The following is a 57,671-nucleotide window of genomic DNA, read 5'->3' on the forward strand; positions in this document are numbered from 1 at the left end:
TTGATCCACAAACGCAATAGACGACTGGCAACCAACTAATAAAGTGACCCGAATTGGTTACGCTATCCTATGAACGACGTAGGAGGTGAATCAATTGGGAAAGAACAACAACAGCAAAGACCTCGGAAAAAACCGTGGCAAAACGCTGGATGAAAAAGATCGCAACACAAATTTGCGACAATCGAACCATAATGATCGAAATGAAGGAACTGCAAAAGACCGCTGAGCAATCAGCGGTTTTCTTCATCGTGGAGGAATTCAAAAGCTTATGAATTCTGGAGCGGATAACAACTTTCCGCTAAAACGCGGTCACTCCTTCATGGGAAGGCATCGATAGATGTTATTTTATTGATACAGGTCATGATGTGATATAATAGATTTGGTTTTTTTCTAGCGAGTGGAGGGAAACGTATGACGGAACCGATGCAGAATGTACAGCCGGTGACCTTGTCGTCACAGGCGTTTTTACTTTTGTGCAGACTATATGATGGCTGCTATGACGAATTGAAGCAAAATGAGCAGTTTCGCGAACTCGTGGAGTCCATCGGTGATATTTTGTTGGCGGGCGTGGAGACGTTGGAGAAACAGGAAACTAAGCCGAAAAATATTACCTTTCCACTTACCGTGCAACAAGCATTTTTCTTGCGTCGGCTCGTGATTGAACTTTTGGCTCAATCGCCGACGGACAAAGAAGACCGAACGACACAATGGCTGCAGGAATGTGTGACAGCACTCACTGGAGGCGGTGTCCAACCTGATGTCAAGCATTCATGAGCTGCATGTGATTACGAGCGGTCGGCATTCGCTTGATGAGGTATTGCGAATGGCAGAAGCTGCTTATGCGGGTGGTATGAACTTTTTACACATACGGGAAAAACAACGTACCGCAAAGGAATGCATGGACTGGGTAAAGGCATTGGCGAATGTCATCCCCCTTTCGTCCTTGATCGTGAATGATCGGGTGGACGTGGCTGCTGCGTCGGGTTGTGCCGGTGCTCATCTGGCATACCATAGTCTGTCTCCTGTGGAAGCGAGAATGGTACTGAAGACTGGTCAAAAAATAGGGCGTTCCGTCCATTCCGTGGAGGAAGCACAGCAAGCCATTGCCGCAAAAGTCGATTATTTGCTCTACGGGCATATTTTTGCGAGTGGTTCGAAGCCAGGTCTTGCGCCAAGAGGAACAATTGAACTTGCGCAAATGACGGCTAGATGGCATGTGCCGATCATCGGACTCGGCGGAGTCACACCGGATCGGGCGGTGCAAGTTTTGGAAGCAGGGTGTGCGGGCATTGCTGTCTTATCGGGGATCACCGATGCAACTGATGCCAAGTCAGCAGCCAGCGCTTATCGAGAGGCATTGGATCGTTGGGAGGGGAAATAAAGCATGCGAGATATACAAAGACTTCGGGAAAAGATGGGTGTATACTTTGTCATTGGAACGCAGGATTGCAGCTATTCCAGCGAAAAGACCGTGCAAATCGTGGAAGCAGCATTGCGCGGAGGAGTGGGCACGCTTCAGCTGCGTGATAAAGGAAGCAAGCTAACTGCTGAGGAACAATACGAGCTGGGCAGACAGCTGCAACAGCTATGTCGTGAACATGATACCGTATTTTTTGTGAATGACGATGTGGATATGGCGATTCGTTTGCAGGCAGATGGCGTCCATGTCGGGCAAGATGACATGGCATTGTCGGAAGTACGAGCCAAAGTTGGCTCCGAGATGTACATCGGTGTTTCGGCAGGTACGGTCGAAGAGGCGCTCGCGGCCCAAAGCGGCGGCGTTGATTGTATTGGCGTAGGAGCGATGTTCGCTACCCGTTCTAAGGCAGATGCTGGCGAGCCTATCGGACCAATGGGGCTAGAGGAGATCCGTCAGGCAGTCGGTAATGACTTGCCTATCGTCGGAATTGGTGGCATTACCCTGGAAAATGCTTCTGAAGTGCTTGCTGCCGGTGCCGATGGAGTCGCGATTATCAGTGCGATTAGCCATGCCGAATCACCTGAAGAAGCAGCGCAAGCGCTACAGCGGATTGTACGATCTCGTTAGCACGGACAAAGCGACGATTACATATGGTAGGGTAATAGAAACAAACCAGGATGATGCAATATTGGCGATCAAAAGGAGGTGAAGCCGATGAAAAATCGGATTTACCGTATCGGATATGAATGGGTGAGCAAACGGGAATTGCTCGAGCGATTATTCATGACCGACTGCATTCTTATCGAACACAAGCGAATGCATCCTCCACCGGAGGATCAAGATACGGAATTGCCACCAGAAAAGGAAGTTCATGCTGTTTTGGTTCGCAGCCAGCGCCGCCCGGGCGAATGGGTGATGTTTAACGGGCTATACGAAGTACAGTCGAGAGAGCCCATTCCTTGGATAGATTCACCACTGGAGTACCATCAATTCGGAGTAGAATTGATTCCTGGTAATATGCGCAGGGAAAAGGCACCTCAAGGCAGGATACCCGCACGAACCAAGCTGCAGATCGCAGCTGTGCGACAAGATACTGTATTTGTCACTGTTCCTGGGCATCCATCACGGCGTTACGAAATGTCGTTGGCTCACGCGCGTTTTGCCAAGGATAACCCGACAGAATTGGAAATGAAGCTGCAAGTATACGCTTTTCCTCCACGCAATGATATTTTTGTGGATTGGTTATTGAAAGAAGGGCGCAAAACAGGAATCATTACGCGCCCCAATCAGGAAAGGGTAGAAAAATCAGCTTTTCAGGTGTGGGAGGATCTACGCCAAGAATACGGCATTAGTGTCAGTGGGGCATTGATTGCGATTAAACAGGCACTCATTGTTCTGGATCGTGCTGGTGTCGAGACTGACTTCCCGTACCCGACTCAAGAGCGATCGGATATATCTTTGTTCAGCGAATCGGAGCGGGATGCCTTTTATTCCTACCAATCCGTTCGATGTGCGATGGCCGCTGTCGCTGCCCTGTTGACGGTAGACCCGAAAGATCCGTTGCAGGATACACTCTTGATGGATATCATGCTCGAGCAACAAATAAACCGCAGGCGCGAATAGCGTTTGCGGTTTTTAGGTTTTTCACCAAAGGAGTAGTATAATGGGAGTTGGTAGATGAACCCAATGAAAAGGATGTGTGACCATCATGTATGTATCCATGAACAGACTGACTGTACCAGCAGACTACCAATCCCATTTGGAGCGCGCATTTGGTAATGGGGGAGAACGGATGAAGGAGGTTCCAGGTTTTTTGGAGTTCCTTTTCCTGGCACCGACGGAAGGTGACGAATATATCGTCTTTACGAAATGGACAGATGAGGAATCGTTTAAAAATTGGACAGAAAGCGAAGCTTTCAAGCGCGCGCATACAGGAACCAACCCAAATAGCCCGGTAAAATCGGATTTGCGCAATTACGCTGTCAAATCCCATTCATAAAGCGAAAGCATTTGTCTCTGCGGGGCAAATGCTTTTTGGATGATTGAATAATAAACATACTTTACCATTTTATGCTCGGTCGTGATATGATAGAAAATGTTGGGAAAGCGTTTTCAGTCAAATATGATCAGGAGGTGAAGGTGTCCGAAAAAGGCAATAGATAACGCGCGATAATAGGATGCTAGCCGAGATTGTTTGTCTGTAAGGATAAGAAGAGAACCTGATTGGATGGTGTCATTCTCTGCACCAGGATATCATCATGCCGCTTTACATCTTGTCTCATTTACGTCCATAATAGAGCCTATACATACTTGGAAAAATAGCCTCAATGAAGCACGGAGAAAAGGAGCCAGAGTGTTTTGAAAAATCGAATAAGTAAGTATCTTACTCATTTGGTCCCTGCGGCGGTGGCCAAGACGTTTTCCTTTCTTTCAGATCATCATTACTCTGCCTTGCTTCTAGAAGACCGCGAAAATACAGAGGCTTTGTTTGTTCAGCAAATCACGAAATGGATTGAAGTAGTAAAAGTAATCGACACGTATGCATTCGAACGAGAATTGAGCGAAATCGCCTACAAATTTTCGTTACTCGGAATGAATCTTATGTATTTACAGCAGTTTTTGCGCAAGTGTAGAGACGTTATTATTGAAGAAATGAATAACAACGAATTATCTCTTGCCACGACGGAAATGGAGCGTGTAGAGCTTTTACAAGGACAGATTCGTCTCTATCAATCGATGGATTACATTTTGCATCAAATGGACGATGTCTTCAACAAAAATTCACATCAATTCCCGGTTGAAAAAGCACCAACTTCTCCAACAAGTTCGGCCAAAGGAGAAGATGTGACAATGCTCGCTGAACAGGAGCTTGTCCAATTGGTTCTGCAATCAAGTGATATTGCTGTCTTGATGATCGACCGCCAGTTAAGAGTCATTGAAGCGAATTACGCTGTCTGTCATTTATTTGGCGTAGATCGGAATCAACTCATTGGTCAAAACATTGACTATGCGCTCCGCCCTCATATTAGCGAGCGTTTTGTCCAGTGGGTAATTGAACGCGGGCAGTCCGGACATTATGTTGCGGAATACAGAGGTAAATGGACGACAGTGAGTACGAGCCCTATTTATTACGGTGGAGAGATGTGGGGAGCAATCGCCGTTCTTCGGAATGTTACGGAAAGCAAAAAGTACGAAGAAGAATTGAGCAAGCGAGAAGCGCTGGCAGCAGTTGGGCAACTGGCTGCTGGGATGGCGCATGAGATTCGGAATCCACTGACAGCCATCAAGGGCTTTATTCAATTGTTGCGGGAGCAAGGGGAAGCAAATCGAAGTGAATCTTATTTTTCTGTCATCTTAACGGAAATTGAACGCATTGATGGGCTATTGAACGATGTCCTTGTTTTGGCCCGGTACAGGGATGATAAAATCGTATCGGAACGTTTCTTAGTGATGGACGAGTTACATGGCGTCATTCGTTTACTGGAGCCAGAAGCGAATCGAAGAGGAATCAAGCTAGAGCTGGACATTGCACAAGGCGAGTGGCATGTGTTTGGTCATCGTTCGCGAATCAAGCAAGCCATCTTGAACATCTTGAAAAATGCGCTTGAAGCATTGTTGACCCAAGGCAACCTCGTTCAAGTGAAAGTGTACTCATCACTCAATCAAGTAATCATTGTTGTGGAAGACAACGGACCTGGTCTATCAGATTCTTGCCTACAAAATTTATTCGTTCCTTTTTATACGACCAAACAAGAGGGAACGGGGTTAGGTTTGTCTACGACACAACGCATCATCGCGGATCACGGTGGCGAACTCTATGCGGAAAACTCTCCGAAACTGAAAGGAGCCCGTTTTGAGATTCGTTTACCTCTTTCAATTTCCTAAAAAAATAAAAAAGGATTGTGACTGTAGGCGGATCGAATATCCGTCTTTTTTTACGTTCGAATGAGCGGATGGTCCTATTTGTGAAAAAGTTGCAAGTCTTTTGAATCAATCTTTTTGTAAGTTGTTGTCAAGACCTGTCGATCAGTGGAATAATTTACAAAACGGTTACAATTTGAACGGAGTTGAACAACGGTGATTCGGATGCTGAAAAAAAACGAAACGAGGTGGAGCTACTGGGAGGTTTGGTATGAGGAAACGGAGCACCTTTACACCGTTCATTACGGAAAGGTAGGGGAAATTGGCGACTATTTTGCTGTAGTAGCGGAGCAGATCGAGGGAAGGCCAGACGAAGTTTTGCAGAGCTGGGCCGAAGAGATGAAAGAACAAGGATATCAGGTCATGAAAGAGAACGATTTCCATCCGATGATCATTCGCTTTCCCCATTTGTGTGAATCAGAGATTGAAATGCGCTATTCGATCGAACAGCTATTGGACGAATGCTTGGGAAAGACAGGGAATGGGCATAGCGACGGTGGGGAAGACAGCGAGAGGACGTTGGCAGTGATTTGCCGGGTCATTGATACGAAGAAAGCGGCTGCTGCCGTATTTGAAGCGATGTCCAGCGCACAGCTGGTACAAGGGTTTTCCATCAGCATAAAGCAGGAGGATGGAAACTTGATTCCACTTAATCCTCCTGCCTAAAAATGTCTGATTTATTTCACGATTTTGTGCCGCAGTGCTTTTGCCACTGCCTGGGTACGATCCTCGACACCCATTTTTTGCAAAATCCGATGCACGTGTGTTTTTACAGTGCCTTCTGATATAAACAAGTTTTGCGCAATCTGATCATTTCGATAGCCATTTGCGATCTGTTGAAGGACATCCAACTCTCGATCCGTCAGTTCATCTAGCAAGACTGATTGAGAAGAGGTAGTCGAATCAGGTGTCTCACGTTGACCTTGCAGTGCTTCGGCAAGGGCTTTTGCAGCTGTCACGGTGTGGAAGAGCGCTTCTCCCTGGTGGGCTCTGCGAATGAGATCAAGCATTTCCTGAGAGTCGGCATCCTTTAGCATATAGCCGACAGCTCCAGCACGAATCCCTTCCACCACATAATTGTGATTGTCAAAGGTGGTAAGAATCAATACCTTCGTGCGAGGATGCTGCAGCATGATTTCTCTTGTGGCCTCAATACCAGACTTGTTGGGCATCTGAACATCCATCAAGACGACATCAGGTGCGAGGGCGCCAATCAGTTCTACAGCTTCCACACCATCGGAAGCTTCCCCAATGACTTCCATATCGGATTGCATTTGAATGACATAACCTAAACCTTGGCGAATCATGGTTTGGTCATCTACTAGGACCACGCGAATGGCTCCTTCTTTTTGTTTACTGGTCATGTTCGCATGCTCCTTTCAGGTTCAGTCTGGCCAATCGGAAAGCTGAAATCGAGTTGGAATCCGTGGGGCTCTCGAATGCGATAGGCGAGAGTTCCATTCAATAACTGAATTCGTTCAGATATGCCAGTTAGGCCAAAGCCAGGTTTGATTTTTTGGTCGCTAGTGATGCTCCCATCGTCTCGAATGGACAACAAAAGGATGTCCTTCTTTTGTTCAATGATGACGAGAATTTCTTTTGCGTCAGAATGACGTAGCGAATTGGTGATGGCTTCTTGTAAAATTCGATAAAACGTTATCGTCATTTCTTGAGAGAGCGGAATGTCCAGATCGGAACACATCAGCTCCATTTTTATTCCTGTATGCTTTTGAGCCTGCGACAAGAGAGCTCGCAGAGGCGTAAGTCCCAAGGAGGTTTTATCTAGGGCCAATGTATGGACAGACGTGCGGATATCCTCCAGACTTTGCTTGGCAACACCAAGCATGTTACGCACGGCTTCTTGTGCGTTGTCAGGTCCATCCTGCAACATATACTTCAAGGCATGTAGCTGGACAATGAGTGAAGTCAAACTATGGCCCAATGCATCGTGAATATCACGGGCAATTCGCGTTCGTTCCTCCAGAACCGCTACTTGAAGGGAATGAAGTGCTGCTTCTTGAAGTTGTAAGTGCGCCTCTTGCAACTCTGTATGTGCTTTTTGCAGCTGCTCCAGGTGCTGTTGGTTGGTTTCGTATGCTTCTGTTTGAATCCGATAGCCACGTGCGCCGATATAGCAACCCACATACGTAAGAATATAAGAAATGATGTGCGTGAATTTCAGGTTTTCTTCAAAATATAAAAAAAGCGTACTACACGTACCAAAAAAAGTAGCATAAGCCAACGCACGGCGTCCATGAATGTGAAAACCGATAAAAACAGCGAGTGGAAGCATCAAGCCGAAACCCTCTCCACCCAAGATGAGGGACTTTAGTAACGAGACAATTCCAAGCACGACTGTCACTAACTCGAATTGGAAAGGCTTCCATTTTTTCTTGGAAGTCCAAAATACCACAAGGTAACAGATAAATAGTACAATGGTAAGGGAAAATTGCAACGGAGTTTCCCGTTTAAAGGAATCAGGAAGCAAAGCTAATACAATTAAGATGGAAAACCACATGATCAATAAACGTTTTTGTATGGCTTTCATCATTATCTTAAACAATGAGAAGTCCTTCTTTCTCTGCCGGATAATCACTTAACTTCATTCTAGCATGCGTTGTCGTCTATCTCCAGATAGATAAATACTTGTCAGAAATCTACCCCTGGGTAGACTTCACTACATATACATTTCAGTAGAATTATTTTTGGGAAATAAACGATTAGTTATGGGTGTGAAGTGGTTAAGTAAGGATGGCAAGGGAGGTTCTCATGAAAGAACTGATTCAGTTGGCAAAACTCCTGCAAGAAGCCAGTGTTTTGTTTACCACGATTTCTGAGCAAGAGCTGGATACAAGCGATGTAACCTGGCAACAGGTCTTGATTCTGGAGCAGCTTGGAAACGGGCCAAAAACAATGGGGGACATAAGTAAGACTGTCGGTCTTTCATACAGCACAACTTCCGGTCTCATTAACCGGTTGGAGCAGGAAAACCTGGTACGCAGGTTCCGAGACCAATCAGATCGACGAGTTGTGTGGGTGTCACTGACAGAGCGTGTATATCAACAGCGAGATGTGAAATGGGGAAATTCACAAACCGTTTAAAAACGGTTTCATCCCTTGATATTTCGTTAAACGAAATGTTAACTCGAGGTTCCCTTATTCATTTCGTCATGCGAACTATTACTCACAAAAAATTAGCAGATATATAAAGAAGAGGTGAGTGGATTGAATCTTTCTGAACTATCGATTAAACGCCCGGTCACCATGATTATGTTGACTCTGGCCATGATGATTTTTGGTTTCGTTTCACTGCCTCGCTTGTCGATTGATCTCATGCCGGATCTAAACTTCCCGGTTGCTGTCGTGGTTACATCCGTTGACGGCGGATCTCCGAGTGAGGTAGAAAAACTGGTAACGAAACCGATTGAGGACGCACTTGCAACGGTATCCGATTTAGATAGTATACAATCGGTATCGATGGAAGGCGCTTCGCAGGTTATCCTCATGTTTAACTGGGGGACAGACCTTGATCAGGCGACTCTCGACATGCGGGAGAAGGTAGATCAGGTTCGTGGCTCTTTGCCTGACTCAGCCAGAGCGCCACGCGTACTGCGCATTGACCCGAACAGTACACCGATCATTGAATTTGCGGTGACGGGTGAGCAAGATATCAACAAATTGAAAAAGATGGCAGAGAATATGATCCAATCACGCCTGGAGCGTATTGATGGGGTCGCATCTGCTTCCATCAGCGGCGGACAAAGCCGGATCATCGATGTTACAGTCGACCCAGCCAAACTAGCGGCGTATGGACTGTCACTTGACCAAGTTCAACAAGCTCTACAGACCAGCAACTTGTCAGGTTCTGGTGGAGCGGTACGCGAGGGTGACGCCAAGCTCAACATCCGTGTACAAGGTGAGTTCGCCGATATCGAACAAATCGCGCTGACACCAATCTCTGTCGGAGGAAACTCCATTAGGCTCAGCGATATTGCCGAAGTAAAAGACACGCATCAAGATATAACGCAAATGAGTTACGTAAATGGAACACCTAGCTTGGGTATTAAAGTGACAAAAGCTTCTGGCGGAAACACCATTGAGGTAGCAGATGATGTAAAAGCTGAGCTGGAGAAAATCAAAAGCGAGCTGCCAGAAGGCGTAGAAATCATTACGACTCTGGATACATCCATCTACATTAAGGATTCCGTTTACACCACCGCTGAACATGCCCTGTTGGGTGGCGGTATCGGTATGATCTTGCTGTTCTTCTTCTTGGGCAGCTTGCGATCCATGGTAATTGCGGTTATCGTTCTTCCTGTATCGATCGTTGCTACGTTCTTGCTGATGTACATGACTGGACAGACGATCAACCTGATTTCCCTCTCCGGTTTGACATTGGGATTGGGATCATTGATTGACTTTGCAGTTGTTATGCTCGAGAATGTTTTCCGTCACCGAGAACAGGGAAAAGGCATGATGGAAGCCGCCCTGGATGGTTCCAAGGAAGTAGGTACGGCAGTTATGGCTTCGGCTTTGGCGCAAATTTGCGTATTCTTGCCGATTGCCCTCACAGAAGGTATTGCTTCTGAGTTGTTTGGACCACTTGCATTGACGGTTGTTTACTCACATATTGCGGCGCTAGTATTCTCGATTTTGCTCGTGCCGATGCTGAGTTCGAGAATTTTGAACAAAATTCCGTCGCATACGCATCATGAGAACTATCGTGGAATCAATCCTGTTACTTGGTTCAACATTGGATTTAGCAAAGTAGAAAAAGGCTACCAAGGATTGTTAAAATGGTCTTTGGGCCATCGTAAAACGGTCATGATTTCTTCGGTCGTCATGATGGTGGGCTCTCTCGCATTGACTCCATTGATCGGGGCAGAGTTTATCCCGGCCATGGACCAAGGTCAAGTAAACATCTCCATCAAAATGCCAAATGGCACCGTTCTGGCTGAAACAGAAAAAGTAACCAGACAAGTAGAAGAAATTGTCAACACGGTTCCGGAGAAGAAAATTGTAGCGACTTCGGTTGGTAGTAATGCATCACCAATAGCGAGTACATTGTCATCCAATCAGGGAACGATCAGCCTGATGCTGGTAGACCTCGATCAGCGCAAACGTTCCTCCAATGAAGTTGTGATGGATCTCCAGGAAAAGCTGAAGCATATTGCTGGACCTGAAATTAAGGTAAGCGCACCAGCTGGTATGTCTACTGGTTCCCCAATCCAATTGAAGGTTAGTGGGGATGATCTAGACGTATTGAAAGATATTAGTGGTATCATTAAAGGTGAAATTGAGAAGGTACAAGGTACGAGTAACGTAACAACCAGCTTGGAAGAATCAAGACAAGAGCTGGAAGTGAAGATCAATGCGGAGAAAGCGAGTTTGTACGGATTGACGACCGGACAAATTCTCTCCAGTGTTCGCACTTCCTTCCAAGGTCAAACGGTAACGTACTATCGCACGGGTGATGATGAGATTGACGTCAACCTCAAACTGCCGAAAGAGTATCAGGAAGATATCAACTTCTTGAACAATATGCGAATTTCTGCTCCAGGTGGGGCACAGATCGCGCTGACCTCGGTTGCGACTATCAATAAGATAGATGTGCCTGTATCGATTAACCGTGCCAACTCAAGCCGTGAAGTTCAAGTAACGAGTGATTTGGCAGGACGTGACCTGAGCTCTGTCACAAGGGAAGTGCAAGAGAAAATCTCGAAGCTGAATCTCCCAGATGGCTACAAAGTCGATTTTGGCGGGCAAAGTGAAGAAATGATGGAATCCTTCAGTAGCCTTGCTCTCGCGATTGTACTGTCAGTTGTGTTGCTTTACATGGTAATGGCAGCGCAATTTGAATCGTTCTACACCCCATTTATCATCATGTTCTCCGTGCCACCGACCGTTACAGGCGTTCTGCTTGGTCTATTGGCGACAGGCACAACGATCAGCGTTGGGGTTTTGATCGGGTACATTTTGTTGATCGGTCTGGTCGTGAACAACGCGATTGTATTGATTGACTACGTGAACCAATTGCGCGCAAAAGGTATGGAGCTGTATGATGCGATTCTGCATGCTGGTCCGATTCGTCTTCGTCCAATTTTGATGACGACACTCACCACCATTCTGGCGATTGGACCGCTCGCATTCTCAGGCGGTGCCGGATCTGAGACGAATGCACCAATGGCCGTAACAGTTATTTTCGGTCTCGGATTCTCTACACTGATTACGCTGGTTCTCGTTCCTGTCGTTGCTTCTTGGTTTGATGATTTAGGGAAAAAGAGACGCTTGAAGCGCCAGTTGAAACTCGAAAAGAAACTAGAAAAGAAACAAAAGAAAATTAATCCCGCTTTGGAATCGTAAGACGTTTGTGGGAAGAGGAGGGACATACATGAAACTAAATAAAAAACCCGTCATTTTGGCATTGCTAGCCATCTCGCTAGTGGCAGGGTGCTCCAGCCCGCAAGCGGAAACGCCGCCTACGGAAACAGTGGCAGCGGCAACCCCTGTACAGGTGGAAACTGTTGCAACGGGCACAGTAGTATCAGATTCTGGTCTCACGGCAAAGCTGGCGCCGAGTGAGGAAGTGCAAGTCTCCCCGAAAATGGGTGGGAAAATTTCTTCCCTGCCAGTGAAACTGGGCCAATACGTGACAAAAGGCCAAGTATTGTTCAAGCTCGATGAAAAAGATCTGGTGAACGGTGTTAAACAAGCAGAAGCAGCCTACAACGTATCAAGAGCGAGCTTAAACCAAGCAGGCAGCAGCTCTGATCAAGGCTTGGTCCAAGCAAAAAATAGCCTGAAGCAGGCAGAAACAGCCCTTCAGGATGCAAAAGTAAACCAGCAGCGGATGCAACAGCTCTTTTCACAAGGAGCGATTTCCGCTCAGCAGATGGAACAGGCAAATTCCCAATTGACAACGGCACAAACCTCTTATGATAACGCGCAGCAGGGTGTGCAATCTGCAGGACAAAAAACAAGTGTGCAAGTTTCTGAAGCCTCTGTACAGCAAGCACAAGTAAGCCTGCAAAATGCTCGTGAGCAATTAGCGAATGCGACTGTGACGTCTCCGATCAACGGATATATTTCCAGCGTAAATGGCGCAGTTGGTCAAATGGCAGGTCAGCAGCCGGTTGTGGTTGTTGTGAACACGAACCCACTTCTAGTAAAAGCGAATCTGTCAGAAGCAGATATCACAAAAGTAAAAGTAGGAACTACCGTAAAAGTAAACGTACAATCGACAGGAAAAACGATTGATGCCAAAGTAACGGCGATGAGTCCAGTAATGGATACGAATCTCAAGGCATATCCAGTGGAGATTACGATTCCAAACCCATCCAATGAGCTGAAGTCCGATATGGTTGTGAATGTAACCTTCCCATCGATTGGAGAAAGTGGAGCGAAATCGATCGTTGTAACGCGCGGTGCAGTTTTTGATCGCGACGGTAAACAGTATGTATTCAAGCTGGAAGGTGACATTGCAAAACAAGTCGAGGTCACTACAGGCAAATCCTCCAGTGATCAGATCGAAATTTTGACAGGTTTGTCTGCCGGCGATAAGATCGTGGTAAAAGGGCAAACACTGCTTCAAGATGGCGGCAAAGTCACGATTCAGTAAGAAAAGAATAGCAGGGAAGGGGCGGAGTACATCCGCCTCTTTTTTGTGTACAATGGAAGTATTCGTCTCATTATTCCAAAAGGGAGGTGTCTTCATTTGTACTTCCGCAAACCACAGTCTGGTGATTATCCTGCGCAGTTTGAAGCCTATATCAAAATCGCACCTGAAGGTGATCTGAATTTGCTGCTTTGCGCTCAGGAGGAAGAAATACTTGCATGCTTTCGATCCTTCGGTGAGGAACAGAGCATGTTCCGCTATCAGAAAGATAAATGGAGTGTAAAGGAAGTTCTCGGCCATATTATGGATACAGAACGAATCATGAGCTATCGCTTGCTGTGTGCGTCCCGTGGAGACAAGACACCATTACCTAGGCATCAGGACATTTACGTCAGTCTTACGAATTTTGACCGCCGACCGCTTGTCGATCTAATCGAGGAGTATCGGACTGTGCGCGCTTCTACTCGAGCACTGGTAAAAGGGCTTACGGAAAAAGAGTTGAGTCGTTCAGGCGTGATTATTCAGGACAAGACGACGGCAGCTGCAATCATCTATTTTATCCTTGGGCATGCTGCTCATCATCTACATGTCTTCCGAGAAAGGTACATGTCACATTTGTCACAAATCTGATCTATTTTCTAAAGTGGACCAGATTTATCCATCCAATTGTTACGTTTTGTGCCGAGTTTTAAGACATAATGAATATTATGTAAAGTAAATTGTCACGGATTTAAGACAAAGTGTCATTGCTACTTTTGAAGGGGGAAAAGATTCGATACAATGAGAAGATAGTGGATAAAATACCCACCGGAGGTTACATATGACTGGCGATATTACTGTGTTTTTGGCTTTTGCAGCAGGTTTCCTTTCGTTTATTTCCCCTTGCTGCCTGCCGCTTTATCCGTCCTTTTTGTCTTACATAACGGGGGTTACGGTAGATGAAGTGAAGAAAGGGAGAGCGGTTTTTCGCAAGCAAGCCTTCTTGCATACCTTTTTCTTCATTGTCGGGTTTTCGATCATTTTCGTTGCGCTCGGGCTGTCTACATCCTGGATCGGAAGCTTGTTCACCGACCAACAGGACTTAATTCGTCAACTAGGCGGTATTTTGCTTGCTGTCATTGGTTTGGTTATGCTTGGCGTGTTTAAAATGGATTGGATGATGCGTTCTTTTAAAATCGATTTAAAATCGAGACCATTGGGGTATACTGGGTCCATACTGGTGGGAATGACGTATGCAGCTGGATGGACACCTTGTGTGGGACCGATTCTTTCTGGCATCATCGTCATGGGCGTTTCCAATCCATCAAGCGCCTTGGCTTACACATTGGCGTATACACTCGGTTTCGCCATTCCATTTTTTGTCATGACGTTCTTCATCAGTAAGGTGAACGCGATTGTGAAGTATTCCGACCTGTTTATGAAAATCGGAGGAGCCATTATGATTTTGTTTGGTATTCTTCTGTATACAGATAAACTGACGGATATTACACGCGTGCTCATTCAAATGTACGGAGGCTTTACGGGATTCTAACTCAGTAGGGCAGAGGTGACAAAATGAAAAAGCTGTTGCTCGCGGTGCTCGTATTATTGGGGGTCGGACTTGCTGTTTGGGAAAAACCTCTAGAAACAGCCGCAATCGTAGCAGAGGTTCAAAAACCGGAAGTTGGCTTTGCGGCTCCTCATTTTACACTGACAGGATTGGATCAGCAGACGTACAAGGTAGAAGGAAAAAGGACGAAACCATTAGTCTTGAACTTTTGGGCTTCCTGGTGTGGACCATGCAAGCTGGAGGCGCCTGATTTACAAAAAGTCTATGAAAAATACGGCGGACAGGTTGATCTGTATGGCGTGAACGTCACGAGTAATGACAGTCCAGAAGCAGCCATGGCCTTTGTCACCAATTACAAGCTGACATTTCCGATTCCGATGGACGTAGATGGAACCGTGTCGAACCGTTACAAGGTGATGGCGTTCCCAACTACTTATTTGATTGACGCAGATGGGATCGTACGAAAGAAGATAATCGGCATGGTTGATGCCCCTACACTGGAGCTAGAACTGCGCCAGTTGTTAAGTCCAAAGCCATAGGGAAGACTCATAAGTCGCTTGGAGAGAACTCTCCGGCGGCTTTTTCTATGTGTTGACACGTATGACAAGGCCCATTTTGCAGGTGACTATCTTGATTTTGTATGCTTGCCTAAAGAGCGGGGGTGTTCTCCTTCATAGACTGGAGTGATCCAGGGCAAAGGGAGGAAAACGGATGGCCAAGGGCAAAAAGATAAAGAAGAAGAATGCGCGACAGCACCCCAATCAAGTACAGCTGAAAATCGTAACGTCCCATACATGTCAAGTATGCAAGCAGCAATGTGCACGAGGGTTGGCATATCTGGAACAGATGTCCCAGCCCGGCGCGATCGGCTTTGGTGTACCTTGCATTCTCACTAAGCAAAAGCCATAGTTAGTCCTTTTCCATGTGCGGAATATTGTGTTCACGAGAGATAGAGTCCCATCACGTGGGGTGAGAAGGGGATAAACAGCCTGCCTCCATTTTGGAGCTGCCTACGGGTGGCTCTTTTTTCATTTTTCATGAGGAGTTAGCGGTGGATAAATGTGACAAAAGTGGTTCGGTAGAGCTAACATGTCACAAAGTACATGTTGACAATGTGTAACTGGTGGAGATGACAGCCGTGTTGTTAGTATGGAGCAGCAAGGCAAACAACCACATTCTATAGTGTCGAGAGGAGCTAATTTCCATAAACACACGTAAACAAATCGCATTCGCAAGTTTGGCCCTTTTACTAACTGGCCCTTCCCTGTTTAACAACATGCCCGCCTTCATCGTAAAAGCAGAATCCGCTCAAAATGTTTCAAGTCCGTTGGTAAATAAAGGCCAACGAGATCAGGCTCTCAAGCAAGCAATGGAGGAGTCCTTGAAATTTGGATTTCCGGGCATACTCGCTGTAGCTTCTGAAAACGGGAAGAGTCGGGCTTATGCCGTTGGAGTGGCTGATAAAGTCACCAAGAAACAAATGGAAGCAGATTATCGCTTCCGTATTGGCAGCGTGACGAAGACGTTCACAGCAACGACTGTCCTTCATATAGTCGGAGAGGGCCGACTTAATCTCGATGACTCTATCGAAAAATGGCTTCCTGGTGTCATTCAAGGTAACGGATATGATGGGAAGCAGATTACGATTCGGCAGATTTTGAACCATACAAGTGGTCTTACTGATTACTTAAAGTCTCCAGACTTTGATATGATGGAAACCAAAAAATCGCATACGCCTGAAGAACTTGTGAAGATGGGGCTTTCTCTACCCCCAGAATTCAAGCCGGGAAAAGGCTGGTCTTATTCAAATACAGGATACGTGATACTGGGGATGCTTATTGAAAGGGTAACTGGCAACAGCTATGAGGAAGAGATCGAAAAGCGGATTATCGAACCACTCAAATTATCGAATACTTTCCTACCTGGTAATTCAACAGTGATCCCAGGGATAAACCACGCCCGGGGGCATGGCCAACAAAACGAAGCAGGTGAGCTAATAGACGTCACTTATTATAATCCAAGCATAGCTAGCTCAGCAGGAGATATGATTTCGACTGCTGACGACTTGAACAAGTTCTTCTCAGCTTTGCTCGGTGGTAAATTACTAAAGGAAGAGCAGTTCAAACAAATGCTTACCTCAGTCCCTACGGGAACGAAAGAACTCCCCAACGGATACGGTCTTGGGATCTATGAAACCAAGCTGAAGAATGGGGTTTCGTTCTGGGGACACTCAGGAAGAATTCCAGGATTCTCCACTTTTTCTGGAGGGACACTTGGGGGTAAGCATACGTTGGCTGCCAATATCAACTATATGGGTGAAGCAGACGATTCGGGTAGTTTTTATAACATTTTGCAAGCGGAATTTGGCAAATAGGCAAGCTATTTCATCTGCTGCCGAGCAAGCTAATGTCATTTTTATCAATGATGTTAGCTTGCTTTTTAAAGGCCCCCAGTGCCAGGCTTGTATGCTGGCAGGTTTAACGGCTGTGTATTATACTGAAGGGACTGATGAAAGCAAGGGAAAGGAGCAAAAGTGACATGCGTCCATTACAAATATCACCAGAGACGGCAGTCAAGCTGGCGGAAGCGCTTCAGGTACCCTTGGAGCGTCTGATGCACATGCCGCAGCATATCTTGTTGCAAAAAATGATGGAGCTGGCTAATCAAGAAAAGGAAGCAAACGAAGCAACGAATAACAACCAAGAATAGGCGAGCGATACAAAAGGAGGAGAAAAGATGGGGGCAAATGTAGCACATAAATTCCGTACGGGGCTCAAGCCACAAGCGTTTGTGGAAAGCATGACCAAAAATCAGGATACATACCAAAACTGGTCGGATGCATTTTCATGGGAGGATGAACAAGACCGTGCGTTTTTTGCTTCGCTCCAGCATCGTGATGACCTCAGATGCTTGATTTTGGCTGCGGAATGGTGTGGCGACGTCGTTCGCAACTTGCCAGTCGTCTTGCATGCCTTGAAAGAAACAGACATGCCAGTGGAAATTATGGTGATGGAAGAACACCTCGATCTCATGGATGAGTTTCTCACGATGGGCGGTCGGGCGATCCCTGTTGTTATTTTCGCGGACACGGGTGGACATGTTCTGGCCAAATGGGGACCACGACCGAAGCATGTCCAAGCTGTCATGACGGCGTTTAAACAGCAAAACCAGGATCGAAATGCACCAGATTATGAAGACAAGATCAAAGTGGCACGTACCGAAATGCTCGAGCAGTATGGAGAAGGCACTGGCTACCAGCAAGTGATTGTCAAAGAACTGAGAGAGCTGCTTTCCTCGACCTAATCTATCACATCAATAACAGGGCGGAGTCACGGCTCCGTCCATTTTCATGCAGAAGGGCTGAATAACATGTATTACTACGGGAATGAAACCATTATGTCCTTGGAGCAGGTGCTTCGGTTAAAAGCTTCGGAAGTTCGAATTCTGGAGTGGGTACGTACCTACGAATTTTTAGAAAATAGCTATGGGATAGATGAATCCGTTCCCTACTTCTTGGAGATAAAATGCGAAGAAGAGCATGTGAAGATTCGTAAAAACCGCATACTAGACTTCCCAGAATACTCCTGTGAGGGAGAAGCAACATTTCAAGAAGTGGACGAAGCACTGCGCGTCTTTCACGAGTGGGCACAGGAAATCTTGGAGAAAAAAGAGGGTCAATCCAAATAAATATATTGACGTCAAACAAAGTTCATGGTAAATTAATAAATGTCGCTTCTGGTTGAAAAGAGTAGACGCAGAAGATAGACAGCACATATTGTGGGGAGATAGTGAAGTGGCTAAACACGGCAGACTGTAAATCTGCTCCCTCCGGGTTCGGCGGTTCGAATCCGTCTCTCCCCACCATTGATTTTCTATCGATGATGTGCTACTTTATTCATAGTTTCACATGCCGGTGTGGCGGAATGGCAGACGCGCGCGACTCAAAATCGTGAGGGAAACCGTGGGGGTTCAAGTCCCTTCACCGGCACCATATCTAAAACAAATGCACACTAACCATGATGTATACAGTCACATGGAGAGTGTGTTTTTTAATTTACGGAAAAACAAAAAACAATTCAAACAGCGGCTATTCTAAGACTTGATTTTCAGGTCTTAGGTCGCCGCTGTTTCATTTTTCGGGAGCGAAAATAGCTAGCTTAAAAGTTCAATTCTGCAATAGTCTCGCCAAACAGGACCATGCCATTTTTTTGAAATCCGAGTGAAGCGTAAAGGTTTTCGGCAGCGACATTGGCTGGGGCATAACCAATGACAATTTTTTGACAATCGTCTTTTGCCTTCAGTATATCAATGACTTGCGAAATCGCAGCACGTCCGTAGCCTTGCCGTTGATACTTAGCATCAATTAAGAGTCTGTAAATCCAGTAGTTGCTATCGTCGGGGTCAAGTCCATACATGACAAAGCCAACCATCGTGTCATCATGGTAGATGGCCAGAGGGACAAATGTAGTTTGAAACTTTGCTTCAGCGATGGAGTAAAGGTTCGGGGCAACAAACTCACTCTGTTCGGGAGTAGGTTCCAGTTCAATACACTCTTCCCAGTTTTCCAGGGTTACTTCACGAAGTGTCACAGACATCTAATCACATTCATCCTTCCAAGGGTTTGTTTTTACCAGTATATTACATTTTATCCTACGTGAAAAGACAGCCAAAATCAACAGTGTGCACAAAATTTTTTCCATTCTATGAAGCGCTAAAAGAGAATGAATTCACCTAATTTTCAGAAATAACATTTTATGGAAAATTCATTTGACACTTTGGAAGAGTCATCGATATAGTTGGAATGGAAGTATTTGTAATCAATTAGATTTTTTGCCATACCTGAATTGTGATTACATCTGCACAATTCCGAAAGGGGGGAAATGCATTGCATCAGGATAAGAAGCAATGGAAGGACGGATATCCTTTAAGTCATCCACAAAAGCGTATCTGGTATACGGAAAAATTACATCCACAGCTTCCTGTCCATACGTTAGGGGGGATGGTGCGGGTTCAAGGGAAAGTGAAACTGGATGTACTGGAAGCGGCCATTCACCTGTTCATTCAAAAGAACGATGCTTTGCGACTCAACTATCAGGAAGAAGAGACAGTCCTTCAGTTTGTTGGAGAGTACGAACCGCAGCCATTGCAGGTGTTTGATTTCAGACAAGAACCGAATGCCCCTGATCGGTGCAGACAATTCTTGCAGGCTTTGTTTGCAAAGCCGTTTTCGATCGGACGGGAGCCTCTGTTCTACTTTTGTCTGATTCAACTGAGTGACGAAGAAGCGGGGTATTTTGTAAAGTTTCACCATTTGATTGCTGATGGTTGGTCCATCTCAATCATGACAGAACAAATTGCTCACTTTTATGACACGTTGTTGGCAGGCGGTACCGTACATGTAGGAGATGAACACGCTTATCAAGCTTTTGTCGACAGGGAGCATGCTTATTCTCTGTCTGAGAGATTTGAAAAGGACAAGCGATACTGGCGGGACAAGTTTCAGAGCTTGCCCGTGATCACGACTTTACAAAAGGCAACAGATACTACCGAAGGCAAGCGCAAAGTCTATGCATTCAACCGTGAAGATTCGACAAGAATACGCGAGTTTGCAAACCAGATGAAATGCTCGCTAAATTCCATGTTTGTGGCTCTCGTCAGTCTTTACCTTCAGCGTTGTACGAGGCAAGAAGAAATCGTGATCGGTACACCGCTGTTAAACCGTTCAGGAAAAGTGGAGCGCAAAATATTCGGGATGTTCACAAGCACCATGCCATTTCGTTTGGCAGTTCCGATGGAAATGGATGCTTTCGATTATGTCAAATATGTCAACAGGGAACTCACTTCCTGTTTTTTTCATCAGAAATATCCCTACGATTTGTTGGCTCAAGAGTTGGAATTGAAGAAACATGGCTATGACAGCCTGTTTCAGATTTGTGTAAATTATTACAGCACGCAGCTTCCCTTCACCCTTGGCGGGCACTCCGTGACGAATGAGGAGTTTTACAACGGTCACCAGTTGTATTCGCTCCAAGTAATTATCAGGGAATGGGCTACAGATGAACAATTGACGCTGGAATTGGATTATAAGATCGCAGAGTACACGGAAAATGATGTTGATCGCATAGTGGATCATCTCGTAAGGCTGCTCAATCAGATGATCTCGAATCCAGAAGTCCCGCTGTCCAATCTGAACTTCCTTGCTGACGAAGAGTTGGCACTACAGCTCAAAACATGGAACGATACAGCTGCTTCCTATCCCAGCGAGAAGACGGTTGTCCAGTTGTTTGAAGAGCAAGTAAAACGCTCGCCACAGGGAGTTGCATTGGAGTCAGATGGGCGCATGCTGACATTTCAGGAAGTGCAGGATCAAGTGAATCGACTCGCTCAGTCGTTGCGAAAGCGAGGCGTTGGCCCTGGTGTAATTGTTGCGCTGCTGGCTGATCACTCGCCAGAGATGATCATCGGGCTGTTGGCCGTGCTAAAAGCCGGCGGGGCTTACCTTCCGATTGACCCTCAACTCCCTTCTCAGCGCATCGAATACCTGCTGTCTGATTCTGGAGCGGACTTGTTGCTTCGTCACACTTCGCGAACAGAGGATATTTCGTGGTCCAAAGAAATCCTGGAGCTTGGTGATTCGACCCTGTATCTAAATGAGGGGGCAATCCTGGAATCGGTCAATCAGCCTGATGATTTGGCCTATGTCATTTATACATCAGGCTCTACCGGAAATCCGAAGGGGGTCATGGTCACTCATCGAGGGTTGGTCAACTATATTTCGTGGGCGAAAGACCGCTATCTCTCTGGTCCTGAAGAAGCGTTTGCTTTTTATTCCTCACTGGCATTTGATTTAACGGTTACGTCCATTTTTTGCCCGTTGGTAAAGGGAAATCGGATGGTTATTTATCCGCACACCGATTCAGAGTTTGTGTTATCGCGCATCTTTAGCGATGGACGCTCCCATGTTGTAAAGCTGACACCTGCCCATCTGTTTTTGCTGCAAGAAATCGCTCTGCCTTCTACTACTGTAAAGAGAGTGATAGTGGGCGGCGAGGACTTGAAGGTGAGTCTGGCAGAGGCGATTCATGCGAAATGGAACGGACAAATCGAAATTCTCAATGAGTATGGCCCTACCGAGACAGTAGTCGGTTGCATGATCTATCAATTCGATCCAGAGACCGATGTTGAGGGTTCTGTGCCGATTGGACAACCGATCAGTAACGTGCAGCTCTACATTTTGGATTCATATGGGAAACCAATCCCGATCGGATCGACAGGAGAGTTATTCATCTCGGGAGATAGTGTGGCACGGGGGTATCTTAACCGCGAGGAATTGACTCAAGAGCGTTTCCTACCCGATCCGTTTCAGCCAGGTAAAGTGATGTACAAGACAGGCGATCTGGTTCGCTATCGATCAAATGGAGTCATGGAGTATCTGGGGCGGGCTGACTATCAGGTGAAAATTCATGGTTACCGCATTGAATTGGGTGAAATTGAACAGCAGCTACTTGGTCATTCTTCTGTGCGTGAGGCAGTGGTGATCGATCGAATGGATACGTGGGGGCGTAAGTATCTTTGTGCTTATTTGATCACGGAAACAGCTTTCCGGGAAAAAGAGCTCCGTGAAGAACTGGCAAGTCGATTGCCCGCATACATGATCCCTTCGCAAATCGTGCAGCTTGAACAATTTCCGCTGACCTCAAATGGCAAGGTAGATCGAAAGCAGCTTCCCGAACCTGTCATTGAGCGAAAAGGTGCGGAGGATGATACCAGTACTCGTGACGAGTTTGACAAGCTATTGGTTGAAGTGTATGAGGACGTGCTTGGTCGTTCACCATTTGGTCTACATGACCCGTTTTCCCAACTAGGGGGGGATTCGATCAAGGCGATTCAGGTTTCCTATCGATTGCATCAGCGTGGAATCAAGATTCCGGTAAGAGACATCTTGATTTATGACACGATTGCAGAACTAAAAACGAGAAGTGACTGGAGCTGGGGTGTGGAACAGATATCACAAGAGCCGTGTACTGGTGAGTTGCCGTCATCTCCAATCGTTTCTTGGTTTCTGTCACAACAGTTCCGCAATGCTGATCATTGGAACCAGTCGCTGCTCCTTGAAAGCAGGGAAAAAGTAACGCTGGAGGAGTTTGAAGCGAGTCTGTCTGCACTGGTTAACCATCACGATTGTTTGCGACTCAATTACTCTGCAAAAGACGGGAAGCTCTTTTACAATGAGCGCCACCTTACCAGCCGAGTGTCAGTGTCTTACGTCGACCTTTCTTCCTTACCGCAAGAAGAACAGGAGTTTAGAATGCTTGAGGCGATGAGAGCTTGCGCTGTTAGCTTCAAGCTGGAAGAATCATTGCTGTTTACCGGTTGTCTCTTTGAATTAGGTTTCGATCGACCTCAGCGATTGTTTCTGACGGCCCATCATCTTCTTGTGGACGGTGTCTCTTGGAGGATTCTCCTGGAAGATTTGATGAGCGCCTTGGCCAGTCTGAAACGGAATGAGCCGATTGTCTTGCCGGATAAAACACATTCGATGCAAGCGTGGGTCAAGGAAGTCTCCGCCTTTTACCAGTCGGATCAGGCAATCAAAGAAAAAGCATATTGGGACATGTTTTCCATCCCGGAAGACAAACTTCCAACAGATTACGATTTTGGCGAAGACTTGGTAGAATACAGCGCTACATCTACACGCACACTTTCAGCCGAGATAACGTCGAAACTGTTGACAACGGCCAACCGAATGTTCAACACGGGTCCCCAAGACCTATTGGTTGCAGCACTTACCCGGACATTGTGTGATGTGTTCGAGAGGGAGCGTCTCTTGCTGGTAATGGAGTCTCATGGGCGTGAGTCTGCTATTCATACGATGAACGTAACCAGAACAGTAGGATGGTTTACCAGCATGTATCCTGTTCTGTTCGAAACGAATCCATCCAATCGGACTGATCACCTAAAAGCAGTAAAGGAGAAATTGCGTCAGATTCCGATGGGGGGGCTTGGGTTTGGCTGGTTTAAGCCTCATCTGCTCGCGGCAGAGGAAAAGTCCCATGTTCGATTCAATTATCTGGGAACCGTTGATAATCAACTAAGTGATGATCTGGTTCTAATGGGCGGAAACTTGGCGGTTGATTCTGGAGTGGGTAATCATTTGACAGCACTGCTTGACGTGGCTGCTCTCATTCGTCAAGGAGAACTTCAGGTATCTGTTACGTACAGCTTGCGCAAGTATCGCGAGGAAACCATCGAGAAATTGCTTGCGTTGTTTTTCCATGAATTGGAGCAGCTCATTGACCATTGCTGCCGTCAGGAGATCCCTGAATTTACTCCATCGGATTTTGAAGATGTGGAGTTGACACAAAAAGAACTGGATTTGCTGTTTGGTTAACAAGCGAATCATATGCTTGACCGAGTGTTCTGAGAAAGTAAATATGACGAGTGTTTAAGAATGACGGGAGGGATTACATTGAGTGTTAAGGTGTTAATGGGAAAAAAAGGATTTGAGGAATTCGCCACAATTGTCGGCTTTACAGAAGCAGAGAAGGAAGTACGCAGTGCGTTACTGGAGCAGTCTTATATGCCATTTAAGGTGACTCGCTATTATGCCGAGTTGATTGCGAGTCAATCAGAGCCTTATCGTACCCAGATGATCAATATCGTGCTTCCGCCACCGGGAGAGAAACCTTATAAAGGCCGCTTTGATCCGTATGGTAACAAGTCATACCGTCAGGATGAAACAGCTTTTCTGCAACACAAGTACAAAAAGACATTGTTGCTTCACATCGACGACTTTTGTATTGCTAACTGCCAGTTCTGCTATAAAGTGAACGAAATCCGTCACGAGGATATTGGATACACCAATATCATGGAAAAAGCAGAAAGGGCAGTGCAGTATTTGGAAGCTCATCCGTATATCGATAATGTTCTCTTTACTGGCGGAGATCCGGCTTCCTTCCGTAAAAGCTCTGACTTAATCAAGCTGATTAGCGCTCTATTGAGTGTGAAGAGTATTCGACTCGTTCGCTTTGCCACCAAGGCTCTGGCCTATGATCCCGCTCGTTTTCTCGACGGAGAGCTGCTAGCGTTCTTTGACCAAGTAAGACAGACGCCCGGCAAGCAGGTAAGTGTGATTTCTCAGTTCAACCATCCCGGGGAAATAAGCGACGTTTCGATCCAAGCAACGCAAGCGCTGCTATCCGTCGGTGTACAGATTCGCGGACAGCCTGCGATCATTCGCGGGGTGAACGATTCTGTCGAGACCTTGATCGACTTGCAGCGCAAGTTTCTCGATAATCGAATCATTTCGTATTATTTGACGGTGTTTATGCCAGTCAGAGGAGTAGAGCAGTATGCCATTCCACTGGACGAGGCGTTCCGGAATGTGGCCGAATCCAAACGCAATTTGGGTGGCCTAGAGAAAAAAGGGGTACTCCTTACTTCACACGATTTTGGAAAATTAGAGATTTGCGGTTTTTATCCGACAGCTGAGCGCCCTGAAAAAATTGTTTTGAAATGGCATCAAGCGGTTGGACCAGACTATCTTCCAGAGCGGCTGAAGGAATTAATCCCAACCCGTTCAGAAGACCTGATGATTTTGGACTACAAGCAGGGAGAGATGTATTGTCTCGACCATGTGTTCAAACACAATGGATTGCCGTACGTGGATGCAGATGGGGAGATCGTGGAAAACCTGCCGAGTGAAGCTGTTCGGTAAGGGAGTCAGGAGAGAAAATTGTGATGAACAAGATCGACAAAAACAATATAGCTGACATTTTGCCGTTAAGCCCAACGCAGGAGGGCATGCTGTTTTACTACCGACTCCAAAAGGATTCCAATTTGTATTTCGAACAGCATCGGCTAACCCTTCGTGGCAAGTTTCAGCTGGAGTTGTTTACGCAGGCAGTTACGATGGCGTTTGAGGCCAATGAAATGCTTCGTACGGTTTTTCGCTGGGAGGGGCTTCAAGCCCCTGTCCAGCTGATTCTCAAGCAAAAGACATTGGAGATTCCTTATTTCGATTGGACCGAGTTACCATCTGCAGCGCGGGAAAGAAAACTGTCTGTCTTGTTGTCACAGGACAAGCAAACACCCTTCGCGCTTGAGTTGGGCAATACCATTCGCATTCAAGTAGTACGGATGGAGTTGTATCGTTATGAAGTCATATGGTCATTTCATCACATTCTCATGGACGGATGGAGTTCCGGCATTCTCCTAAGAGAGATATTTACAGCGTACGGACAATTGTGCTCGGGGATCTCCCCTGCGATCAAACAGAAAGCGAAATACAAGGAGTATCTGCGTTTTCTAAAAGAAGCATCGAAAGAACAATCGTTATCGTATTGGAAAGATTCCTTACAAGGAATTAGCTCGCCTACACCGCTTCCCTATATGCGGGATCGTAACGAAGAGCGGCGGTATTCTTCTTATCATCTTCGGCTCAGTCAATCGCTTACGGAGACATTGGAGGAAACATCCAAGCGTTACCGCGTGACAATCAGCACACTGCTGCAAGCCGCATGGGGTATTTTGCTGCAAAAATACAGCGATACGCGGGATGCTCTTTTTGAAGTGGCGTACGCCGGACGTCCTGCCCATCTCACCGGAGTAGAGGAAATCGTCGGCCTCTTCATCAAGACGTATCCGCTCCGGGTCAAACGGACAGAAACGATTACAGTCAAAGAGCTGCTGGGTGTCATGATGGAAGAACAGCACCAGATGGCCCCGCATTTGTACGTGCCAGCAGTTGAGTTGAAAAACTGCTCAGAGATGGACGCACAAACCCCTTTGGCGCACAGTTTGTTCGTTTTCCAAAACTATCCCATCGACAAGACGTTGGCCGGATTGGAACTTGACTTTGAGCTGGAGAATATCACTTCGCATGAAACAACTGATTATCCAATGGTGCTTGAAGTAACACCAGGTGATGAATGGACAGTCCATGTCAACTACCAGGCATGGAAGTTTCAAGCGAAGGAAATTGAACGCCTGGCGCTTCACTATCAGAGCCTTCTCGAGCAGATTGCAGCTGATCCGGATCAAGAGATTCGTGATCTTACCCTGCTCAGTGATCGTGAGCGGCACGAGATGATTGAGGAACAGATGAAAGTCGTGCCAGTACCAAGTAACTACTGCGTGCACGAGTTGATTGATCAAGCGGCAGAAAAAACACCGGATGCAGTTGCGCTTGTTCAAGGAAAGCAGACTGTGACCTACAAGGAGTTACAAGAGCAAGCGAATCGCCTGTCTTGGGCTCTGCAAAAGGAGGTGACAGATGCAGGCCGACCGATAGTTATCATGTGTGATCGTTCCCCTGAGATGATTGCAGCACTGCTGGCTATCCTCAAAACTGGGTGTTACTATGTCCCGCTTGATCCAGACTTGCCGAAAGCGCGAATCGAACAGATCGTAAGCCAGATTCAGCCTATTCTGATTGTGACAGAGGGCAGCTATCTGGAACTCGTCGCTGACTTGCAAACAAGGGTGTTTCGTCTGGATGAACCAGCATGTTGGGCACAGGAGTTAACTCAAACACCACAGCGAAAAGCGGCACCTTCGAGTACTGCGTATGCCATCTTTACTTCTGGTTCGACAGGTACTCCAAAAGGTGTGCGTGTAAAGCATGATCAATTAATCAACGCTCTTTGGTGGCACATTGAATTTGTCGGGTTCGGAGAGCAGACGAGAACGTTGCAGATCGCCACATTGACTTTTGACGCATCGGTTGTCGAGATTTTCTGCACACTGATCAGCGGCGGTACCCTTTGCTTGTTGCAGCGACATGAAAACAAGTCCCCGCAAAAGCTCGCGGCTGCCATCGAGGGCCAACAGGCAAACGTGATACTCGTCGTCCCTACGATGTATCACGCTTTGCTTGACCATGTGGCTGATGGCTCGATGGATTCGATACAAAAAGTATTGTGTACAGGAGAGATGCTGTCTTCTTCCTTAGTAGAACGACATGCAGCCTTGCTGCCCCAAGCGCAGATGTACAACTTGTATGGCCCAACGGAAAATAGTATCTCGGCATCTGGGTATTGTGTACCGAGACAAGGGCCTTTTGAAAACCCGCTCCCGATTGGACATCCAAGTTACAACGTTCGTGTCTTTCTTCTGGACCAAGATTTTCATCTATTGCCCAAAGGGGTAATAGGGGAAATGTACGTAGGCGGGATGGGGGTAACGGAAGGATACATCGCTGACGAGGAAAAAACCAAAGCGTCCTATATACTGACCCCGTATGGCAGGCTTTATCGTACAGGAGACTTGGCATGCTGGACGGATGAAGGGCATCTGCAATATTTTGGCCGCAAGGATTTTCAGATCAAGATTCGCGGCAACCGCGTTGAATTGGAGGAAATTGAAGCTGTCCTGCGCCGTCAGCCTGGTGTCAGGGAAGCAGCGGTAGTGGCCATTCAGGAGTCAAAACGCGATCCTTATCTGGTTGCATGCTTGGCTGCGATGCATCCGATTGAGGAACATGTTCTGCGCGAAGCAGTGCTGACTTATTTGCCTGACTACATGCTACCTGCCTTTTTCGTCCATTTAGATGCCTTGCCTCGGACGCAGAGTGGAAAAGTAGACAAGACTGCCTTGCAACGTCTGGATTACACGCAATATCGCACGGGAAAGGAAGAGGCCCCGGCAGATGAACTTGAGCAGCAATTGGCACAAATATGGCGAGAACTTTTGGCAGTCGAAAAACTAAGCGTGCACGATCATTTTTTCTCGTTAGGAGGCCACTCGCTGAAGGCCGCTCAACTCGTGACCAGATTGCAAAAAGAGAGAAAAACAGACATCACGATCAAGGATGTATTCCAGAAGCCGACCATTCGACAATTAGCTGAGCGCATCAGGGGTAGACAGCCGATATCCTACGTGCCGATTGATCGGGTAAGTAAAGCCGAGAGATACAGGGCTTCTTCTTCACAGAAACGAATTTTCGTGATGCATGGAATAGAAGGAGAAAGCACCAGCTACAACATGTCGGGTGTAATCGCGGTAAACGGTCATCTGGATGTAAGTCGAGTGAAAAGTGTATTTAAGGAAATCATCCAAAGGCATGAAGCATTCCGTACTTCGTTTGCGGTACAGGATGGAGAAGTGTATCAGTACATCAGCGACCATGTGCCATTTGAGATCAAAATCATTCATAGTGACGGCAGGACATTGGACGAACTGATGGAAGACTTCCGGCAATCTTTTGATTTGACGAAAGCACCGCTCCTTCAGGTTTGCCTAGTCGAGGTCACAGCTACTCAGCATTATCTGCTGTTCAACTCTCATCATATTATTTTGGATGGCATTTCACTGAATGTGTTAATGGAAGACTTCGCTAGATTGTATATGGGTGAAGAGCTGCCTGCACTGCCTATTCAATACAAGGACTACGCCGACTGGCAGTGGCAGAAGCGGGGGAGCGAACAGTGGTATCAGCAGGAAAAATACTGGGTGGACACTTTCAGCGACCGAGTCCCGCTCATGTCTTTTCCGCTGGATTACCCGCGTCCTTCTGTTAAGACTTTCCAGGGGGATCACCATACGTTCTTCCTTACTGATTCTATGTACGGTGATTTGCATGCTTTTGCCAAGCAGAACGAAGTGACTGTCCATGCTGTTTTGATGTCGGCTTATTACGTGTTGTTGATGAAATACACGTCACTGGAAGATTTCGTTGTCGGTTCACTGGTGGCTGGACGAAACCATCCCGATTTGGAGCGAATCGTCGGCGTCTTTATCAACTTCCTTCCGATACGCAATCGTCCTCGTGCCGATCTTGTGTATGCCGATTTTGTACAAGAGGTTCAGCGCAGTCTGCTACTGGCCTACGAACATCAGGAGTATCCGTTTGAAGAGATTGTTGCTCGTAGCGCCGCAGGCATCCAGCAAATGCAAAATCCATTGTTTGATACGATGCTGATCTTCCATAACCAGCGGGAGCAAGAAGTGCAATTTACAGTGGACGACGTGCAATTTGAAGAGGTTCCGCATGAATCGAAGACATCGAAACTTGACTTTAAGCTGGATATTACACCACTCGCTGATCAATTTAGGTGCGTGCTTGAATACGATACCCAGTTGTTTAAAGCGGAAACAATGGAAGGCTTCGCTGACAACTATATGCGTGTTCTCGCAGCACTTCTGAAGCATCCGAATCAGCGATTGGATGATGTTGACTTCGTACATCACCAAACAGAAAAAGAGGGCGTGATGAACCGCCTTCATCATGTCGGAGTTGCAGTTCCAGAACTGGGTCCGGCTCAAATCATGTATGGCACTCTCGGATTTGATGCAAGCGATTCCCTGCATGATCCAGAACAAAATGTGTATCTCTCCATGTGCATGAAACCGGGATGTGTGCCAATCGAGCTAATCGCTCCTGTTGATGAAACGTCACCTTGCGTTCGTTTGTTGGAAGAAAAGGGGACGGGTCCGTACCATCTATGCTTTTCGATTTCCAATATTGATCAATTTTTGAAAAGATTAGTTGATTCTGAATTCAAATACGATTTGGTCAGCGCTCCAAAGCCAGCGGTACTTTTCAATCATAGACTCGTTGCCTTTCTCTTTCTGGAAACGGTTGGCCTGATTGAACTTGTAGAGAACGAGAACATGACGCATGACGAATGGCAAAGCAGCGATCAGCGATCTGCTGTCCGGTTGCTTACACCAGATGCTGAAAAGGCACTGTCGTTCTTTACGTTCCTGGGCTATCGGGTTCACGAGAAATATCTGGATCGGCAATCGCAAGCCAGTATTATCACACTGGGCAAAGCGAGAGACAGCAGCATCCAGTTAGTCGAGCCTCGAATGGAGCATTCACAAGAACAACGAGAGCTCATGAAAAGTGGTTGTGGCGTTTACCAAATTGAGGATCGGGTAGCGAATCTGACCGAACGGATCGACACACTGATTGCGTGTGGTATACCCGTTTCTTTTGCAGACCGGACAGGACGTGATCTGCAACTGACAGATGCCCCCTATCTACTTTTGACTGACGGGAAATCAGCTGCACAAAGACCTAAGCCGATTCTAGGCGAGTTTCATTCGGAAACAACGCCCATCTATTCCTTCGTTCAGGAACGTTTGCTGAAGCAGGAACAAGAAGATGGGATTGTGGCTGTCAGATGTTTTGACATCGAGCTTCGGAGCAGAATCGAACTGTCGTATATGCAGCAAGCATGGCAAGCTCTCGTGCGACGATTTCCTCTGCTATCGCCCCAAGGCTATTCCGAACCGATTCCGCTTGCGTTTTGTGATTTACAGGAGAAAAGCGAGGCAGAGGTAACGGTATGGTTGCGAGAACGATTGACTGCCGAGCAGAAAAGGCCGTTTGAGGACAAAGCAGGAAGTTTGGTTCGATTTGAATTGATCAAGCTGGCTGCTGATCGCTATCGGTTGATTGGAAGTCTTCACAGCTCCTTTAGTGATTGGCGAGGTCTCGGACTTCTCCTGGAAGAATGGGAGGCTCTGTATCAAACGATTGCAGAGGGGCACGAACCAGCTGTGGATGAACAGCCTCGCTACGAAGCATTCGCCGTTTGGCAGAAAAAAATGCTTTATTACGGACATCTCGAGGCCCAGCGTCATGAGTGGTTGACAGCATCAAATCCAGATTGTGCTCAACCATTTGGTACGGGAGGGGTAGCGAAACGACAAGTCGAGCAGTATATCGACCCAACAGGTCACGCCGATTTGCTGCATGTAGCTGCTCATTCCAATCAGGAGCTGGGAGACATCTTGCTTGCCTCCTACCTGTTGTTGCTTCGACAGGTCACCCAATTGCCTAGTTTGACGCTTGGAGTAGTGACGACGAATCGGACGCAAGGTGTGCTGGAACAAACGCTAGGCAACTTTGACAATATCGTACCGCTCACCATCGATATGCAGACGATCAGTTCGTTTTCACAATTATTGGATCAAACGAAGCAAGTACGTGACCGCATGCAAATGCTCGCGTTGTATCCGTCAGAGCACTGGCAAGCGACGACACACATGGAATGGCCGACACTTTTTGTCAACCAGACGATCCCGTTCAAAGCTCAGTCAGCTGTTTGGAATCGTGAAGTCAAACGGTCAGTTGAGCCAGAAATGGCAGGAAGTCCGTTAGTTCTTCAGGTAGCAGAAACATCGGAAGGTATCCATGTCGTTTTTACCTATGATCCATCTATGCTTCAGACGGCATATGTTGAATCGCTTTCGGATCGCTATGTGAAAATCCTAAAAATGTTAGCAGAAAAATCCAAAATAAAGTAAAAGGGGTAGGGAAATATGGAAATCAGATCCTCAATTAATTTTCACGACGAACGCTTTTTGATGTTTGTACTGGACCAGATGGCAAATGAGCTTGAGAGAAATGGTGGAGAAGCAATCCGCATGACTCTTGGGAAGTCAGAAATGCCGCTGCATCCCGAAATTATCAATTCCATGCAACAGGCATTGGATAGCTTTGAAAAATATTCGCTCGTGTATCCAGGTGGGCTGCCTGAGCTGAAAGATAAGCTCGCGACCCACTATCAAACAAAATACGATGTGTCAATCAAACCGGAGAATTTCGTAATCAGTGTCGGTACCAGCACACTCTTCCGTAACCTGTTCTACCTCCTGCTTAAAGAGGGCGATGAAGTGTTGTTGCCACTTCCGTACTACTCGCTTTACCATTTCTGCGCGCTGCTAGTCGGTGCGAAAGTTCGTTACTACAAAATTGATATGGATACATTGAGACTTGATGTGGAGTCGTTTAAAGAGAATTTTACAGACAAGACGAAAGTGGTCGTGATCAACACGCCAGGCAACCCATTGGGAAATATTTTGACAAAAGAGGAATTGTATACGATCGACAGCATCGTAGACGGTCGTGCGGCTATTATCAATGACGAAATTTATGCGAATACCTACTTCGATGACGAGTGCGAATCCGTGATGCAGCTGAAAAATACCAAGTCTACGTTCATCACAACGGATGCGTTTTCCAAAGCGTATCGGATGTACAGCAGACGTGTCGGATATGCGATCGTACCGGATGAGCTGGTGCAGCCACTGACGGTCATTCAGCATCACACACTGCTCACAGCTGACCCGGTTGTACAGTTCGGAGCAATGGCTGCGCTTGATTACCAGCATGAGGTTGATCATTTGGTCCAACTGTACAAAGGTCGTCGGGACTACACGATCGATGCTTTCCAAAATGTAGAGGATGTCCGTGCTCTGCCAGCGAGAGGCAGCTTCTACTTCACGCTTGATTGCGAAGCATTTATGAAGAGAAAAGGCATCAGCACCTCGCTAGAGTTGGCTACGCAAATTTTCGAGGCTACACATGTGGCGACCGTACCGGGTTCTGACTTTGGCATCCCGAATACACTGCGCCTCTCATACTCTGCCGCCAAGTATAACGAGGGAATTAACCGTTTGCGGGAATTTTTCACCACCACCTAAAAAGGGGAAGAGTCGCAATGAATGGACGTATGGAACTCGATCTGGATCTGAACGAGTTTAACCTGCTCACTGATGATGAAGCGAACTTGTTAACCCGAGTCAATCAGACAGACAAACCGTATCGCAACAAAGTAACAATCGCTGAACTATTCGCCCGGCAAGCGGAAAAAACGCCTGACAGAGTCGCTGTGGTAGAGGCGGATCGAGAAAGAACATACGCAGAACTACACGCGGAAGCAAACCAGCTAGCCCGCATCCTGAAAGATGCGGGTGTAGTTCCTTCGCAACTCGTAGGAATTCTCGCAGACAGGAGCTCCCGTATGGTAGCGGCGGTTCTTGCAATCCTCCAAGCGGGTGGGGGATACGTCCCGGTTGATCCGCATTATCCCCGAGCTAGAATTCAGTATCTTTTGCAGGATAGTCGCTGCAAGGTGCTTGTAACAAAATCCATATATCTGGATGAGATCATACCGGATCTACCTGACAGCATCGAAACGATCATTTGTTTGGACGAGACTTCCTTCCATCACGAAGGCTACAAGGTCTATACAGCGTCCGACATTCGCGGTCAAAAGGATGAGGCGATAGCTCCGGCAGGTTCAGAGGATGATGTTGCTTATGTCATCTACACATCTGGTTCGACCGGTGCGCCAAAGGGCGTCATGATAACGCACAAACAAGTATTGAATACGTTATTTTGGCTAGAGGAGACTTTTCCACTAAGCGAGACAGACGTTGTTGCCCAAAAAACCTCGATTTCTTTTACGGACTCGGTGTGGGAATTGTTTTGGCCGCTGATGGTTGGATCAAAGCTGTCTATTTTGAAAGAGGAAGACGGGAAAGATCCGGGAGCGTTGTATGACTGGCTGCGGGAGCAACGCATTACAGTCACCCAGTTCGTTCCAGCGATGATGAATGTGTTTCTAGCTCATGTGCATTCTCGAAATGAACCAGATCCGTTGCCCCATTTGAAGTGGGTATTTAATGGTGGAGAAGCACTGACGGCTAATCTGGTTCGCGAATGGAATCGACTGTTCCGTATTGCGCGAATCGCCAATATTTACGGGATGACAGAATCAGCGATATACGCTTCCGTCTATCTTTGCACAGAACAGCCAGCTGAAGAATCACTCAGAATCCCTGTTGGTGTTCCCATTGCCAATACTCATATGTTCATCCTTGGACAGACGGGGGAAATTTGTCCCCCAGATGTCAAGGGCGAGATTTGTATCGGAGGAATTGGCATCACCGACGGATATTTGGGCAAGCCTGAGTTGACCGAGAAAGCTTTTACGTATCATCCCATTACTGGCGAGCGCCTTTACCGTACTGGAGATGTCGGATTGCTCAGCGAAACGGGAGTATTTGAATATCTAGGGCGGATGGATGATCAGGTTCAAGTGCGTGGCTATCGTGTGGAACTGAAAGAAGTTGAACGCGCCGTCCTTTCGCATCCTGCTGTGAATCAGGTAGCTGTTTTGGCTATGACTGATCAAATGGGTATGACCGAACTGGCTTGCTACTATGTCGTGCAAAAGGACGGCGTTCAACCAGATGGGCTTCGCGCGCACCTGCTGGAGTGGCTCCCCGGTTATATGATCCCGAGTTACTTTATGGAACTGTCCGAGATGCCTCTTACCCCGCATGGAAAGATCGATCGAAAAGCTTTGCCTGCTGTAAAGCCTGGCGTCAGTAGTGATTACGTGCCTCCGGCAAATCCGATCGAACAAAAGCTGGCTGAGTTGTGGGCAGATGTCTTACAGATTCCGTCGCCCGGTGTACTTGATCACTTTGTTGGACAGGGAGGGCATTCACTGAAGGCCATTCAGCTTTTATCCAGAATGGAAAGTGACTTTCAAGTGAAGCTTTCTATGCGCGACCTGTTTGATGCCCCGACGATTCGTGGTTTGGCGAATCGGATCACAGGCAGCATTCAAGAGATGGAGAAAAAACCGATCGCCTTGCTCTCTGATCAGGAATATTATCCTGTCACGGGTGCACAAGAGCGACTTTACCTGTTGTGGCAGTTGGAAGAAGATGCTACCAGCTATCATACACCGGGAGTTATGCGGATCACCGGTTCCCTTGATTCAGGGCGTCTTCAAGACGTTGCAGATCAACTCGTCGCACGACATGAGGCGCTGCGCACCTCGTTTCATCTGATTGAAGGTCAGGTGAAGCAAAAAGTACACAGTGACCTGTCTGTACAGATCGAAACATGGAATGCAGACGAGGAAACTGTAGAAAAGGAAATCGAACGCTTTTTCCGGCCATTCGATTTAAAGCAAGCTCCTTTGCTTCGTATCGGCCTAATTGAGCTCTCATCAGAGGAGCATCTGTTGATTTTCGATATGCACCATATCATTTCAGATGGTATATCCAAGTCCATCTTGCTTGAGGAGTTTTGTAACCTTTACCAAGGACAGGTGTTGCCGGAATTGTCGGTACAGGCCAAGGAATTCGCTTGGTGGCAAGCTGAACAAGCTGCCGAGATCAGTTGGGCCGAGCATGAGGCCTACTGGTTGGATGCATTTTCTGAACATCCGCAACCGTTGGCAATTCCGACCGATTATCCTCGCCCACAAACCATGACATTTGATGGAGACGAGTTGCAGACTGTGCTGTCTAGCGAATGTCTGGAAAAACTCGACTCGTTTACCCGTCAGAGTTCTACGACGCTGTACATGCTTCTGTTGGCCGTCTACTCTGTTTTGTTATCCAAATACAGCAATCAGGAAGACATCGTCATCGGCTGCGACATGGATGGTAGACAACGTGCGGAGTTTGCTCCTGTTGTGGGAATGTTTGTTAACACCTTGGCCCTGCGAAACTGGCCGAAGAAAGAATTGACCGTCCAAGAGTATATCGGGCAGGTACGTCAAAACGTGCTAAGCGGTTTTGAGCATGGAGACTATCCATTCGATCAACTCGTAAGCCAGATTCAATTCCCTCGTGATCCAGCAAGGAACCCGCTGTTTGACGCCATGCTGACCTTGCATCATGCAGCGGAGCAGCAAAAGGTCCGTCTCGATCAAATCGAGTTTGCTCCGTACGAGTTCAGACGCAAGGCTGCCATGCTCGATCTGGCTTTGGAAGTGGTTAAGGCTGACGATCAAATGTGCATGCACTGGCAATATAACACGAACCTGTATCACAGAAGAACAATCGAGAAGATGGCTCAAGACTTTGTCATTCTTCTGGAGCAAATGGTAGCCCACCCGAACCGAACCATCGGACAACTCCAGATCGGTCATGGAGTAGTACAGGTAGCACAGGGACAAGTGGACGACGATGACTTTGCTTTTTAAGAAATACATGACGGACAGAAAAGAGGGATTGGCTTGACAACGATAACTGCACAAAACATCTTGCTGGCCAGTGGGCAGTTTGAACGCGAAAAAGACTATTGGATGGGGAACCTCTCTCGAGAGTTTCATTCACTCGACCTTCCAACAGACTCTCGGGCCTCGTTTCAGCGTCAGTCTGATCTTCGTGAGCTGACCATCGTGTTTCCGAACGAACTGAGCAAGGCGCTGATTCATTTGAGCAATGGCTCGGATCAACGTTTGTTCATGGCTTTGCTGAGTGGATTTGGCATCTTGTTGTCCAAATACACGGGACATCAGGACATATGCGTTGGAACGGCTATCTTTCGTCAAACTGAACCGGGTGAGTTTTTGAACAAGTTACTGCCCTTACGTCATCAAGTACTCCCGGAATGGACCATCAAGGAGCTGCTGCAAGAAGTTCGGCAGACCTTAAAGGCCGCTGTGGAACATCAGAACTACCCAATCTTGCGGTTGATCGAGGAACTGCAGGTACCGCAGCAGGGGAACAGCACACCGTTTTTTGAGGCGACTTGCTTGTTGGACGTCCTTCATGATCAGGACAGCCTGGAACAGGTTTCGAGCGAGTTGCAGCTCCTCTTTTCTAAAAAGGAAAACTCGCTCGAATTACTCGTGCGTTACGTGGGGCAAAGATACCAACGCCCCATGATGGAACGGATGATGGAGCATTTGGTCCGTATCTATCAGGTTATCGTAACGCAACCGAATCAGAGGATCGCGGAGATAGCGTGCTTATCTGAGGACGAGGTTCGGGAGCTAGTTCTTTCATTCAACGACAACCGGGTTGATTTTCCGCGCGATCAGAGCTTTGATCGCCTCTTTGAGGAGCAGGTAAAAAAGACTCCTCATCGCAAAGCGGTGACAGACGGAAAAACAACCTTAACCTATCAGGAATTAAACGAGCGATCCAATCGACTCGCGCGCCATTTTATCCAGCAAGGATTACGACCTGGCACAAAAATTGGTATTTACATGAAGCGTAACGCGGATACGCTTGTTGCGATTCTTGCAGTGTTCAAGGCGGGGGGAGCCTACGTACCGATTGATCCAGACTATCCGCAGCATCGGATCTTGTACATCGTGCAGAAGAGCGAGATTGCAGGGTTAATAACTCAGCCTGACTTGCTAGATGGATTGGAGTCGATTCAAGCATCCTCACCTGAGCTGAAGTATCTCTATGTCTTTGGTCAATCCGATCAATCAGTAGAGTCGCTATCGGGAGAGGACATCGATCGGGAGAGTGCGGGAACAGATTTGGCTTACATCATCTTCACATCGGGCACGACTGGACAACCAAAAGGCGTCATGGTGCACCATCGTGGAATGATTAACCACATTTTCGCTAAAATCAACGACCTATCTCTCTGCGAGGATGATCTTGTCGCACAAACGGCCTCTCTTTGCTTTGATATTTCTGTTTGGCAATATCTGGCTGTTTTGCTGGTGGGTGGCTCTGTGCAAGTGGTCGATACAGAGACCGTAATGGATACGCAGGCCCTTCATAACGTGCTGCGTTCCAACCGCGTCACGGTAGCGGAAGTGGTGCCATCTCTGCTCTCCGTGCTGCTTGATCTCGTTCAAGAATGGCACGACTCCGAACGCAGCTTTCCTGATCTGCGGTGGATGGCAGTGACAGGAGAGGAGTTGCCTGCCCCTCTGGTACGGCGCTGGTTTGCCTGCTATTCGGAAATTCCATTGGTGAATATGTACGGGCCAACGGAAGCATCCGATGATATTACCCACCACATTATTCGGGAAATGCCTAGCGATCAGCAGATTGTGGTTCCCATCGGCATACCGATCCAGAACACTCATATTTACATACTCGATCAAAATCAGTGTATCTGCCCACGAGGCGTAAAAGGAGAAATAGGTGTGGCTGGTCCGGGAGTTGGATACGGCTACTACAAAGATGAGGAACGGACGCAAAAAGTCTTTGTAGCAAATCCGTATGCCAGCTGGGTAGAAGACCCTGACTACCAAGTCCTTTACCGAACAGGTGATGTAGGCCGGATCACGGAGGACGGATATATTGAGTACTTCGGGAGAATGGACAATCAAGTCAAGATTCGGGGTTACCGAATCGAATTGAGTGAGATTGAACAGGTTATGCGCAGACATCCTGCGGTCAAGGATGCAGTGGTCTTGGCGCTTTCAGAGGAAACCGGTGCAAAGTACTTATGTGCCTATGTCGTTCCCTTGGAGGAGTTTTCCGCCCGAGATGTGCGTGATTATCTGTTTACTGTGCTTCCGGAATACATGGTGCCGATGCACTATGTAAAACAAAATGTATTGCCACTTACCCCTAATGGAAAAGTGGACAGAGGGGCTTTACCGAAGCCTGGCATACAGGATCGGGTCGACACATCTATTTTTGTGTCAGCGACAACCGAGACGGAAAAAGCTCTCACCCACATCTGGGCGCATGTGTTGCAGCTCGATCCAAACACAATCAGCGCTCGGGACAATTTCTTCGCTCTAGGGGGACACTCGTTAAAAATCAACGCGGTAGCTACCCAGGTTGCACAGCAGTTTGGCATACAGCTTCCACTGCGAACCATGTTTAATCACCCAACTATTCAGGAGCTCGGCAAGGTGATTGATGGAGCAGACAAGACGATTATGAAAAGACGTTTCCCAGTCGAAGCCAGATCGTACTATCCTGTTACGCCAGCCCAGCGCAAGTTCTTTATTCTTCAACAGTTGAATCCGGCTGACACAAGTCTTCATATTACGGCTGCCCGTTTCATCGAGGGTGATTTGAGCCGTGAGAAGGTAGAACATGCTTTTCAAGCATTGATTGACCGCCATGAATCTCTTCGTACCTCGTTTGATTATATAGATGGGCAAGTAGTTCAAATTGTACATGATTCGCTAGACTTCCTTTTGGAAGTGGGCGAAGCAAGTGCAGAGCAGTTGGAGGCCAGCCTGGCAACGTTTGTACGGCCATTCGACTTGCGTCAAGCACCCTTGCTGCGTGCAGGGCTAATCCGGATTGAACCGGAAAAGCATCTCTTGTTGTTCGACATGCACCATATCGTTTCAGACGGTGTATCCATGGATATTCTTGTAGAGGACTTTGTTCGTCTCTATGCAGGCGTGACAATTCCTGCATTGGAGGTTCAGCAAAAAGAGTTTGCTGTATGGCAGGAATCTGCACTTGAGTCAGGGGAGCTTCAAGCTGACTATTGGGCAGACTTGTTTACCAGCCCGGCTCCACTTCTATCGATTCCGACTGATTACGAAAGGCCAGAATCTCTTACGTTTCCTGGTGCGACGATTGAGTTCGAGATATCGACAGAGGAGAGGCAGCGGTTACAGGAGCTGGCAGCGCAGGAACATGCGACACTTTACATGGTGCTGTTGTCGGTATACAACATGTTGCTTGCAAAATACAGCGGCCAAGAGGATGTTGTTGTCGGAACTCCAGTAGCTGGGCGTAAATTTGCAGAGTTTGATGAAGTAATTGGGATGTTTATCAACACCGTTCCTCTACGCAATTATCCAAAAGGCGAGAAAGCCTATCGCGAGTTTCTTGCGGAGGTCCGTGAGCATACGTTAGCCTCTTTTGAACAAGCGGATTACCCGATTGATCTGTTTGTCCAGACTCTTGGTCTTGAGCCAAATACAGGTCGTCAGCCCCTTTTTGATACGATCTTCGTCCTACAAAACATGGACAATCCGGAAGGGGAACTGGAGCTTGACGACATGATCGTCAAAAACTATCCACTGCAAAACAATACGGCTAAACTTGACCTTCATCTGTCGGCTTATCCTGGTTTTGACAGACTTACATGTAAGCTGGATTACCGTAGTGACCTGTTCCGAAGAGAAACGATGGAGCAGTTTGTGAGTGACTTCAAAAGCTTGTTGCAGCAGGTGATGGAAGATCCCCAGCGCCTCCTCCAGGACTTTGAATTGACCCGTGAGGTAGCCCTTATTCAAGCACAGGGCGTCGATTGGGATTTTGAATTTTAGAGCAAGCGGTGAGTAAGAGGGGGAGGGCATATGGAGACTACTATTTCGCAAAACATTCTGCTAACCAGTCGCAAATTTAGCCGGGAGGAGCAGTACTGGCATGAGAAGTTACAGGGGGAGTGGACGCTCTCCCTCCTTCCAACCGAAGGGACGGAGAAGGAAGGCGATGGGGTGGAGGAGACAAAAGAAATATCTTTTGTCTTTCCAGATGATTTGAACGCTGCCGTTACGGCCCATTGCGATCATCATCCGATGAAGCTCTACCTGTTCCTTCTGTCGACGTTTCAAATCATGCTGAATCGGTATAAGCAGACAGACGACATGATCATTCTCACGCCCGTCTTTCAGAATCCGCTTCCCCCTAATGCTTGGAATCGGGTGCTGCCGTTGCGTGTACGGATGCATCAAGAAGCTACTTTTGCAGAAGTGGCGAAAGAGGGTAAGCAGCTGGTCAAAGAGGCAATTGAGCATCAAAACTATCCGTTTTCGCAAATGATGCAATGGCTTGATCTATCCGACACCGATCTGACGACACTGCTGGATACAGCCTTCGTACTAGAAAACATGCAAGATATTGCTGCTTTAGAAGGCTTGTCCCTCCAAGTGGTATTTGCATTCAAGCAAACAGAAGATGGAATTACCGGACGCGTACGGTATGCGGGCGAACAGTTCCAAGAATCTGTCATCGAGCGCATGATTAGCCATTATCAACAAATTCTTCGTGATGTGGTCGTTGATCCCAAAAGGTTAATAAACACAATCGATATGTTGACAGAGGCGGAGCGGACAGATCTGTTGTATACCCGCAATCAAACGGACGTTTCTCATTCTGCTCCAAAGCCGATCCATCAACTGATCGAGGAACAGGCAGCGAGTACTCCTCATCTAACAGCGGCTGTGTTTGGCAACAAAACCCTTACCTACGCTCAACTAAATGGCAAAGCCAATTACCTAGCGCGTATGTTGAAGGACAGCGGCATTGGAAGAGGAAGCAATGTTCCCGTCTTGATGAATCGTAGCTTGAATTTGGTCATTTCCCTGCTAGCTGTGATGAAAACAGGTGCGGCCTTTGTCCCACTAGACGTACAAAGTCCGAACGAACGGAAAAAGCAGCTACTGGATGAATTGGATTGTCCGGTGACCCTGATCGGGCCAGAAATACGTCAGGAACCGTCATTTGTGCAATTGACACGTGCTGTAATCGTCGATGCGGATGATATCCAGGAAGAAGGGGACTTGAAGGTTCAGGTAGATGTGGATGATCCGATCTATGTGATCTATACATCTGGTTCTACTGGCAAACCAAAAGGAGCTGTCGTTCCTCATATCGGTATTTTCAATCGGTTTCGCTGGATGGATGAACACTACGGTTGTACGGAACAGGACGCTATTTTCCAGACGACTCCCCATCACTACGACAGTTCGGTCTGGCAACTTTTCTGGCCGCTCTTGCATGGTGGCCGTACGGTATTGCCGATTCCTGAATTTGAGATGACGCTCGATCAAGTGTTGCACGCCATTTCATCCTATCAGATTACAATTACGGACTTTGTGCCGTCGGTCTTCAACCTGCTGGTGGATCAAATGGAAACACGGATGGACATACAAGATTCACTTTCTTCGATTCGCCACCTGATCTTGGGGGGAGAGGAAATTACGGCTCACACCGTGCATCTGTTTCTTCAGCGGTTTCCCCACGTTCGTATCACGAATCTGTACGGTCCAACGGAAACGTCTATTGGTGTCATCTACTTTGAGATCGACCATACCCACCAGGGACCGATACCGATCGGAAAGCCGATAGCCAATACGAAAATTTTGCTGCTGGATTCAAATCGCAAACTTGTTCCGGCTGGACAACAAGGGGAGATTTACATAACTGGCTTGTGCTTGGGACACGGTTACCTACACGATCCTGAGAAAACAGCAGCCAGCTTTGTTGACAACCCATATCCGGAAATTGGTTATCAAAAGCTTTACCGGACAGGCGATCTTGGGCGCTATCTGTCGAATGGCAATATCAAGTTCTGCGGTCGCATCGATCATCAAGTAAAAGTGCGCGGGCATCGAATTGAGCTGGGCGAGATTGATGAGGTTCTATTGTCCCACCCGCTAGTAAAAGAGTGTGCCGTGCTATTTCAAGAAGAGAAGGCTCGATTGTGCGCTTACTACGTATCGAATGCTCAGGAATTGACCGCAAGTGACTTGCGTGGTTATCTCAGCGAACGGCTTCCCGATCACATGATCCCTTCCTTTTTTGTCAGCATTGAAAAAATGCCTTTGACAGTAGGGGGCAAGATCAATCGTAAGCTACTGCCTGAAGTGGATGAGCAACAGGCGTCCGATACAGAATATGTAGCTCCACGAAACGAGAAGGAAGAACAACTGGTTACCATCTGGAAAGAAATCTTGGGAATCGAAAAAGTGGGGGTACACGACAGCTTTTTCCAGCTGGGAGGGAATTCCCTGCTGTTGCTTAAAATGCATGCGCAAATAGTAAAACAAGTGGATAGCGAGATTAGCGTCGCGCATTTGTTTTCCTACTATACGATTGCCATGTTTGTAGATTTTCTCGAACAAAGAAAACAGGATCAGTTTGCTTCTCTGGAGGATCAAAGCGATGATGATGAATCCCTTCTGGAATTGCTGAGGGAGGTCAAGGAGGGAGTTCTCTCTGTAGACAAGGGTGCCGAACTGATCGACAAAAGGAAGGGGAATTAGGATGAGTTTGCTAAAAAAATACATCTTGGAGCAAGTGGCAGCTCATCGACTGCAAGAGAAGGAAGCACTTCCTTTGCTGAAGGAACTGTCCTCTGCCACCGTAAATACACGCCAAGATATCGCGATCATTGGTATGGCTTGTCGTTTTCCCGGAGCCAGCAGCCTCGAAGAATACTGGAACAATTTGCAACAGGGGCACGATTCAATCGGTGATATCCCTGCTGCAAGGCGTCCAGATGTCGAGCGGGTAGCGAGAGAATTTTTTAACGGCACAGATTTTAAGTATGAGCGGATGGGTTATCTCGATCACGTGGATTTATTTGATCATGCGTTTTTCGAGATATCACCTGCAGAGGCTCGAACCATGGATCCTTATCAGCGGATGTTTCTCGAGTTGGCATGGGAAACATTTGAACATGCCGGGTATAGCGAGAAGATGATCAGCGGTTCTCCTACAGGTGTATTTCTGGGATATTGTGACAATGAATCACAGTACCAGCGTGTGCTTAAAAACGTTGATTCGTCCTCGCTGGCTGGCAACGTTGCAGCAATTATCGCTTCACGAATTTCCTATTTGCTGAATCTGTCAGGTCCAAGCCAATTGATTAATACATCTTGCTCTTCCTCCTTGGTCGCTCTGCACCAAGCATGTCAGGCTATTGGAAATAACGATTGTCGAATGGCTCTCGTAGGTGGAGTTAACCTTTCCCTGTTTCCGATTCAACAAGATACTGATTTTGGCATCGTTTCTGTAGATCGCAAAACCAAAGCTTTTGATGACTTTGCTGATGGAACAGTATGGGGAGAAGGTCTTGGCGCTGTTCTTTTGAAGTCCTACGATCAAGCAGTCAAGGACAACGACTATATCCATGCCGTGATCAAAAGCACAGCTGTCAATTGTGATGGCCGTTCTACCAGTATTACAGCGCCCAATGCGATTTCCCAGTCTGCTTTGTTGCGAACAACATGGGAGCGGGCGCGAATTAATCCGGAGAGTATCTCCTATATTGAGGCACATGGAACAGGGACAAGACTAGGCGACCCTGTCGAGATTGAAGGGATCATGCATGCCTTTCAGAAAGTTTCAAAACGTAAGCAATTTTGCGCAATAGGCTCGGTCAAAAGCAATATCGGGCACACGATAGCCGCATCAGGTGTGGCTGGAATCATTAAGGCGGCTCTGATGATGAAGCATCGCCAGATACCGCCTACGCTGCATGTGAAACGGCCGAATACCTTAATTCCTTTTATCGATTCGCCTGTTTATATAAATGATGTGCTAAAGACTTGGGATGTCGAGGTGGACCAACCTGTGAGGAGAGCCGGGGTAAGTGCATTCGGCCTGAGCGGGACAAACGCCCACGTCATATTGGAAGAGCCTCCTAAACGCGAGGCGACATCCGTTTCAGATTCTAGCGATTACCTCATTACGTTATCTGCCAAAACAAGTGAGTCGCTATGGGATTTGCTCGAGAAATACCAAGCATTTTTATCAGCGCCTTCTGAGCATTCTCTTCTTGATATATGCGCTACTGCCAATATGGGGCGTGGTCACTATCGGCATCGCCTTGCTTTCCTTATCAACAGCAAAGAGGACTTTTTGCATAAGATCCATCGCTTGTGCGCGGGGGAACGGATGGAGGACGGTGCTCCGCTTGTTGATGGGAACCAGGTGTTCTACGGGGTACTGAATTCCCGTGGGGAAAGTTCATTGCCGATCAGCATGCAAATAGACAGCTCTAATCCAGTAGAAATGGCAAAACAGTACGTGCGAGGGGTAACTATCAATTGGCTTGAATACTACCGTCCAGTCAAATGGAAAAAGGTACCTTTGCCAACTTATTCCTTTGCCAAAAACCGACACTGGGTGCAATCGGATCAACCCGCAAACGACACGGTTGAGCGGTCCGCAACTGTAGCATCTGAGGCGGCACATGAGAACGAAACAGCTGATGTTCATAAAATTGCTTCCACCTTCTTTACTTTTGGAGAAACGTTGCTCAATCAGGTGAATGTCCAAAAGCAAACAGGTTTGGAAGAGGATGAGACTTTTTATTCCGGCTTGTCATCGCTTGAATGCTTCAATCAACTGGGCGTTTTCCACAAGCAGGTTCAAACGTATTCGTTGGAAGAATTGCGTGAAGCTGTAGGGCTTGATGAAAGCAATGAGCATCTTTTCCAACTCATGCTTGGACTCGTCGTTCAAGCGGCCCTTGTTGAACAAGTTGCAGGAACATATCGACTTGCTGCTCAAGCAGAGGGTCTTGATGCGGAAACGTTTTATCAGGATTGTCTGGATCGCTATCCGAATGAGCGAGATACGTTCACCCAATTAAAAGCGTGCTTTGCCCATTACTCAACTATCATGACAGGGCAGACCGTACTTGTATCGAACAGTACCTCTGACTTATTCAAGTCGTATGCGGATCGCCTTACTCTTGGAAAGCCTTCTGGACTTATGGCAGTGGAAACAATTGCCCAATACATCCATTCGTTTGACCGTCCTGTTCGAATTCTGGAGCTCGGGGGCGGTTCAAGCAGTCTTACTCGCTTATTGCTGCCGAAGATTGAGAAACAAGATGTCACCTATCTGTTTACGGATTGTACGCAATTGTCTCTCGTAGAGGCAGAGAAAGAGTTCCAAGAAGTGTACCCGTTTGTGCAGTTCCGTCCGTTCAACATGGAGCAGGCCCCAGCCGAACAAGGCTTCGATTTACATGCGTACGATGTGATTATCGCCAATAACGCTATTCACAAGGTGAGGGATGTTCGGGCATCCTTATCGATTTTGCATCAGTTGCTTGCAGAGCAGGGCGTGCTGTTTGCGATCGAGCTCGTGAAAAATCGTTCAACGGCAAATGTGATCGGGGGGCTTGCCGCAGACTGGTGGCAGCACGAAGATACCGATTTGCGACAGCAAGCCAGACTAATGGATGCCTCACGTTGGGAAAAGGCGCTTCGGGATACAAACTATCAATCGGTTGCCATTTATCCGTCGTCTACAGCGCTGCTTGATCTTTCTGATTCAGCCTTATTGATCGGACGCTCAGCGTATACGCCACAAGAGTATCGAGAGTGGCTCTACCAGATCAATTGGCAAACGAAAGAGCTGTCAACGAATCATCAGACCCAGCGTCCAGGGATCTGGTTGGTGTTTCAAGATGAAGGCGGTGTAGGAGAAACGCTTGCTGACGCGATGTCATCGGAAGGACATGAAGTGTTCAGACTTCGCAGTGGTGAGGCTTTTACCTCCGTCTCTTCCCACGAGTTTATCCTAGATCCCACCCAGCCGGCAGATCTGCGGCGTGTGTTCGAGAGACTCGGGGACAAAAAGGAAAAGCTGACGGGGATTATCCACTTATGGAGCTTGACCTCCGGCGCCCTAAAGTTAAGTGATCTCGGACAGCTAGAAGACCTTGAGTCAGCGCAATATCTGGGAGTGTATAGCCTGTTTCATTTGACACAAGTGTTGCTTGAGCTGGATCTGAAGCAGGTGCTTGATTTACGCATCGTCTCGAACTACGCACAAGCAGTAGATGAGAACGGACCTGTTTATCCAGAAAAAGCTCCCTTATTTGGTCTTGCCAAGGTTATCTCGCAGGAAAATCCAAAACTGCAGTGCTTTAGCCTGGATCTCGCAACAGAGGGGCTTTCAACATCGCAGTTGGCTGGTCAGCTTCTAGCGGAAATTCGCTGCAATCGGGATGACACTTTGGTTGCCTATAGAGGAAATCGCAGCGTACCAGAAATGAATCGCTGCGCAATCGATAAAATTTCGAAGCGGCCCGTAGAGATACGTGAAAATGGCGTTTACTTGATCGCCGGAGGGACAGGAAAACTGGGACTGGCATTTAGTAAGCATCTGGCCGCTCAAAAAAATGTGACGCTCGTGCTGATCAATCGTTCTCCACTACCACCAAACCACGAGTGGCAAGAGCGTTTACAGCATCCAGATTGCAGTACTGCTGAGGCACGAAAGCTGAAAGCTCTGCTTGAGCTAGAGGAAATGGGAGCGCAGGTAGTCTGCTACGCAGCCGACGTGTCTGACCGTCAGCAGATGGAGGATATTTCTGAGGAAGTCCGAGCCCGTTACGGACCGATCAACGGCATTATCCAATCCGCGGCGCATATCACCTTTGAAACGATTCAAACGAAGAGGTTTTCCGATTTTCAAAATGGCTTGAAAGCGAAGATGGCGGGCACAGTCATACTCGATCAGATAGCTGAACCGGAGCATTTGGATTTCTTTGTGATCTTCTCATCGCTTGCTTCGATTTGGGGTGGAGCGACCGGAAGTGACTATGTCTCGTCCAACTGCTTCTTGGATGCCTATAGTGCAGCTCGCAATCGAACGGGAAAACCAACGATAGCTTTGAACTGGTATGCGTTTGAAGGCATAACAGGTCCTGGTTTTATCGGATACATGCCGATGGATGGAGCAATTCAAGCCTTTGATGCATCGTTGTCTTGCCAAACTGAACACCTGATCATTGGACAATTTGATTTGCAAGTGCTAAAGGAATGGGCACCGTCTCTGAAAGTAAAGCTCGGAGATACGATCTTTGCAAGCGTGAAAACTCACAAAGAACGCGAAGCACCATCCGCTGTGACCATGCAAAACCGTGTTGTTTTGTCTGGCAGGGAGGAAGGCGATCGCTACACTTTGTGGGAGCAAGCCTTAGGTCAGATTTGGTCCGATGTGCTGGGTTACACCGAATTGAGCATCGACGACGACTTTTTCAGGCTGGGTGGCGATTCTCTATTGGCAATCGGTATCGTTTCCCGGGTCTCCAAGCAGATGCAAAGAGAGATTACGATCACCGACCTATTTCAAACACCGACAATCCGTCAATTAGCTGTATTAATGGCTCCGAATGAAGAAACATCTGTGTCAGCGATTCCTGTAGCAGAGCTTCGGGAAGCTTACCCCGCCACCTCGTCTCAGCAGAGAATTTATGTGCTGGAACAAATGCAGGAAGGGGCAGTTGCCTACAACATCCCTACAATCATGTTGCTTGAAGGAGAGCTGGACAGAGAGGCTTTCGAACGTGCATTTGTCTCGCTGGTGCAGCGTCATGAGTCGTTGCGCACCTCATTTTCCATCGTGGATGGAGATTTGATGCAAACGATTCAGCCGAGCGTAGATTTTACGTTGGCGTATAGTGAAGTCGACGAGAACGAGGCCAAGAGAACGGTCGAACAATTTATTCAACCATTCGACTTGTCAAAAGCGCCGCTTGTACGCGGTATGCTCATTCGCATTGATGTCAACAAACACTTGTTGCTGTTCGACATGCATCACATTATTTCCGATGGTGTGTCCATCAACATTTTGATCCGTGAGTTCTTCCAATTGTATCAGGGACTCGAGTTGCCAGAGCTGCGGATTCAATATAAAGACTACAGTGTGTGGCAATCAGAGCAGCTGGGTAATGGGGTATTGGCCGCTCAGGAGAAATTCTGGTTAAAAGAGCTGGATGGAGAACTTCCTGTGCTTAACCTGCCTACGGACCACCCTCGACCGTCCGTCCAGAGCTTTGAGGGGGATGTCCTGACCTTTGAGATACCTCAAGAGAGGACAGAGAAGATACTGGCACTGGCAAAAAACAATGGTTCAACCTTGTACATGACGCTTCTGGGAGCGCTCACCATTATGCTGTCGAAATACGCTGGCGAAGAAGACATTATCATTGGATCGCCAGTGGCTGGCCGTCATCATGCAGACCTGGAAAACATCGTTGGTGTCTTTCTAAACACACTGGCGATGAGAAACTTCCCGCGAAGCGATCGAACCGTGGCGGATTTCCTTCAGGAAGTAAAAGAACGGGCACTAGCGGCGCTCTCTCATGCCGACTATTCGTTCGAAATGCTGGTGGATCGTCTGACGCTGCCAAAGGATACGGCGCGCAACCCACTGTTTGATGTGATGTTCATTTTGCAAAATACTGGCGACGCGAAGGGAAGCATGAGTGCAAATGGCCTGACGCTTTCTCCTTATCCATTTGAACAGCGCTCTGCCCAGTTTGATCTGACCTTTGACATCATTGAGCGAGAACAGCGCCTGATTGTCGATATCGAATACAGCAACAAGCTGTTCAGCAAAGAGACGATCGCGTCGATGTCTACACACTTCCAGAAGATTCTGGAGCAGATGGTGGAAGATTCTGAACAGTTGATCGGCAAGATGTCCATGCTGGCAGCAGAAGAACGCTTGCTGCTGATTGAGCAATGGAATGACACGAGTTTGGAATACTCTCGTGAAAAAACAGTCGTCCAGCTCTTTGAAGAAGTAGCGGTAAAACAGCCGAATGCGTTAGCTGTAACATGCGGAGATGAGAAAGTCACTTATGCGGAATTAAATAAGCGAGCAAACCAAGTAGCCCGTTTGATCAAGCAACATGACGTCACTGCTGATACTTGCGTGGGCCTTTTGACGAATCGCTCTGTGGAAATGATGGTCGGACTCTTGGCGATCTTGAAAGCGGGGGCCGCGTTTGTTCCGATTGATCCGCACTATCCAGAAGAACGCATTTCCTATGTTTTGGAAAACAGCATGACTCGCCTCGTCTTAACCCACGATTCTCTGGCAGAGAAACAGTGGGGAAGTGTTGTCCGAGTAGACGTAAACGATACTCGGATGGAGATGGAAGACGACTCCAATCTTCCGCCACAGGCTACACCAAGCGATCTCGCCTATGTTATTTACACATCGGGTTCTACAGGCAAGCCTAAAGGCGTTATGGTTGAGCACGGCAATTTGATGAGCTTCTGCTCAGGGATCGGCGAACACATTGATTTTGCCAGCGCAGACAAAATGCTGGCTGTGACGACGATTTCATTTGATATTTTTCTGCTTGAAACGATTGTACCGCTGGCGAAAGGGATGACTGTGGTCATTGCAACCGAACAGCAGCAAGCCGACCCGCAGGTGCTCAAGGAGTTGATTTTGCAGGAAGAAATCACTTTCCTTCAACTGACTCCATCCCGTTTACAGCTCATGCTGGAAGAGAAGAGCAACTCGCACGCACTTGACTGCCTGAAAGCGATCCTGCTTGGAGGAGAAGCCCTTTCAGCGTCTTTGTTCCAAAGGCTTCGCACACAGACCAAGGCGAGACTTTACAATCTGTACGGTCCAACTGAAACAACGATCTGGTCTACGGTGCAGGACTTGACTGAGGCAGAGGAAGTAACGATTGGTGCGCCATTGCCCAATACACAAGTCTACATCCTCGATGAGCATTTGCAAGTGCAACCTACGAAGATCACTGGCGATCTTTACATCGCAGGGGATGGGGTAACGAGAGGCTACTTCGGTCAGCCAACACTGACGGATGAGCGCTATATCCCTAATCCGTTTAAACCTGGTCAACGTATGTACAAAACAGGTGATCTCGCGAGATGGATGCCGGACGGACGTGTTGAATATGTAGGACGATCCGACTTTCAGTGCAAAGTACGCGGTTATCGGATCGAATTGGGTGAGATTGAAAGTGCCCTTTGTCAGCATCCGGATATTACAGAAGCGGTGGTCAGTGTGCGAGATACTGCCAGCAATCCTTACCTGTCTGCGTACTATATGGCAGAGCGAACGTTGGACAGTGATGAATTGCGAGCCATGCTGAGCAAAAGTTTACCCGATTACATGATTCCACATTTCTATACGCATATGAGTATGTGGCCTCTAACACCAAACGGAAAGCTGGATCGCAAATCATTGCCAGAGCCTGATTCACTCCAAGACAAGCACACCGAATATCAAGCCCCGGCTACCAGACTGGAAGAACAGGTGGCGGGCATCTGGCGGGAAGTGCTTAAACGTGAAACGGTCGGTATGCAGGATAACTTCTTCCAAATAGGCGGTACTTCGCTTTTACTGGTGCAAGTTCATGCCAAGCTTGAACAACTTTATCCTGGACGGGTTCGAATTGCCGATTTGTTCGCTCATCCTACGCTGTCCAGTCTTACCAACTTTTTGAAGAATGCCGCTTTAGATATAGCAGATGAACAAGAGGAAACCGATACGACCACTTATTGGTTGAAGGAGCTGGATCGTGTCTCGCTTATAGAGTTGCCAGCTCAGTATTGGACTAATGGAGAAGCGAATGCGGACACAAACTGGGTTCAATTCTCACTTACTGATGATCTGTTTGAAAATGTGCAGCAGGTAAGTCAAATGGAGGCTGTTGAGGTAAGAGACGTTTTGCTTTCGATGTATGTATACCTCATGGCGGAATTGACAGGACAGCAGGATCTTTATATGGAAGTGGCTGTCGCCAAGGAGCTGCAGATGAATGCTTATCCATTCCGGGTGAACATGTCAGAGGTCAACACCTTCTTCGATCTATTCAAGCAGGTGCAGCAGAAACGACAGTTCATCGAAAAAATGACGGGGGAAGCCTCGTTGTGGCTAAAAAAATTACGGACGGATCGCAACGATGGAACCATCATTCCATTCTTCGGAAGTGTCAATGAGTTTACAGATGCATCGTTCACACACCATGAACATGAGCTTACCTTCTGGATCAAGGAAGGAAAAGACGTGATTGATATCGTGTGTGCATTCAACCCTGATTGCCTCCGGGCAGAAAAAGTCACGGAGATGACTCAGGATTACCAGCAATTGCTCAGGATGCTAGTGAATGAATACATGACGTAGAGAAGGGTGATCAAAAATGGACAAAATCGCACTCTTATTCCCGGGACAAGGTTCGCAATATGTTGGAATGGGCCAAGCATTATGTGAGGCCCATCCCATTGCCGCTCGCACCTTTGAAGAAGCAAGTGATGCGCTTGGATTTAACCTGCAAACACTTTGTTTTGCAGGGGATGTACAAGAACTGACCAAAACAGAGCACGCACAGCCAGCAATCCTGACGGCAAGTGTCGCAGCCTTCCGCGTTTATTCGCAAGAAATGAACATCGAACCGAAGTGGGTGGCTGGTCACAGTCTGGGCGAGTTTACGGCCCTGACTTGTGCCGGTGCTATCCAGTTTGCAGATGCCGTCCGCCTTGTCTATCGCCGAGGTCAGTTCATGCAGGCGGCTACGCCGCAGGGTGTCGGAGCCATGTCAGCAATCTTCGGGTTGAATGCTCAACTTGTCGAGGAGATTTGTCGGGAACATTCTCGTGACGATGCGATCGTCGTGGTCGCGAACCATAACTCCGCTGATCAGATCGTCATCTCCGGACATGCACATGCGGTGCGGCAAGTAGAAGAAGCGTGCAAGCAGCATGGCTCGACTTCCGTAGTCAGCCTCAAGGTGAGTGCACCTTTCCATTCGCCACTCATGGTGCAAGCAGCTGAACAATTAAATGAAGAATTGAAGCGATACACGTATTGCGATCCCAAATGGCCTGTGATTTCCAATGTGACAGCACAACCCTATGTCCATGCTGATCAACTTGTCGATTTGCTCACAGCCCAGACAACCAGCCCTGTTCGCTGGCAATCCACGATGGATTACTTGGTAAAACAGGGAGCGAATACCGTAATTGAGCTCGGTCCAAAAAATGTACTGACAAATTTGGCCAAAGGATATCCCCTTCGTGCCTTTGCCTTTGACAAGCAGGGGGAGATCAATCGTTATCAGCAAGAGATTCAGGATGCTAAAACGCATAATCAAGCAGCAATTGCCCAACTGGTCGATTCTTGCATTGCGATTGCTGTGTGCACGAAAAATCGTGGTCTCGATGAAGAGGCGTACCAGCAAGGGGTGATCGCTCCTTATCAAGCTCTTCAACAACTGAGGCAACAGCTGGAACAAGGAGAAAAAGAGGGGGGCTATGGAGATGTAAGCGAAGCTTTTTCTCTGCTTCGTTTGATCTTGCAAACAAAAAAAGCTCCTGATGCGGAACAAGCCATGCGCTTTGAACAGCTGACCAGCAAACCGGACTTGCAACAGCGATTTCCTGAGATCGGCAACGAATGGCAAGCAAGCTAAGCCGAACCAGGTGAGCAGAGGACCCAAGGAGGAAGAATGCAGTGAGCAAGCCATTAGGACTTAACCGAGTCAAACTGAATAAACAGCAGACGGATGCTCATTCAACAGACAGCAAACCCAATCAACACGATATTGCGGTGATTGGTGCTGCTTGCCGATTCGGAAGCGCAGAAAACCCGGCAGACTTTTGGCGTCTGTTGCAAGCTGGTCAAGATTGTGTGCGAGAGCTTCCCAAAGAGCGCCAGAACGATTTGATTCCATTGTTACTCGCCAAAGGGTTGACGATGGAGCAAATTCAATTTCGAGAAGCTGCCTACCTGAATGAAATTGATAAATTCGATCCGCATCTCTTCGGTCTTTCTCCTAAGGAAGCCAGCCAGATGGACCCAAATCAGCGCTTATTTCTTCTGACATGCTGGGAGGCGATTGAGGACGCTGGATATGGTGGAACGATGCTCGCGGGTAGCCGTACGGGTGTATATCTGGGATTTAGCAGTGATTTTGGTGAAGAGTATAGACGAATGATTCGAGAGCTGGAACCAGATGCGCTGTCCACCTCAATCATTGGCAATATGAAATCGGTGATCGCTTCTCGTGTATCCTACCTGTTGGATCTCAAAGGTCCGAGCATGCTTGTGGATACGTCCTGCTCCTCTTCGCTGATGGCTGTTCACCTGGCATGCCAAGCGATTCGTCGAGGAGAATGTGAAATGGCGCTGGCCGGCGGTGTCAAACTCATCTTGCTGTCTTTACAAGATGGAAGCAATGATTTGGGAATATTATCGCAATCTGGTCGTACTCGCCCTTTTGACAATGATTCAGACGGTACAGGTGTCGGTGAAGGCGTTGGCGCCGTTTTGCTGAAACCGTTGACAAAGGCTCTTGCAGACGGGGATTCGATTTATGCCGTAATCAAGGGAAGCGCCGCCAATCAAGACGGCCATTCTTTCGGGCTTACGGCGCCAAATTCATTGGCACAAGCCGAAGTGATTCAACAGGCATGGAAAGACGCGCAGATTGATCCCGAAACCCTTTCCTATATCGAGGTGCACAGCATAGGTACCAAGCTGGGTGATCCTATGGAGATGGACGGACTGGAGAGAGCGTTTCGCCCATACACAAACCGGCGCCAATTTTGCGGGATCGGCTCTGTAAAAACGAACATCGGTCACACCGACCACGTAGCGGGGATGGCTGGTCTTTTCAAGGTGATCTTGTCTCTTAAACAAAAGCAGATACCTCCGCATTTGCACTTTCAGCGCGCGAATCGGATGATTCCTTTTGAACAATCCCCCATTTACATCCACGACACATTGACAGAGTGGGAACCAGAGCAAAGCGTGCGACGGGCTGGAATCAGTTCGTTTGGGATGAGTGGAACCAATGTGCACCTCGTAGTAGAGGAAGCACCAGGATTCATACAGCCCCCCAAGCAAGACGAAGGGACTCAGGCTATCGCTTTATCCGCTAAAAGCAAAGAGAGCTTGCTCAATCTGTTACTCCGTTTTCAGAAGTGGAGCAGCAAGCCCGTGGATGAACTGCCGACATTGGAAAGTCTCAGCTTTACGGCAAATACGGGCCGTAGTCACTACGGCTACCGCTTGCTGCTTATTTGCAGGGACATGGACGATTTTGCCGCAAAAATCTCCAAGTTGTTAGCGAGCGACTGGACATCACTTTCTGAACCAGATATTTTCTTTGGCTGGCACAAGGTTATCTCGCAGGAAAAAGCTGATAGAGAGCCTGGGATACTGACAGAGGCAGAACAGCAAGCGATGAATAAGGATGCCAATGCTCTTTTGCAAAAGCTTTTGTTGGCGCAAAGCAAAGAGTTATCTGATCTGAAAGAGCTCGGCGAATTGTATGTGAGCGGGGCAGATGTACGCTGGAGTGCCATGTATACGTTTAAAAAGCCGCGCCGCGTGCACCTCCCTGTTTATCCGTTTGAGCGTAAACGTTGTTGGCTGGACATCTCTCCTGTTCATTCTCTTGCCCTTGGCAAAGATGCCGGGAGAGAAAAAGACAATGTTGCATCGAAAATATCTGGAGAAGCGAAGCTGCCAAACGTGGTGGTACGTGGGAGAAAACATGATACCTACACCGTTTTAGAGCAAGAGCTGGCTCGCATTTGGGGATATGTTCTGGGGCTTGAAGAAGTAGATGTCCATGACAATTTCTACGAGCTGGGCGGGGACTCGATCATCGCGATTCGAATGATCAGCGAAATCTCCAAGCGGATGAACCGAGAAGTAGAAGTACAAGACCTGCTTACCCATTTGACGATTTCCGATTTTGCTGCCTATCTTGATGCGGTTGGGCATGAAGTTGAACAGGTTGCGAAAGCAGAGGCAGCTGCTACTGCAGTCCAAACTGTTCAACAACGAAACACAAAATCATTGCATGGTACGCAAATCAAACGCAGCTCGTATGCCGATGTCAGTCAATTATCCTGGCGTCAATGGAATTGTTATGATCGCGGCCTCGCTTTATTAATGGAGGAGCAGGATGCCCATCTGATTCCATATTTTAAGCTTTTTCTCGGGTTGAAGCGCGGCTATCAGCTTGATGCAGAGGGGTACCCCTATTCGTATCGGGAGCATGCTGAGGTTATGGGATATTTGTCGGATGAGGAGATGCTTTACAAATTTGGCTATCGGGTCAAGCTCGTGCCGGTCGCTCGTCTGGATGAATTGCATGAGTCGATCATTCACCAATTGGATCAAGGAAAGCCCGTAATGGTTGCATTTGACGAGTACTACACCTTTTACACGCCGCAATACCAGAAGGAACATACCGATCACCTTACCGTCATCACTGGCTATGACCATGACAAGCAGGTTTATACGATCATCAATCACAATCATTTGACTCGCGGGCAAGCTCAACGAATCCAGTACGATAAATTTTCCACAACGTACCAAACGCTTGAGGAGATTTATGCAAATATAGAGCCGCATTCCCGGCTAATCATGGTGCTCGCTCGCGTTACAGATGACGAAGCAATCTTGCGTGCCAGCGCGGAACAAGAGTTGCTGCGTTTACTAAAAGCGGTCGAGAGTAAACAGCAAGTTGGCCGTGAGCTTACGCTGTTGTTGTCACTTACGGAGCAGCCAGACACCTATTTTCATGAAGCCAATTTAAACGAGCTCTACGTTCAATTAGGCGGGAAAGAACTGTGGGTGGAAACATTATTGGACTGTTACGTTCCACAGGCGGATCAGTCTGTACGCGAACTGGCGGAAGACATTTTGCAGACATCCAATAACGTGGTAAATCGCTATGCCCTTAGCTTATACAAAGAAAAAATGTTGAAACGATCCGATATGGAAGCTGCTGTCGATAAGTTGAGGTCTCTCACTAGTCAATTTCTGCAACAAGTATTTGCCTTGCGAGAACGTGATTCGGATATCCGATAGTCGCATGTGTTTACCAATACGATAGACAGGAAGGAGAGTGCTCATGTCACTCACCGAGATTCAACCGAGCAAGCATCCGAACCTGGATTGCATCGGCGCTTCTATCTACACGGTTCTGAAATACCTGAACTTTTCCGCCTTGGAAACAGCTTGGAAGCAGTGCGGTGCCATCTATCTGAAAACGCAGGATTCTCCTTATGGAGATGTAAACGGTCAATACATGAGAACAGTCGCAGAGCTTGCGTGGATTCACAATATCTGCGTTGAAGGACGGGCTGAACCGGAAGACGACCTGTTTTTGGCAAATATTCAAGAACGTTTGGAACGGGACATACCGACAATCGTCCTCTGCAATATGGCAGAACTCCCGTATAACCCTTATTATCAGGACCTGCCTGAAATGCATAGCATCATTGTCACAGGAAGAGAAGATAATCAGCTTCTGATTGTAGATGATTACTACCGCTACAAAGGTCTGTTGCCCATCGAGCAATTTTTACAGGCGAGTAACTCTTCCTATCGGGATGCAGGCACAGGTGAATGGTATCCACTCCACAATCGATCATTTGAATTGGTACTTTCAGATTCCCTGCATCCGACGCACGATCAGTTGCTGGAAGCGGTCAGGAGCAATCTCAGCGTACTTGAGGGTCGTTGCGACATAAGTCAAATCAAGCGGGAATTGGATGTACCCGACGATGTCAGCATCGAGGTAGGGCTGAAATCGCTTGATCCTTTTCTCAAAGACGTAGAGGCTTTCCTTGCTAGCGGAGTGGAGATTACAGACGATCATCTCGATATCCTTAACCACAGCTTGATCAGCATGGCACAAACACGAGCGATGTATGCCAATGTCCTGCAGGCGATCAGTGAGAAGTACGAAAACTTTGCAGATCTTGCCGAGCAGTATCTCAGTATCGGACATCAATGGAAAATTACGACCAATATGATTCTTAAGGCGTTTGACAGTAATCGCAGTGACATGGTTCAACGCGTTCTGCAAAAAATCAGCAGCATAAAAACGCAGGAATTTGAGGCGGTCGTCAAAACAAGAGAAGTACTGGAACGGGTTGGCGTTGTTGTGTAAGCATCTACCACTTGGAGGGACTCCTATGGAAAGGGAAAACGAAGTATACGAGACGCTCCTCCGGTTGTTTTCTGAGTACGTGAACGAAAGCGGAGAACTTACGGAGTACATTGATTCATTAACCTTTATCAAGTCTGTCGTAAAGGTTGAAAAAGAGTTTGGCATTGAATTCGATGATGACATGCTCCATTTGGAGAACTTTCAAGATATGAAAACGTTGGCAGGTTACATCCAGCAAAAA

Annotated in this window: 34 protein-coding genes and 2 tRNA genes (1 of these 36 running past the window's edge); 33 read left to right on the plus strand and 3 right to left on the minus strand. The window is 47.4% G+C overall.

What is annotated here, in order from left to right; translation table 11 throughout:
* The first annotated feature begins 94 nt into the window (after nt 1-94).
* The 8 genes from PMI05_RS31680 (at nt 95) to PMI05_RS23355 (ending at nt 6,007) form a co-directional block, all read left to right on the plus strand.
* On the plus strand, nt 95-226 hold the full coding sequence (locus PMI05_RS31680; RefSeq protein ID WP_255344520.1) for a hypothetical protein: 132 nt from the start codon (nt 95-97) through the stop codon (nt 224-226).
* Nucleotides 227-411: 185 nt separating this feature from the next.
* Nucleotides 412-774 carry a hypothetical protein gene (locus PMI05_RS23325; protein WP_007727193.1) on the plus strand — a complete coding sequence of 121 codons (363 nt, stop codon included), beginning with the start codon at nt 412-414 and terminating at the stop codon, nt 772-774.
* Entirely contained in the window at nt 758-1,381 is a 624-nt protein-coding gene (locus tag PMI05_RS23330) for a thiamine phosphate synthase (protein WP_007727194.1), read from the plus strand. The genes PMI05_RS23325 and PMI05_RS23330 overlap by 17 nt, the downstream gene beginning before the upstream one ends.
* 3 nt (nt 1,382-1,384) lie before the next feature.
* Complete coding sequence (thiE, locus tag PMI05_RS23335; protein ID WP_007727195.1) at nt 1,385-2,047, plus strand: thiamine phosphate synthase; 663 nt, start codon at nt 1,385-1,387, stop codon at nt 2,045-2,047.
* Between the two features lie 87 nt (nt 2,048-2,134).
* Nucleotides 2,135-3,043 (plus strand): hypothetical protein, encoded by a 909-nt coding sequence (locus tag PMI05_RS23340; protein WP_007727196.1) that lies wholly within the window; start codon nt 2,135-2,137, stop codon nt 3,041-3,043.
* Between the two features lie 85 nt (nt 3,044-3,128).
* The gene (locus PMI05_RS23345) at nt 3,129-3,419 is read left to right on the plus strand and encodes an antibiotic biosynthesis monooxygenase (protein ID WP_007727197.1); all 291 of its coding nucleotides are present in this window, start codon (nt 3,129-3,131) and stop codon (nt 3,417-3,419) included.
* Between the two features lie 359 nt (nt 3,420-3,778).
* Entirely contained in the window at nt 3,779-5,305 is a 1,527-nt protein-coding gene (locus PMI05_RS23350; RefSeq protein ID WP_007727198.1) for a nitrogen regulation protein NR(II), read from the plus strand.
* Between the two features lie 192 nt (nt 5,306-5,497).
* Entirely contained in the window at nt 5,498-6,007 is a 510-nt protein-coding gene (locus tag PMI05_RS23355; protein ID WP_007727200.1) for a hypothetical protein, read from the plus strand.
* 11 nt (nt 6,008-6,018) lie between these two features.
* Here PMI05_RS23355 and PMI05_RS23360 read toward each other — a convergent pair whose 3' ends face one another.
* Together PMI05_RS23360 and PMI05_RS23365 are read right to left on the minus strand one after the other, a co-directional pair.
* Nucleotides 6,019-6,705, minus strand: a complete 687-nt coding sequence (locus PMI05_RS23360) for a response regulator transcription factor (protein WP_007727201.1) — start codon at nt 6,703-6,705, stop codon at nt 6,019-6,021.
* The gene (locus PMI05_RS23365) at nt 6,702-7,937 is read right to left on the minus strand and encodes a sensor histidine kinase (protein WP_039961257.1); all 1,236 of its coding nucleotides are present in this window, start codon (nt 7,935-7,937) and stop codon (nt 6,702-6,704) included. Before PMI05_RS23365 ends, PMI05_RS23360 begins: the two co-directional genes overlap by 4 nt.
* Before the next feature lie 173 nt (nt 7,938-8,110).
* Here PMI05_RS23365 and PMI05_RS23370 point away from each other — a divergent pair, with 173 nt between their 5' ends.
* From PMI05_RS23370 to PMI05_RS23425, 13 genes are all read left to right on the plus strand, one after another.
* Complete coding sequence (locus PMI05_RS23370; RefSeq protein WP_007727206.1) at nt 8,111-8,443, plus strand: MarR family winged helix-turn-helix transcriptional regulator; 333 nt, start codon at nt 8,111-8,113, stop codon at nt 8,441-8,443.
* 123 nt (nt 8,444-8,566) lie between these two features.
* The gene (locus PMI05_RS23375; RefSeq protein WP_007727208.1) at nt 8,567-11,704 is read left to right on the plus strand and encodes an efflux RND transporter permease subunit; all 3,138 of its coding nucleotides are present in this window, start codon (nt 8,567-8,569) and stop codon (nt 11,702-11,704) included.
* Between the two features lie 28 nt (nt 11,705-11,732).
* Entirely contained in the window at nt 11,733-12,959 is a 1,227-nt protein-coding gene (locus tag PMI05_RS23380; RefSeq protein ID WP_007727210.1) for an efflux RND transporter periplasmic adaptor subunit, read from the plus strand.
* Nucleotides 12,960-13,055: 96 nt separating this feature from the next.
* Nucleotides 13,056-13,586, plus strand: a complete 531-nt coding sequence (locus PMI05_RS23385) for a DinB family protein (RefSeq protein ID WP_007727212.1) — start codon at nt 13,056-13,058, stop codon at nt 13,584-13,586.
* A 190-nt stretch (nt 13,587-13,776) separates the two neighbouring features.
* Complete coding sequence (locus PMI05_RS23390) at nt 13,777-14,487, plus strand: cytochrome c biogenesis CcdA family protein (RefSeq protein WP_007727213.1); 711 nt, start codon at nt 13,777-13,779, stop codon at nt 14,485-14,487.
* A 23-nt stretch (nt 14,488-14,510) separates the two neighbouring features.
* Nucleotides 14,511-15,044, plus strand: a complete 534-nt coding sequence (locus tag PMI05_RS23395; RefSeq protein ID WP_007727215.1) for a TlpA disulfide reductase family protein — start codon at nt 14,511-14,513, stop codon at nt 15,042-15,044.
* 172 nt (nt 15,045-15,216) lie between these two features.
* Nucleotides 15,217-15,414 carry a hypothetical protein gene (locus PMI05_RS23400; RefSeq protein ID WP_007727217.1) on the plus strand — a complete coding sequence of 66 codons (198 nt, stop codon included), beginning with the start codon at nt 15,217-15,219 and terminating at the stop codon, nt 15,412-15,414.
* A 295-nt stretch (nt 15,415-15,709) separates the two neighbouring features.
* Nucleotides 15,710-16,879 (plus strand): serine hydrolase, encoded by a 1,170-nt coding sequence (locus tag PMI05_RS23405; RefSeq protein ID WP_039961260.1) that lies wholly within the window; start codon nt 15,710-15,712, stop codon nt 16,877-16,879.
* Between the two features lie 164 nt (nt 16,880-17,043).
* Nucleotides 17,044-17,214, plus strand: a complete 171-nt coding sequence (locus tag PMI05_RS30270) for a YycC family protein (RefSeq protein ID WP_007727224.1) — start codon at nt 17,044-17,046, stop codon at nt 17,212-17,214.
* Between the two features lie 27 nt (nt 17,215-17,241).
* Complete coding sequence (locus PMI05_RS23410) at nt 17,242-17,808, plus strand: thioredoxin family protein (RefSeq protein ID WP_007727226.1); 567 nt, start codon at nt 17,242-17,244, stop codon at nt 17,806-17,808.
* A 66-nt stretch (nt 17,809-17,874) separates the two neighbouring features.
* A complete protein-coding gene (locus tag PMI05_RS23415) occupies nt 17,875-18,192 on the plus strand; it encodes a hypothetical protein (protein WP_007727228.1) in 318 nt (105 codons plus the stop codon).
* Nucleotides 18,193-18,284: 92 nt separating this feature from the next.
* A tRNA-Tyr gene (locus PMI05_RS23420) sits at nt 18,285-18,369 on the plus strand.
* A gap of 45 nt (nt 18,370-18,414) precedes the next feature.
* Nucleotides 18,415-18,496 (plus strand) — tRNA-Leu (locus PMI05_RS23425).
* Nucleotides 18,497-18,662: 166 nt separating this feature from the next.
* Here PMI05_RS23425 and edeQ read toward each other — a convergent pair.
* Nucleotides 18,663-19,100: an edeine self-resistance N-acetyltransferase EdeQ gene (gene edeQ, locus PMI05_RS23430; protein WP_007727230.1), complete on the minus strand. Its 438-nt coding sequence runs from the start codon at nt 19,098-19,100 to the stop codon at nt 18,663-18,665.
* Nucleotides 19,101-19,390: 290 nt separating this feature from the next.
* Here edeQ and edeP point away from each other — a divergent pair, with 290 nt between their 5' ends.
* The 12 genes from edeP to PMI05_RS23490 form a co-directional block, all read left to right on the plus strand.
* Nucleotides 19,391-23,896 (plus strand): edeine non-ribosomal peptide synthetase EdeP, encoded by a 4,506-nt coding sequence (gene edeP / locus PMI05_RS23435; RefSeq protein WP_007727233.1) that lies wholly within the window; start codon nt 19,391-19,393, stop codon nt 23,894-23,896.
* Between the two features lie 78 nt (nt 23,897-23,974).
* On the plus strand, nt 23,975-25,222 hold the full coding sequence (locus PMI05_RS23440; protein ID WP_007727235.1) for a lysine 2,3-aminomutase: 1,248 nt from the start codon (nt 23,975-23,977) through the stop codon (nt 25,220-25,222).
* Nucleotides 25,223-25,245: 23 nt separating this feature from the next.
* On the plus strand, nt 25,246-31,761 hold the full coding sequence (gene edeN, locus PMI05_RS23445) for an edeine non-ribosomal peptide synthetase EdeN (protein WP_007727237.1): 6,516 nt from the start codon (nt 25,246-25,248) through the stop codon (nt 31,759-31,761).
* Between the two features lie 15 nt (nt 31,762-31,776).
* Nucleotides 31,777-32,940 (plus strand): pyridoxal phosphate-dependent aminotransferase, encoded by a 1,164-nt coding sequence (locus PMI05_RS23450; RefSeq protein ID WP_007727239.1) that lies wholly within the window; start codon nt 31,777-31,779, stop codon nt 32,938-32,940.
* Between the two features lie 17 nt (nt 32,941-32,957).
* Complete coding sequence (gene edeL, locus PMI05_RS23455; protein WP_007727241.1) at nt 32,958-36,248, plus strand: edeine non-ribosomal peptide synthetase EdeL; 3,291 nt, start codon at nt 32,958-32,960, stop codon at nt 36,246-36,248.
* A 33-nt stretch (nt 36,249-36,281) separates the two neighbouring features.
* On the plus strand, nt 36,282-40,265 hold the full coding sequence (gene edeK / locus PMI05_RS23460; protein ID WP_007727243.1) for an edeine non-ribosomal peptide synthetase EdeK: 3,984 nt from the start codon (nt 36,282-36,284) through the stop codon (nt 40,263-40,265).
* 30 nt (nt 40,266-40,295) lie between these two features.
* Nucleotides 40,296-42,986 (plus strand): edeine non-ribosomal peptide synthetase EdeJ, encoded by a 2,691-nt coding sequence (gene edeJ, locus PMI05_RS23465; RefSeq protein WP_007727245.1) that lies wholly within the window; start codon nt 40,296-40,298, stop codon nt 42,984-42,986.
* A gap of 1 nt (nt 42,987) precedes the next feature.
* Nucleotides 42,988-51,642, plus strand: coding sequence for an edeine biosynthesis hybrid PKS-NRPS EdeI (edeI, locus tag PMI05_RS23470; protein ID WP_007727246.1), 8,655 nt, complete (start codon nt 42,988-42,990; stop codon nt 51,640-51,642).
* A gap of 16 nt (nt 51,643-51,658) precedes the next feature.
* Nucleotides 51,659-52,927, plus strand: a complete 1,269-nt coding sequence (gene fabD, locus PMI05_RS23475) for an ACP S-malonyltransferase (RefSeq protein WP_007727248.1) — start codon at nt 51,659-51,661, stop codon at nt 52,925-52,927.
* Nucleotides 52,928-52,968: 41 nt separating this feature from the next.
* A complete protein-coding gene (edeG, locus tag PMI05_RS23480; RefSeq protein WP_007727251.1) occupies nt 52,969-56,343 on the plus strand; it encodes an edeine polyketide synthase EdeG in 3,375 nt (1,124 codons plus the stop codon).
* Nucleotides 56,344-56,386: 43 nt separating this feature from the next.
* Nucleotides 56,387-57,430, plus strand: coding sequence for a BtrH N-terminal domain-containing protein (locus tag PMI05_RS23485; protein WP_007727252.1), 1,044 nt, complete (start codon nt 56,387-56,389; stop codon nt 57,428-57,430).
* A 25-nt stretch (nt 57,431-57,455) separates the two neighbouring features.
* A protein-coding gene (locus tag PMI05_RS23490) for a phosphopantetheine-binding protein (RefSeq protein WP_007727253.1) crosses the window boundary here: on the plus strand, nt 57,456-57,671 show its 5' portion. 21 nt of this gene lie beyond the right edge of the window; only the first 216 of its 237 coding nucleotides appear in the window; its start codon is at nt 57,456-57,458; its stop codon lies beyond the right edge, outside the window.

It is taken from the genome of Brevibacillus sp. BC25, from assembly GCF_000282075.1.
GTDB lineage: Bacteria > Bacillota > Bacilli > Brevibacillales > Brevibacillaceae > Brevibacillus.

Bases quoted from the DNA above. Each gene is read 5' to 3' on its own strand.
- PMI05_RS23325 (WP_007727193.1), top strand. From the start codon at position 412: ATGACGGAACCGATGCAGAATGTACAGCCGGTGACCTTGTCGTCACAG.
- PMI05_RS23330 (WP_007727194.1), top strand. From the start codon at position 758: ATGTCAAGCATTCATGAGCTGCATGTGATTACGAGCGGTCGGCATTCG.
- thiE (WP_007727195.1), top strand. From the start codon at position 1,385: ATGCGAGATATACAAAGACTTCGGGAAAAGATGGGTGTATACTTTGTC.
- PMI05_RS23340 (WP_007727196.1), top strand. From the start codon at position 2,135: ATGAAAAATCGGATTTACCGTATCGGATATGAATGGGTGAGCAAACGG.
- PMI05_RS23345 (WP_007727197.1), top strand. From the start codon at position 3,129: ATGTATGTATCCATGAACAGACTGACTGTACCAGCAGACTACCAATCC.
- PMI05_RS23360 (WP_007727201.1), bottom strand. From the start codon at position 6,705: ATGACCAGTAAACAAAAAGAAGGAGCCATTCGCGTGGTCCTAGTAGAT.
- PMI05_RS23370 (WP_007727206.1), top strand. From the start codon at position 8,111: ATGAAAGAACTGATTCAGTTGGCAAAACTCCTGCAAGAAGCCAGTGTT.
- PMI05_RS23380 (WP_007727210.1), top strand. From the start codon at position 11,733: ATGAAACTAAATAAAAAACCCGTCATTTTGGCATTGCTAGCCATCTCG.
- PMI05_RS23390 (WP_007727213.1), top strand. From the start codon at position 13,777: ATGACTGGCGATATTACTGTGTTTTTGGCTTTTGCAGCAGGTTTCCTT.
- PMI05_RS23395 (WP_007727215.1), top strand. From the start codon at position 14,511: ATGAAAAAGCTGTTGCTCGCGGTGCTCGTATTATTGGGGGTCGGACTT.
- PMI05_RS23400 (WP_007727217.1), top strand. From the start codon at position 15,217: ATGGCCAAGGGCAAAAAGATAAAGAAGAAGAATGCGCGACAGCACCCC.
- PMI05_RS30270 (WP_007727224.1), top strand. From the start codon at position 17,044: ATGCGTCCATTACAAATATCACCAGAGACGGCAGTCAAGCTGGCGGAA.
- PMI05_RS23410 (WP_007727226.1), top strand. From the start codon at position 17,242: ATGGGGGCAAATGTAGCACATAAATTCCGTACGGGGCTCAAGCCACAA.
- PMI05_RS23415 (WP_007727228.1), top strand. From the start codon at position 17,875: ATGTATTACTACGGGAATGAAACCATTATGTCCTTGGAGCAGGTGCTT.
- edeQ (WP_007727230.1), bottom strand. From the start codon at position 19,100: ATGTCTGTGACACTTCGTGAAGTAACCCTGGAAAACTGGGAAGAGTGT.
- edeN (WP_007727237.1), top strand. From the start codon at position 25,246: ATGAACAAGATCGACAAAAACAATATAGCTGACATTTTGCCGTTAAGC.
- PMI05_RS23450 (WP_007727239.1), top strand. From the start codon at position 31,777: ATGGAAATCAGATCCTCAATTAATTTTCACGACGAACGCTTTTTGATG.
- edeL (WP_007727241.1), top strand. From the start codon at position 32,958: ATGAATGGACGTATGGAACTCGATCTGGATCTGAACGAGTTTAACCTG.
- edeJ (WP_007727245.1), top strand. From the start codon at position 40,296: ATGGAGACTACTATTTCGCAAAACATTCTGCTAACCAGTCGCAAATTT.
- edeI (WP_007727246.1), top strand. From the start codon at position 42,988: ATGAGTTTGCTAAAAAAATACATCTTGGAGCAAGTGGCAGCTCATCGA.
- fabD (WP_007727248.1), top strand. From the start codon at position 51,659: ATGGACAAAATCGCACTCTTATTCCCGGGACAAGGTTCGCAATATGTT.
- PMI05_RS23485 (WP_007727252.1), top strand. From the start codon at position 56,387: ATGTCACTCACCGAGATTCAACCGAGCAAGCATCCGAACCTGGATTGC.